Below are 56,073 nucleotides of genomic sequence, written 5' to 3'. Positions count from 1 at the left end.
CGCGACAACCCATCTCGGGTTGATCGCCACGGCGTCGACCACGTACTACGAGCCCTACAACCTGGCGCGGCTGTTCTCCTCGCTCGACCACATCTCCGGTGGGCGGGCGGGCTGGAACATCGTCACCACCGGGACCGACCTGGCGGCGGCCAACTTCGGGCTCGACCGGCATCCCGATCACGCCGAACGCTACGCGCGCGCACGGGAATTCGTCGACGCGGTGGTCGCGCTGTGGGACAGCTGGGAGGACGACGCGATCCTGCTCGACCGCGAGGCGGGCGTCTACGCCGATCCGGACCGGATCCACCCGATCGACTTCGTCGGCGAACACCTGCGGGTGCGTGGGCCTTTCAACTCCGCACGGACTCCGCAGGGGCATCCGGTGCTGGTGCAGGCCGGGGCCTCCAATGAGGGCAGGGCCTTCGCGGGCAAGTACGCCGAGGCGATTTTCACCGCCCATCAGCGACTGTCGGACGCGCAGGCGTTCTATGCCGACATCAAGGGCAAGGCGGCCGAGTTCGGGCGCGATGCCTCGGCGGTGAAGATCCTGCCCGGGATCAGCCCGTTCATCGCCGACACCGAGGAAGCGGCGTTGAAGCTCGAGCGTGAGTTCAACGAGTTGACCGTGCCCGAATACGGGCTCAAGCAGCTGGAATCCATCACCGGGACCTCGCTGCGTTCGTTCGCGTTGGACGAGCCGGTGCCGGTGGAGGCCTTCGCCGGGGCCGGTGATGTCACCGATAACGCGCGCAGCAGGCTGCAGGTGGTGGCGGGGATCGTCGAGCGGGAACGGCCGACCCTGCGTGGGTTGCTGCACCGGCTCGCCGGAGCGCGCGGGCATCGAGTCTTCGCAGGCACGCCCGAGCAGGTGGCCGACACGATCGAGGAGTGGTTCACCCAGGGGGCGGCCGATGGGTTCAATGTGATGCCGCCGTACTACCCCGGTGGGCTCGAGGTGTTCGCCGAGACGGTGGTGCCGATCCTGCAGGAGCGCGGGCTGTTCCGTACCGAGTACACCGGTACGACGTTGCGCGACCACTTCGGATTGGCCCGACCCGAGAGCCGGTTCGCCCGCAGTGCCGCGCTGGCGGGATGAGGGTGGGGTGTTGTTGTAGCCGGGTCAGCTGGGGGGAACCCGCGCGACCGGACGGGCTCGGTCCCGCTCGGATCGGGGTGAGCATCGCGTTGCGCGGTGTACGAACTGTCCGGTCCGGTCGCGTCAGGTTGCGGGGTCGGATCGGCGACGGGCCTGGCACGTCGGGTGGCGGATTCCGGCATGTTGTCGTGCGCGGCCGTGGCGATGAGCTGATCGGCCGAGGTGAGTGGTCGGGTCGGGCCGAGGTGAACTACCGCGGCACCGTGCGGGGTTCGCGCCGGGACGGCATCGGTGGGCGGAGAGGTGTGCCCGCGGTGCGAGGTGGAGTGGCGAGAGGTGTCGGGATGCGTTGGCCGGTGGCGTCGTGGGGATGAGAGGGCGAGCCGGGGTGGCGGAGTCGGGGCCGCCGCGGACCAGGTTGCGGTCGATGGCGCTGGCGGTGTTCGTGCCGTCGGCGGTGTACGGGATCGGTTCGGGGGCAGCGGCTCCCATGCTGCCGTTGCACGCGCTCGAGCTCGGGGCGTCGGTGGGGACGGCGGGTGTGGTCGTCGCGATGATGGGGTTGGGCCTCATTCTCGGCGATCTGCCCGCGGGCTGGTTGGTGGCGCGGTTGGGGGAGCGCAAGTCCATCGCGGTGGGTTCGCTCGTCTCCGCCCTCGGACTGCTGGTCGCCATCCTTGCGCCGACCATCGCCGTGTTCGCGCTCGGGTTGTTGATCAACGGTGCGGCGGGTGCGGTGTGGGGGCTGGCTCGGCAGACCTATGTGGTGGCCGTGGTGCCGGGTGCCGATCGCGGCCGGGCCTTCTCGGCGCTGGCCGGGTGGATGCGGTTCGGGTTCTTCGCCGGGCCGTTCGTCGGTGCGGGCGTGGTGCACTGGCTGGGTCCGGTCGGTGGGCTGTGGATCCAGCTCGTCGCCATGCTGATCGCGGGTGCGCTGGTGCTCGTCATGCCGGAGCCCGAAGGCACGCCCGCCGTGGTCAGCGACCACACCATCCGTTCGGTCGTGGTCGAGCATCGCAGGCTGCTCGGCACGCTCGGGCTCGCCGCGCTGCTCATGGGTGCGGCACGGGCGGCACGGCAGTCGCTGTTGCCGCTGTGGGCGGTGCACGTCGGCGCCGATGCCGCCACCACCAGCATCATCTTCGGCATCGCGGGCGCGGTGGACGTGCTGATGTCGTATCCGGCCGGTATCTGGCTCGACCGCTACGGCCGTCGCGCCATCGGCGTTCCGGCCATGATCCTGTTCGCCGCCGGGTACGCGGCACTGCCCTTCGCGGGCTCGGTCGCCGGGTTGACCGCGGTCGCGGTGCTGCTGGGCTTCGCCAACGGGCTGAGCAACGGGGTGATCATGACCGTGGGTGCCGATGTCGCCCCGCCCGGCCAGCGTGCCGAGTTCCTCGGTGCCTGGCGGCTCACCCATGACATCGGCATGTTCGCCGGGCCGATCGCGGTGGGTGCGATCAGCGCGGTCACCGTCCTCGGCGCGGCGGCTGTCGCGATGTCGGTGGCCGGGGTGGGTGGCGCGGCGGCGATGTATCGCTGGTTCCCCGGGTTGCCCGCACCGCAGACTTCGGTGCGTGAGCCTGCACCGAAGTCGGAGTCGGTGGACAGCGGGTAAGGCGGCACTGCCCGGAGGATCGCGCCGTGGACGCGGTGGGTGCGCAGGCCAGTCGACGACCGCATCGAAATCGGTCGGGCAGCGCCGTCGTGCCCTGAGCCGGGCGAGGTCGTCGGTGTCGCCTAGGACCAAGCGGGGTCGCGGCCGGTGATGCCGAGGATGCGGTCCAAGAGGGGTGCGGTCGGGGGGACGGGGACTTCGGGGCCGTAGATGCCCAGTTGGCGGCCTTGGTCGGCGGTGGCGGCGGTTTCGTCGTGGACGTAGCGGAGGAGGTCGTCGTCCCAGGTCGGGGTGGTGTCGAGGGCGCGGGCGAGGTCCCAGCCGTGGACGACGAGTTCGCCGATGACCATGCCGCCGACCAGTGCGGCCGGGAGTTCGGTGGGGCCGCCCATGTGGGTGGTGCCCTGCCAGGCGGCGGGGTTGCGCCAGGCGGTGGCGAGTTCGTCGAGGTGGGTGTCGAGGGCGGCGGGCCAGTCGCCCGCGGTGAGGTCGATACCGGATTCGGTGGGTGCGGGTGGGGGGACGGCTTCTTTGCGAGCGGCGCCGACCAGCGACGGTCCCCAGTACAGGAGGTGGTTGAGCAGTGCGCGGACATCGAATTCCGCGCAGGGGGTGGAAGCGGCCAGGTGCGCGGGTTCGATGGTGCGCAGGAGCTTCGACAGTGGGGTCGCGGCGAGCGCTACGCGTTCGGTTTCGGACATACACCGAGGTAACCACCGCGACGTGGCGGCTGTCTTGAACAAACGCGACATACACTCGCGGCGTGGAGCGCGACGCGCGGGAACTGGGCGGGGCGTGGCGGTCGGCGCAACGCCACAGCTTCGCGGCGCCGTCCGGGGAACTGGCGCGCTATGTCGAGCGGTACTGGGCCGTCGACTGGAACTACGAGCGGCCCTATCGACAGGTGGTCGTGCCACTGCCCAACGTCCATCTGACCTTCCGCGAGGGTCACGGCGAAGTGCACGGTCCCTCCTCGACGCACGTGTACCGGGAACTCGCCGGCGCGGGTTCGGTGTTCGGAGTGGCCTTTCGGCCCGGCATGTTCGGTCCGTTCCTGCGTGGACCGGTCGCCGCCCTCCGCGATCGAAGGGTGGACGCCACAACGATTTTCGATTCGGCACCGGTGCCGACCGACCTCGGTGCAGCGATGTCGGCGGCTGACCGTGACACGGTCGAACGCTTCCTCGGCGCGCACCTGCCCGCTCTGGACACGCGAGCCGAGCTGGCGGCGCGGATGGTCGCCACCATCGCCGACGACCCCACGGTGACCAGGGTCGATGCCCTCGCCGAGCGATTCGGCACCAGCACCCGCCGGGTTCAGCGACTGTTCGCCGAGCACGTGGGGATCGGCCCGAAGTGGGTGGTGCGCCGCTACCGGCTGCACGAGATCACCGAACGGATGGCCGCGGGCATCGAGATCGACTGGGCCGCACTGGCGGTCGGGCTGGGCTACGCCGATCAAGCGCATCTGAGCCGCGACTTCCGCACGATCTTCGGTGAACCGCCGACCAGCTACGCCCAGCGCTACGGATGACCACGCCGTCCCCCTTGCTCGGCAGTGCCCGAGTTCAGCGCACGCGGGTGCCGAGAATGCTGCGCACCCCGGCGACGAACAGTTGCAGGCCGAAGTCGAATCGGGCGGTGGCGTCGGGAGTTTCGAGCAGCGGGGTGGACTCGGCGGGCAGGGCGCCCGCGGAGTCCATCTGCATGCGGGACTGCTCGTCGACGGTCTGGCCGAGGACGTAGTACAGCAGGGTGTAGGCCGTGAGCTCGGCCTCCTCCCTGGTCATTCCGGCGCGAATCACGATGCCGGCCAGGCGTTCCCGTGCCTTGCTGGTGGTCAGGCGGGAGGCGTAGGTGGCCGAGACCAGTTCGGCGCCGTCGCGGTAGGCGAGCAGGCAGTCGCGCAGGCGATGGGCCGATTCGGTGAGCTGGCCCTGCCAGTCGGTGGCGGCCACCGGTTCGTCCATCGGCGCGAGAATCCGGTCGGCGACCGCGCCCAGCAGCGTCTGCTTGTCCTTGACGTGCCAGTACAGCGCGCCCGGCTGCACCTGCAGCGACCCGGCGAGCCTGCGCATCGTCAGATCCGCCAGACCGTACTGGTCCAGGATCGCGATGGCGGCATCGACCACATCCGTTTTCCGCAGGTGCACGTGCGTCCTTCCGTCCGATTCGTCGACCCGAGTGTCGTGACTCACTCGTAGCCGCTACCCTATCCTGAACACCGTTCAAGTTGCATGGCTACGCCGGGTGTATCACACCGTCGGCCGTGCGTACCCCGACGAAGGGACATCACGTCGTGACGCAGGCACCCGTCCGGACCGACATTCTGGCCATCGCCCGCGAGCAGGTGCTCGAACGCGGCGTCGGCCTCACCGAGGAGCAGACCGTCGAGGTGCTGCGCCTCGGTGACGACCAGCTGGAAGCACTGCTCGAACTCGCCCACGACGTGCGGATGAAGTGGTGCGGACCCGAGGTCGAGGTCGAGGGCATCATCAGCCTCAAGACCGGCGGCTGCCCCGAGGACTGCCACTTCTGCTCGCAGTCGGGCCTGTTCCAGTCGCCGGTGCGCGCGGCCTGGCTCGACATCCCCAGCCTGGTCGAGGCGGCCAAGCAGACCGCCAAGACCGGCGCCACCGAGTTCTGCATCGTGGCCGCCGTCCGCGGTCCCGACGCGCGCCTGATGGCCCAGGTCGCGGCGGGTGTCGAGGCCATCCGCAACGAGGTCGACATCCAGGTGGCCTGCTCGCTGGGCATGCTCAACCAGGAGCAGGTCGACCAGCTCGCGGCCATGGGCGTGCACCGCTACAACCACAATCTCGAGACCGCCAAGTCGCACTTCCCGAAGGTGGTCACCACGCACTCCTACGAGGAGCGCTGGGACACCCTGCGGATGGTCCGCGAGGCGGGCATGGAGGTGTGCTGCGGCGGCATCCTCGGCATGGGCGAGACCATCGAGCAGCGCGCCGAGTTCGCCGCGCAGCTGGCCGCGCTCGAGCCCGACGAGGTGCCGCTGAACTTCCTCAACCCGCGCCCCGGCACCCCCTTCGGCGACCTCGAGGTGCTGCCCGCCGCCGAGGCGCTCAAGGCCGTCGCCGCGTTCCGGCTCGCGCTGCCGCGCACCATCCTGCGCTTCGCCGGTGGCCGCGAGATCACCCTCGGTGACCTCGGCGCCAAGCAGGGCATCCTGGGCGGCATCAACGCCGTCATCGTCGGCAACTACCTCACCACCCTCGGCCGTCCCGCCGAATCGGACCTGGATCTGCTCGGCGAGCTGAAGATGCCGATCAAGGCACTCAACGAGACGCTGTAGATTCGTGGACATGGACGAGCGCTACAACCCGTTCACCGGCAAGCGGATCGTGCCCGGACTCGATGACGCCACGCCGGCGGCCGCCGCGCTCGGGCTCGAGCCGCCGCGCTTCTGCGAGCACTGCGGGCGCCGGATGATCGTGCAGGTGAGCCCGGACGGCTGGTGGGCCAAGTGTTCCCGGCACGGGGTCATCGAATCCGCGCAGCTGGAACGCCGCTAGTGCTGGGCGGCCAGGCGCGTCCGGAGGCGTTGCGGCGTGAGCTGATCGGGGTCGGCGTGGTCGCGGCGGTGGTGCTCGTCGCCAGCGCGGTGGCCGGTGTGGCGTGGGGTGTGCTCGCGCCCACCGAGCGGTTGCGGGTCACGCGGCCCGGTCGCGCGGCCGCGCTCACCGGGGAGAGCATGCATCTGTTCGACGCCGTCGGGATGTTCCTGTGCCTCGGCGCCGCGGTCGCGGTGCTCACCGCCGTCGCGGCCTGGCGGGTGCGCGTCGTGCGCGGGCCCGCCCTCGTGCTCGGCATCGTGCTGGCCTCCGGGCTCGGCGCCGCGCTGATGATGTGGATCGGGGAAGCGGTTGCGGCGGGCCGACATCCGCGTCCGGCCGATCCCGCGGTCGGTGAGATCGTCGCGCTGCCCGCCGAACTCGGCACGCCTCTCGCGCTCGTGGTGCAGCCGTTCCTGGCCGCGCTCGTGCTGCTGTTCCTCGCCGCGCTGCATCCGCGCACCGATCTCGGTTCCGGCGCCGCCGGATTGCTCGGCGATCTGCGCCCGCGCGAGGACGATCCCGCCGGCCACCCGTTGCCGATCGGTGTCGGCGAGTATCGGCCCAGCGGCGATTTCGATCCGAGTTCGCAACCACGCGGCTGAGCCGCTCCGGGCCGGGTATCGCGCGCTACCATCGCGCATATCGGCAGGTAGAGACTGCGCGGGCGGCTCGGGAGGAGCGGTCGTGGCATTCATCGGAGGCGGTCCGGTCGTCGAGGAACTGGACGCCAAATTCTGGCGGCTCACCGAGCCGCTCACCTATCGGGGCGCGGTCGACACCTTCACGGTGCCCGCCGGTTTCCGCACCGACTTCGCCTCGGTGCCACGGCCTCTGGTCTGGCTCATCCCGCGCTATGGCGCCTACACCCGGGCCGCCATCCTGCACGACTATCTATGCCGCGGTGACGAAGTGGGCCGCGCCGACGCCGACGGCATCTTCCGGCGGTGCCTGCGCGAGCTCGGCACCTCGGTACCGCGACGCTGGATGATGTGGGCGGCAGTGCGTCTGGGCTCGCATCTGCGTGGCGCGAGCGCCGGGGATGTGGCGCGCTGGCTGGTGGTCGCGGTGCCCTCGGTCGTGTTCCTCGCGGTGCCCGCCACCGTGGTGACGGTGGCGCTGCTGGTGTTCTGGCTGGTGGAACTCGGCTTCTGGGCGGTCGGTCGCCTCGGACATCGCACCGCGGCACCGCCGCCGACCCCGCAGATGCGCACGGCCTAGCGCTCGGCTTCACCCGGAACGGGCGATGCGCGCGGTCGGGTGGCTCCTTAGCGTCGGAGTCGACAGCCGAGGAGGCACCGATGCGCATGCCCGGGCAGGCCGTTTCGTCGACACCCGACGCGTGGTCGATCCCGCGCGGGCTGATCGTGCTGTTGTCCGTGGCCGCGGCGGTCGTCGCCATCGCGGGCATGAAGTCGTTCGCCGCCGTGATCGGCCCGCTCTTCCTCGCACTCATGCTGACCGTGGCGGTGCAGCCGGTGCAGGGCTGGGCGCAGCGACGTGGCTGGCCCGCGTGGCTGGGCATGCTCACCGCGTTGACCTCGGTGCTGCTGATCCTGGTCGCGCTGGTCGGCGCGCTGGCGCTGTCGACCTACCAGCTGGCCTCGCAGCTGCCCGAGTACGCCGACAAGCTCGACGATCTGCTCGGCTACGCCCGTGACTGGCTCGCCGGGCTCGGCGTGAGCAGCGACCAGATCCAGAAGGCGCTGCACAACATCGACATGGGCAAGGTCGTCGGAGTGATCGACGGACTGGTCGGTGGGGTGGTCGGGGTCTTCTCGAATCTGTTCTTCGTGGTCGCGCTGCTGTTGTTCATGGCGGTCGACGGGATGAGCATCCGGCAGCGGATGGCGGTGGTCGCGCAGGAGCGGCCCGCGATCGCGCACGCGCTCACCGACTTCGCCCGCGGCACCCGCAAGTACCTGGTGGTGTCGACGGTGTTCGGTGCCATCGTCGCGGTGCTCGACGGCGGCGCGCTGTGGCTGATGGGCGTGCCCTTGCCGCTGCTGTGGGCGCTGCTGTCGTTCATCACCAACTACATCCCGAACGTCGGGTTCATCATCGGCGTCATTCCGCCCGCGCTGTTGGCCCTGCTCGACAGCGGTCCGGTGCTGATGGTGTGGGTGATCGTCGTGTACTCGGCGATCAATTTCGTGATCCAGTCGATCATCCAGCCGAAGTTCGTCGGTGACGCCGTTGGCTTGAGCGTCACCCTGACCTTCTTGTCGCTGGTGTTCTGGTCCTGGGTGATCGGTGCGCTCGGGGCGATCCTCGCCGTCCCGTTGACGCTGCTGGTCAAGGCGCTGCTGCTCGACATCGACCCGTCCACCCGGTGGGCCGATGTGCTGATCGGCGCGCCATTGCGCAAAGACGAACTGGCCGAGGATGATTCGGAGCCCGAGGAGCCCGACCCCGAGGAAGAACCCGAGGACGCCGCACCCGGGGACGCGGCGCCGCCGGGCGGCAAGAACCAGCCGTGACGCCGGGTGTCGAGCGGTCCCGCCGGGAAAATCGGTGGCGGGTGAGGACCTCGATCCCTACCGTTGACCGGTCAGCGTTTCCCGGGGAGGACCAGGCCGTGCGTGCCACCGAACAGAACACCACCGAACAACCCGCCGAGCGAGCGGATCTCGTCGCCTGGCGGCGCAGGCACGCCCTGCGCAGTTCCGCGGCGGCCACCGCGGTACCGAGCGGGCGGACCTATCGTCGCTCGGCCAAACACCGCGACCGGCGTTTCGACTCCTGACCCGACCCGTCGCCCCCCGCGACGGATCAGTGCGCCCGGTCGGCCGGAATCACGCGGTGGTGGAAGCACTCTCGCGGCGCAGCACCACCAGCGGCAGCGGCTTGTCGGTCTTGGACTGGAAGTCGGCCAGCAGCGGGTTCTCCGCCAACGCCCACGCCGCGAACTCGGCGTAGCGCTCGCCGGTCAGCACCTCCGCGACGGCCGCGTACTTCTCCGTACCCAGCTCGATCGTGACCCGCGGATCGGCCCGGACATTGTGGTACCACGCCGGGTAGCGGTCCTCCATGAACGAACTCACATACATCGTCTCGCCCCGGAACAGCGCACCCAGCGGGACCACGTGCTGCTTGCCGCTCTTGGCGCCGGTGGTGGTGAGCAACAGCAGGGTCGCGCCCGCGTAGTCGCCGCCGACCTGCCCGGCCTGTTCCCGGAATTCCCGGATGACGTCGTCGTTCCAGTTCGCCATGTCCGCCTCGGAGAACTCCTGGTTCCACGGTGCGTCCGGGTCGTCGTAGGAGGTGATGGACTGCTCGTTCGATGCCTCGGTAGCCATGCGGACAGTGTGACAGCGACCACCGACAAGTTCGCGAGCCGCGACTACGGCTCCCGCGCACCGGGGGTGTGGCCCAGCGCGTCCCGGTAGACGTCGATGAAGGCACTCGCCGAGGCCCAGCCGCAGCGATGGGCGACCTCGGTCACCGGCACCGATTCGGCGAGCAGTCCCATCGCGTGGTGCAGTCGCAGCCTGGTCCGCCACTGCGGGTAGGTCAGGCCGAATTCGGTGCGGAACAACCGGCTCAGGGTACGCTCCCCGGCGCCGGCCCGGCGGCCGAGCGCGGGGAGCGTCCAGCTCACGGTGAGGTCGGCCTCGACCAGGGCGCACGCGGTACGCAGGCGGTCGTCGGTCGCGGCGGGCAGTTGCAGTGGCTCGTCCGGGCTGCGCCGGATGCGGTCGAGCAGGACCGCGCGCAGGCGTGCCGATTCCTCGGCCGGTAGCTCCCCGGGATCCGAGCAGGCGATGATCAGCTCGCGCAGCAGCGGCGCCGCGGAGATCACGGCGGGCGTGGTGCGATCGTCGGCGCCGGTGGGGGAGAAGCCGACGCAGTGGAAGCGGGTCGGCCCGTAGAAGTGGTGCTCGTGCCTGCACCCGGCCGGAATCCACACCGCCCGGTCCGACGGGGCGATCCACCGGCCCGCGTCGGTGATCACCTGGGCCACACCGGAACTCGGGTACACGATCTGATGCTCGCGGTGGTGATGCCGCTGGATCCGGGTGCCCGCGACGACGTCACGGGTGACGGTCGGTGCGTGCTGGCGGATTTCCGGCATGATCCGGCATTTTATCGGAAGTCCGCCGCACCGTCGGGTTCCTAGGCTGACCTGTATCTCGAACAGGAAGGGGTCGGCGATGGTGAATGCGCAGGTCGACGCGATGTCACGGGGCGCGGTCAGATCGTCGGCGGCGCGGATGCGGTACTGGGTGAGCTCGCACGCCGTCACCGACTTCTATCAGGGCCTGGTGCCCGCGAGCATCCCGTTCTTCGTTCTGGAACGCGACTACAGCTACCTCGCCGCCTCGGGGCTCGCGCTGGCCGCGACGCTGGGCAGCGCGCTGCCGCAACCGGTGCTCGGCGTCCTGGCCGATCGGTGGCGGCTGCTGTGGCTGGCCCCGGCCGGGCTCGCCGTCGCGGGGATCGGCGCGGGCCTGGCCGGGCTCGCACCGTCGTATCCGCTCGTGTGGCTGTTGCTGCTGCTGTCCGGGCTGGGAATCGCCGCCTACCACCCGGCGGCGGGGCGCGACGCGCGCCGCGACGCGGGCGGCAGTGCGGCGGCGATGAGCCGGTTCGCGGCGGGTGGGAGTGTCGGCTTCTTCCTCGCACCGGCGCTGGCGACGCCGGTGCTGGTCGGTCTCGGGGTGGGTGGCACCGTCGTCTTCCTGCCGCCCGCGGTACTCATGGCATTCGTGCTCTGGCGCTACCAACTGCGCCGGGCACAGCACGCGGTCGCCGTGAAAAGCGCGGGGGGACAGGATCGTTGGGTGCCGTTCCTTGTGCTGACCGCTCTCGCGGTGGCGCGTTCGGTCGTGTTCCTCGGGCTGAACACCTTTCTCGTTCTGTATTGGATCGACCATCTCGGTGCCGCGCCGGTGCTCGGCGGCATCGCGCTGACGGCGTTTCTCACCGGCGGTGTCCTCGGCACCCTGGTCGGCGGGCGCCTGGCCGACCGGATCGGCAAGGTGAACACCGTCCGATTCGGTTGTGCGGCAGTGATTCCGGCGTTGGTCGCGCTGCGGTTCATGCCGAATCCGGTCTGGGCGCTGCTGCTGGTCGCGGTCGTCGGCGTCACCGTCAACATCCCGTTCGCCGTGCTGGTCGCCCTGGGGCAGGACTATCTCCCGGGCAGGCCGGGGACCGCGGCCGGGGTCACCCTCGGGCTGGCGGTCAGCGCCGGTGGTCTGTTCGTCCCGCTGCTCGGCCTGCTCGCCGACCGGAACGGCACCCAGGCGGTGCTCACCGCGCTGTGCGTCCTCGCGGTTCCGGCCGTCGTCTTGGCGCTGGTGCTGGTGGCTCCGGTCGCCGCCGATCAGGCACAACCCACGTAGTCAATACCGCGGCAAGGGGATTCAGGTGGGTGGGCGCAGGGCGGCGAACTCGTCGGTGACGCGCAGGCCGGAGTCGGTGAAGCGGTACAGGGCGGCGGGGCGGCCGCCCGCGCGGCCCGACGGGGCGGTGTCGCCGGTGGGGGTGATGACCTTGCGGCGGGTGAGGACGCGCTGGAGGTTGGTGGTGTCGACGTCGTAGCCCAGTGCGGCGCAATAGATCTCGCGCAGGACCGACATGGTGAAGGTGTCGGGGGTCAGGGCGAAGGCGATGTTGGTGTAGGAGAGTTTGGCGGCCAGGCGGGTGCGGGCGTGGTCGACGACGGTGCCGTGGTCGAAGGACATGGTGGGCAGGGCCGAGACCGGGTGCCAGGTGGTGTCGGGTGGGAGTTCGGGTTCGGTGGTCAGCGGGACCAGGCCCAGATAGGCCGAGGCGATTCGGCGCGGGGCGGGCACGCGGTCGGGGTCGCTGAACACCGAGAGCTGCTCGAGGTGGGTCAGGTCGCGCACGTCGACCTTCTCGGCGAGCTGGCGCCGGGCCGAGGTGTCGAGGTCCTCGTCGTCGCGTAACCGACCGCCCGGTAGCGACCAGGTGCCCTTCTGCGGATCGAGCGCGCGTTCCCACAGCAGCACGGCCAATTCGGGCCTTCCCGGCCGTGCGTGACCACCCGCAGGGCCGCTACCAGCGGAAACGTCGACGGGGAAGCGGCGAACCTGGAACACCGCGGTGAGCGATTCGTGGATGGTGTTACTATGGGGCACGTTTTCGATTCTAAGTCGAAAACCTGGTTTGGTGCGAATCGCGGCGATGGAGCCGCTCGCACGAGGAAGGGAGCCACCATGGCGACGACGACTGCACAGCCGACGCTGATGGGTTCGGTCTTCGATGGACCCACCGGATACGCGGGTGTCGAAGCGACGCCGGAGTGGGCGCAGGAGGTGCGGCGGCTGGCGCGAGAGCGCAACGCCACCATCCTCGCGCACAACTACCAGCTGCCCGAGATCCAGGACGTGGCCGACCACGTCGGCGACTCGCTGGCCCTGTCCCGCATCGCGGCCGAGGCCGAAGAGGACACCATCGTGTTCTGCGGTGTGCACTTCATGGCCGAGACCGCCAAGATCCTCAGCCCGGCCAAGACCGTGCTGATCCCGGACGAGCGCGCGGGCTGCTCGCTGGCCGATTCCATCACCGCCGACGAACTGCGCGCCTGGAAGGCCGAGTACCCCGACGCGATGGTGGTCTCGTATGTGAACACCACCGCCGAGGTGAAGGCGCTCACCGACATCTGCTGCACCTCCTCCAACGCCGTCGACGTGGTCGCCTCGATCGACCCCGACCGCGAGGTGCTGTTCCTGCCCGACCAGTTCCTCGGCGCGCACGTCAAACGCGAGACCGGTCGCGACAACATCCACATCTGGGCGGGCGAGTGCCACGTGCACGCGGGCATCAACGGTGAGGAGCTCACCGAGCAGGCGCGCACCCACCCCGATGCCGAGCTGTTCGTGCACCCGGAATGCGGCTGCGCCACCTCGGCGCTGTACCTGGCCGGTGAGGGCTCGTTCCCGGCCGACCGGGTGCACATCCTGTCCACCGGCGGCATGATCGACGCCGCCAAGACGGCCAAGTCGACCCAGGTGCTCGTGGCCACCGAGATCGGCATGCTGCACCAGCTGCGCAAGGCCGCGCCCGGCATCGACTTCCAGGCGGTCAACGACCGGGCCTCCTGCCCGTACATGAAGATGATCACCCCCGCCGCGCTGCTGCGCTGCCTGGTCGAGGGCGCCGACGAGGTGCACGTCGACCTGGCGATGGCCGAGGCGGGGCGCGCGTCGGTGCAGCGGATGATCTCGATCGGCAACCCCGGTGGTGGGGAGTGACCGGCGCCCGGTCGAGCGGATAGCGACCATGACCGCGGGTGTTGCGATCACCTGGGAGGCCGAGGCCGACCTGGTGGTCATCGGTGGTGGCGTCGCGGGGCTCACCGCCGCGCGTACGGCGTCACTGCGGGGGCTGCGTGTGCTCACCTTGAGCAAGGGTGGGCCGACCGACACCTCGACGCAGTATGCCCAGGGTGGCATCGCTGTTGTTGCGCCGCAGGGTGATTCGGTCGACTCGCATGTGCACGACACGGTCGAGGCCGGTGGCGGGCTGTGTGACGTCGCCGCGGTGCGCTCGATCGTCGAGGGCGGGCAGGCGGCGGTGGCCGCGCTGACCGATCTCGGGGCGGTGTTCGATCTCGGGCGCGACGGGCAGATCTCGCGCACTCGCGAGGGTGGGCACAGTACGCGGCGGATCATCCACGCCGGTGGGGATGCCACCGGCGCGGAGGTGCAGCGGGCGCTGAACGCGGCCGGGCTGCCGGTGCGCTTCGGGGCGGCGGCGCTGCGGGTGGTGACCGGTGCGGACGGTGTGCGCGGGGTCATTGCGGTGTCGGACAATGGATTCGGTGTCGTGCATACCCCCGCTGTGCTGCTGGCTACCGGTGGTCTCGGACAGCTTTATGCGCTGAGCACCAACCCGCCCGGTGCGACCGGTGACGGTGTGGCGCTGGCGTTGTGGGCCGGGGCGGCGGTGGCCGATCTGGAGTTCGTGCAGTTCCATCCGACGGTGCTGTATACGCCCGGTGGGCTGGGGCGGCGGCCGTTGATCAGCGAAGCCGTGCGCGGTGAAGGCGCGATTCTTGTTGATTCCGAAGGTAATTCGGTGACTGCCGGGGTGCATCCCCGAGGTGATCTGGCGCCCCGCGATGTGGTGTCGCGAGCGATCGCCGAGCGGATGCGGGCGTTGGGGACCGATCACGTGTTCCTCGACGCGCGGGGTATCGACGGGTTCGCCCAGCGGTTCCCGACGATCACGGCGTCCTGCCTGGCGGCGGGGATCGACCCTGGGGCACAACTGATTCCGGTCGCGCCTGCCGCGCATTACCAGTGCGGTGGGGTGCTCACCGACACGCACGGTCGGACCGGGGTGCCCGGGCTGTATGCCGCCGGTGAGGTGGCGCGGACCGGGTTGCACGGTGCGAACCGGCTGGCGTCGAACAGTCTGCTCGAAGGGCTCGTGGTCGGTGAGCGGGCCGGTGCGGCCGCGGTCGAGCGGCTCGGGGTGCGGGCGCGCGTGGACGAGATCGCGCCGTGGACACTGGAATTCGCCGAGCGGCAGGTCGTGCAACAGGCGATGACCGAGCATGCTTCGGTCGTCCGGGACGGTGCGGGTCTCGCTGCCGCGAGTGCGCGTATCGAGGCGGCGATGTCGCTGATGGCGGTGCCTGGTTCGCCGGGTGGCGAATCCGATGGTGGTGCCGCGGCGGCCTATCTGCGGATCGTGGAGGACGCCGCGTTGACGTTGACCGCGCGGGCACTGTTGGTCGCGGCGGCGGCGCGGACCGAGAGTCGCGGGTGTCATACGCGTTCGGATCATCCGAGCGTCGTCGACGATCAGCGGTTCAGCACGGCGGTTCGTCTCGATCCGCGCGGTGGTCTCGAACTGTCGACCGTGGCAGTCGATTCCGCTCCGATCCCGAGCGGTGTGCGGTGACTGCGCCTGACGGCGTCGGCGGCCGATGGTGCGCCTCGGCGATGATGCCGGCCCGGCCTCGGTGGGCTGCTGTTCGAGCGTCGACCGCCCGGCGGTCACCGACTTCGGATCGAAATCCGCTGGTGGCCACGCAACTACGGCGGAGTGTCGAACGTTTCGCCCCATCCACCCGGCGCGTGTCGCGCCCGAGAACAGGAGTGCAGTGATGGCTCTGGATGCCACTCTGGATCGCGATGAGGTGCTGGCGCTGATCCGCACCGCGCTCGACGAGGACCTGCGGTACGGGCCCGATGTCACCACGGTCGCCACCGTGCCCGCCGACGCGGTGAGCAAGGCGTCGGTGGTGTCGCGGGAGTACGGGACCGTGGCCGGGCTCGATGTGGGGCTGCTCGTGCTCGACGAGGTGCTCGGTGCGGGGACCTACGAGATCTCCGAGCGGGTCGCCGACGGGACGCGGGTCGAGCCCGGCACCTCGGTGCTGAGCGTCGTCGCGCCGACCCGGGGGCTGCTCACCGCCGAACGCACCATGCTGAACCTGGTGTGCCACCTGTCCGGCATCGCCACCGCCACCGCCGCCTGGGTCGACGCGGTCGATGGCACCGGATGCGCGATCCGCGACAGCCGCAAGACCCTGCCCGGCCTGCGCGCCCTGCAGAAGTACGCCGTGCGCGTCGGCGGCGGCGTCAACCACCGCATGGGCCTGGGCGATGCCGCCCTGATCAAGGACAACCACGTCGTCGCCGCGGGTTCGGTCGTGAACGCACTGCGCGCGGTCCGCGAGCTGGCCCCCGACATCGCCTGCGAGGTCGAGGTCGACAGCCTCGAACAACTCGACGCCGTCCTCGCCGAGAACGTCGAACTCGTCCTGCTCGACAACTTCCCCCTCTGGCAGACCCAGGCCGCCGTCCAACGCCGCGACGCCGCCGCCCCCACCACGAAACTCGAGTCCTCCGGCGGCCTCTCCCTCGACCAGGCCGCCGACTACGCCGGCACCGGCGTCGACTACCTCGCCATCGGCGCCCTCACCCACTCGGTCCGCGTCCTGGACCTGGGCCTGGACATGTGACCCGCAGCCGCGGTCGGATCTGCCGATCCTGTTGCCGCGCAAGATATCATCGGTAGCGGTCGGTGCGCCTGAGCCGTCCAGGGAGGGCGGGAGTGACGTCGCCGGTCGTTTACCCCGGTTCGCGTTCGAGCGAGTTCGTGATGATCGGGGTGAGCGTCGGCCTCGCGGTGATCGGCGTGCTGTTCGCGCTGACCGATGTGTTCCCGATGATCGAGCGAATCGGATACGGGGCGACCACCGCCATCGCCGGGGGCGCGGCGACCGTGTTCGCGGTCGGCCGCTTGATCCGCAACCCGCCCGAGTTGGTCCTCGACAGCGACGGGATCACCGTGCCGAGGCTCGGCACGGTGCACTGGCGCCAGGTCGCCGCTGTCCGGGTGGGGACAGTGGGTCCGCACGAGGCGCTCCAGGTCATCCTGCACGAGCCCGGGCAATCGTCCACACGTCACAGGGAGGGCTTCATGCTGGCCTCGGGCTGGGACGCCGTCGACGGGAGGAAGGCGCTGGTCCTGTCGCCGTCGCGCATGCACCCCCACTCGCCCTACGACATCATCCTCCAGATGAAGTACCAGTACCCGGGTCTCGTCGTGGCGCCACCTGCTCGGTAGGCGTCACCGCCGACGCCGATTCACAAGGCTTGCACCATGGTCAGCTGGTGGACTCGGTGGCCTTCGTAGCGGAGGCCGGGGACGTCGACGGGGTGGCCTTCGGGGGTGAAGCCGAGGCGGGTGAAGAAGTGGACGGCTCGGGTGTTCTCGGTGAGGGTTTGCAGGTGACAGCCGGGGGCGCCGGCGGTGCGGGCGTGGTCGAGGAAGTGGCGGATCAGGGCGTCGGCGGCGCCGGTGCCGCGGGCGGCGGGGGCGACGTTCATGTGGAGGTGGGCGGGGTAGCGGGGGTCGGTGAAATCACCCGCGGTGTCATGGCGGCGGAGTTTCGTGACGAGGGTGTCGGCCATGGCCCGGGCGAAGAAGCGGAGCGGGCCGCGGTGCCGGAACAGGCGGAAGCGGCGGATCGCGTCGGTCATGCGTTCCTCCTCACTCGGGAACTTCGCCGAATCGACAGCGCCGACGAGGTAGCCGGTCAGCTTCCCGTCGGTGACCGAGACGAACACCGATTCGGGTTCCAGATCGAGGTAGGGATCGAGGTAGATCGCCGCCTCGGATTCGGGGTGGCCCCACAGGGAGGCGGTCGGCGAGCCCTGGCCCGCGATCTGGGCCAGCGCGTGCAGTTCGGCCCGGTCCGAATCGGCGTATCTACGAATCTCCATGCGACGACAGTACGACGCCGGAACGCGCCGTGACGAGCGCCGGACCGATTCCCGCCATCCGTGGCCTCGGCGAGCCGGCGGCTACGCGGTGAGTTCGCGTTGCAGGGGTGTGCGGAAGCGGGGGATGGCACGGACGTCGCCGAACCAGGTTGTGGTGCGGTCGATTTCGGCTTCGATGAGTTTCTCGGTGTCGGTGCCGACGTCTTCGAGGAGGCGGGTGACGATCTCGCCGTCGGAGCGTTGGGCCCAGCCGCCGACGATGCGGCCGTCGGCCCAGATGGTGGGGCCGATGTTGCCGTTGCGGTCGAAGAGGGAGGGGGCGTGGGGGCCGAGGAACCAGTCGCGGGACTGCCAGCCCATGGGGGTGGGATCCAGGGCGGGGAGCAGGGCGGCCCACGGTTCGGGTTCGGGGACCGGCTCGAGGTCGTCGGTGAGCAGGATGCCGGGGGTGCCATCGAGATCGACCTCGGTGATGTCGAGGTGCGCCAACGCTTTTCGGACCTCGCCGAGAGTCCAGCCGGTCCACCACTTCAGGTCGGTGATCGGGGCCGGTCCGAAGGCATACAGCCACTGCCGAACCAGCTCCACCCGCGCCTCCTCGGGAGAGAGCGGCGAGAACCCTTGCGGCAGCCAGGTTTCCACCGGCGCCCAGGTGTATTGACTGCTGGTCCAGCTGCCATTGGGGCGACCGCGCACGATCCTGCCCTCGGCACCAAGGATCACCAGTACCCAGGTGGTGATGCTGGTGGGCTTGGAATACGACTTACCTGGAGCGGGATCGATCTGGGTGCGGAGCCGGGGCACGTCCTTGCTCAGCTGGGCTCCGGTCGCCGCGCCCCGCGTCAGCAGTGCGGCGTGGGTCTCCGCTTCGACCTCGGTGAGCCAGGACTGCACGTCACCGTCCACGACATCGGCCTGCTCGATGTAGCGACCGTAGGCGCGACGTTGCTTGTGCGCCAGCGCATCACAGGTGGAGGCTTGCAGTACCGGCAGCAGCTCGGTCGGCGCGACGAACATGGTGCGGCGCATGGCGAGCATGCGTACCAGCGCGCGCTCGTCATAGAGCGCCCGCTCCACCGCGGCGGGCGTCAACCCCTCGGTTCGCGCCCCGACCGACAGGAACACCGTCGCCGGGTCGGTGGCATGCAACACCACCAGCGACCGCGCCACCTCCACCGGATCCCCGCCCCGAGCCCCCGGGGCCAACCGGTGCCTGCTCCCCAACCGAGCCCGCCGCTGCCCCGCATCGATCGAAACCATGCCGCCGATGCTATCCGCGCCCACCGACACCCTCGGGCTTTCAAGATCACCACGCTCTGGTGGCGGCCGATCCTCGCACCAGAGCGTGGTGATCAACTGTCCAGCCAAGGCCGGGTGGCGAGTGATTTGTCTATTTTGTGCAGAGTCGGCGGGGGTCGATTCTGCTTCCGGCGGCGGATCGCGTTGCTATCGTCGGCGCTCATGAACGCAGCGCCGCCGGTTGTCACCGCTGCTGAGCTGGGTGTCGACGATGAGGAACGGCCTGCGCGGACGATGTCCGGATTTCCCGCGCGACTGGTCGGGACCGTGGCGTTCGGGCTGGCGGGATTGGCGCTGTGGCAGGTGTTTCGGCCGCTGTCGCAGGGGAGCCAGTACTACCTGGTCGTCTTTCTCGCCGTCGCGCTGCCGCTGGTGTTCCTGAGTTACCGGTCGGGGTGGGGCAGGCTCGATCGGGTCGACGGGCCCGCGCCGGTGGACTGGCTGCTCGCGGTGGGCTCGCTGCTGGTGTGCCTGTATCCGGTGCTGCCCTTCGTGATCGGCGACGGCGGGGGCGGGTACAACGCTTTCCTGGACCGGCAGGGGATGCTCGCCCCGGTCGACGTGGTGTTCGGCGGCGTACTGCTGGTGCTGATTCTGGAGGCCTGCCGTCGCACCACCGGCTGGATCCTGCCCGCGGTGTGCCTGGCGTTTCTCGCCTACGGCTACTACGGCGGGCTGCTGCCGCAGAGCTGGACGATCGCGCACGCCGGGCTCGACGTGGACCAGATCGTCGACGCGCTCTACAACTCCGGCAGCGGGTTCTACGGCACCCCGCTCGACGTGGCCGCCAGCTACATCATCCTGTTCACCATCTACGGCGCCGTCCTCGAATTCTCCGGCGCCGCACGGTTCTTCGTCGACCTGTCGGTCTCGCTGTTCCGTCGCTCGCACAGCGCCGCGGGCCGCACCGCGGTGGCCTCGGGATTCCTGCTCGGCACCGTGTCGGGATCGGGCACCGCGACCGCGGTGAGCGTGGGCGCGGTCACCTGGCCGATTCTGCGCAAAGCGGGCTATCGACCGGAGCAGGCCGGCGGCATGCTGGCCGCGGCCGGTGTCGGGGCGATCCTGTCGCCGCCGACGCTGGGTGTCGCGGCGTTCATCGTCGCGGAGTATCTCAACGTCTCCTATGTGACGGTGCTGGGCTGGGCGCTGATCCCGACCCTGCTCTACTACCTGGGCATCCTGCTCGCGGTGGAGATCGACGCGCGCCGCAACCGCGCGCACGGCCGCGCCCCCGCGGACCTCGCGCCGGGGAACGCGCCGACGCCGTGGTGGAAACTGCTGGGGCGCTTCGGATATCACTTCCTGTCGCTGATCGCCATCGTGGTGCTGCTGCTGGCGGGGATGAGCGCGACTCGGGCCGTTGTCTACGCGACGGCGCTGGCCTTCGTGCTCGCCGTGGTGGACCGGGTCATCCGTCGCCCGGCGGGCCGCTGGGTGCGGCCGAGTCGGAACACGGTGTGGGAGTTCGGGTTCACGGCGGTGCGGGCGCTGTCGGCGGGTGCGCGCTCGGCGCTGCCGGTGGTCGCGGTGTGCGCGGCGGCGGGCGTGGTGACGGCGATGACCACCAAGACCGGGCTCGGCTCGCAGCTGGCGGCGCTGCTGGTGCGCGCGGGCTCGATCCTGTCCCAGGACCCGGCGATCGTGCTGCTGTGCACGGCGCTGCTGGCCGCGATCGCGCTGTCACTGCTGGGGCTGGCCATTCCGGTGACGGCGTCGTTCGTCATCGGCTGGGCCATCATCGGGCCCGCGCTGCTCGAGCTGCACGTGGCCGCGCCCGCGGCGGCGATGTTCGTCTTCTACTTCTCGGTGCTCTCGGAAGTGACCCCGCCGACCGCGCTGGCCGCCGTCGGCGCCGCCGCGATCACCGGCGCCAAGGCCATCCCCACCATGTGGCAGGCGCTGCGCTACGCCCTGCCCGCCTTCCTGCTGCCGCTGATGTTCGTGCTCACCGACGCGGGCGAGCAGCTGCTCGGGCGCGGCTCGGCGATCGGGGTGCTGTGGGTGAGCGTGATCGCGGCACTCGGGGTCGCCGCGCTGGCCATGGCCAGCGGCGGCTGGCTGTTCGGCATCGGGCCGATCGGCACGGCGCCACGGGTGCTGATCGCGCTGGCCGGGCTCGCGATGCTGTACCCGCGCCCGGTCGTGCTCGCCTTCGGCGCCGCGTGCGCGGTCGTGGCGATCGTGACGGCACTGCTCACCCGCGGCCGCCACGCGGGGACGACGGCGAAAGGCGCCACCGGGCCGGTGGCAGTTGACCCGCGGCCCACATCCGAAGGGGAGCAATGAACAGAACCGTAGTAGCCGTCGTCTCGATGGTGAGCGCGACAGCCCTGCTCACCGCGTGCGGCGGCCGACAGGACAGCCCCACCGCCGACGCGGGCGGCGAGGTGACCTGCGAGGTCACCCAGGACACCAGGATCGGCATCGCCACCGGCAACGCGACGGGCGTGTACTTCGCGCTCGGCAACGCCTACGCCGAGCAGATCTCGGTCGCCACCGGCGGCACGGTGAAGGCGACCGCCGCCGAGACCGGCGCCTCGGTGCAGAACATCCAGCAGGTGGTCGGCGGCACCTATCAGGTCGGTTTCTCGCTGGCCGACTCCGCGGCCGACGCCGTGCAGGGCACGGGCAGCTTCACCAGCGCGCAGCCGGTGCGCGCGCTGGCCCGGCTCTACGACAACTACACCCAGGTCATCGTGCGCGCCGACGCGGGCATCGGCTCGCTGGCCGACCTGCGCGGCAAACGCGTCTCCACCGGCTCGCCCAAATCCGGCACCGAGGTGATCGCCCAGCGGGTGCTGCAGGCCGCCGGTCTCGACCCCGACAGCGATGTGTCCGTGCAGCGGCTCGACCTGACCAAGACCGTCGACGGGCTCAAGGACGGGTCGATCGACGCCATGTTCTGGTCGGGTGGACTGCCGACGCCGGGCATCACCGACCTGTTCACCACCGCCAGGGACAAGGTCCGCTTCCTCGACATCACCGGCGTGCTGCCCGAGCTGAAGAAGATCAACCCGGTCTACGAGACCGGCACCATCCCGGCCGCCACCTATGGCCTGGCCGCCGATGTGCCGACCATCGTGGTGCCCAACCTGCTGGTCGTGCGCGAGGATCTCGACGCGAACCTGGCCTGCGTGCTGACCAAGACGCTGCTCGATCGCAAACCCCAACTGGAACAGGCGAATCCGGCGGCCAAGGACATCGACGCCGCCACCGCGAGCAAGACCGAGCCGGTGCCGCTGCACCGCGGGTCCGAGGTCGCGCTGGGCTGAGCGCGCGGCGTAGTGGACCGGGGCGGCGCCGGTAGCGGACAATCGCGACATGACACGGGTCGGCGGTGTGGTCGCGGTCTGCGCGGTGCTGGTCGCGACGCTGCTCGCGGCCGGACCGGTCGGGCACACCCAACCGGTGTGCACGGCCGGTGTCGCGCTGACGCCGGTCACCATCACGGTCGACGGTGAGCCCGCGACCGGACGGGTGTACGAGCCGTATCGGTGTGTGCCGGGCGACATCTCGGCCCGGCAGCTCGTCGTCGCGGTGCACGGGCACGGTGGGTCCTCGGCCGATTTCGCCCCGTACATGTCCTCGATCGCGGCGGCGGGCGGCTCGCCGGTCCTGCTCATGGACCTGCGCAGCGCCGACGGACAGTGGCGCACCGGGGAGTGGAATCTGTGGGCGGGCTGGCGCGATGTGGTCGCGGCGACGCAGTGGTATCGCGAGCACCATCCCACCGTCGAGGAGACCGTGCTGTGGGGCTGGAGTCAGGGCGGCATCACCAGCGGTCTCGCCGTGGCGCACGGTCCGCCCGGCCTGTTCGACTACTGGGTCGACAACTACGGTCCCGCCGAGAACTTCACCATGTGGGCCGCCGCCGGGACGGTGAATCCCGCCCTGCCGCGCCAGATCGAACGCGACGCCGGTGGCTGCACGCCGATCGTCTGCCCGCTCGCCTACATCGAGCGCTCACCGGCGCTGCTCGCCGACCGGCTGAGCATGCGCCGGGCCTTCCTCATCCACGGCACCGCCGACACCGTCGTCCCCTTCGCCACCAGCGTGGAGCTGCGGGCCGCGCTGACCGCGGCGGGCAAGCCGTTCTCCTTCTACACCGTGGTCAGCGGGCGTGACCTGGCCGGACAGGTCGTCCCCGGCAATCACGACGTGGGCCCCGCCCTGTTCGAAGGCGGGTGCGTGGTGCTGCGGCTGCTCGCCGGGACCGAACCGCTGGACCCACCGATCACCGACTACCTGGTCGACGTCGCCAACGACCTGGTCACCGCGCTGCCCGCGCCCGCCGACGCCAAGTGCGCGGCCTGACCTCGGACCAACGCCCACTACGGTCGAGTCGTACGACACACAGCCGACCGAAAGGCGATGCGATGACCGAGGCCGTGCACCGCGACGACCGCTGGCTGGGCGAGGACCTCGACCTCGACGCCTACCTGGCCCGGATCGGCTACACCGGACCGCGCGCCGCCACGGTCGAGACGCTGCGCGCCCTCGTGCGCGGCCACACCACCACGATTCCCTTCGAGAACCTCGAGATCATCCTCGGCCGCGGCATCCCGCTCGACCTGGAATCGTTGCAGGACAAGCTGATCCGGCGCCGACGCGGCGGCTACTGTTTCGAGAATGTCGGGCTGTTCGCCGCCGCGCTCGAACGGTTCGGCTTCGGCGTGACCGGGCTGAGCGGACGGGTCACCTACGGCGTGCTCGACGCCGGGACGCTGCGGCCCGCGACCCACGCCCTGCTGCGCGTCACCGCGCCCGGCGACGACCGGGTCTGGATCTGCGATGTCGGGTTCGGTTTCGGGCCGCTGGAACCGTTCGAACTCGTCGACGGCCGCGGTGAGTTCGGTCTCGGTGACTGGCGCTATCGGCTCGAACGCCGCACCGGTGCGCTCGGCGCGCCGCTGTGGGTGCTGTTCCAGCGCAGCCACGAGGGCTGGCTGGACCGCCACACCTTCACCGAGGACCCGCAGTACCGGATCGACTACGTAGTGGGGAATCACTTCGTGTCGACGTTCCCGCGTTCGCCGTTCGTCGCCCGGCCCTACGTGCAACGCTTCCTGCCCGGCGCACATCACATTCTCGACGATCTGACGCTGACCTCCGAATACCCCGACGGCGCCGCCCAGACCCGCGACCTCGACCCGGCCGAGCTGCCGAAAGTGCTGGTAGAAGTGTTCGATATCGACCTCGACGAGGCCGACACCGCTACCCTCGTGACCACGCCATGGCGCGCGAACTGACCCCGGCCGACGCCGCGGGACCCGCTCGGCCGGTTTGCTTCCGCGGTGTCGCTACGGCAAATTGATGGTTACTTGCCGGGAAACGCACCCCAGTCGTGGCTGTGGGGTCCGATTGTGTGGGGTCGTTCGTGCCGAAGGTTCATACCGCGTCGCTGATCGAGGAATCCGGGACGGTCCGTAGCGGACCCGTCGCCTCCTCGACCGCGCGTCGGCAGGATCTGGACGGGCTGCGCGGCATCGCGATCGCGCTCGTCGTCGCGTTCCACGTGTGGGCGGGCCGGGTCTCCGGCGGCGTCGACGTCTTCCTCGTCCTCTCGGGATTCTTCTTCACCGGCGCGGTGGTGCGCGGGGTCGAACGCCGCGGCGTGATCGCCGCGAAGGAGACCGCCCGGCGGACCGTGCGCAGGCTGATGCCCTCGCTGGTGGTGGTACTGGCCGCGATCGTGGTCGCCACGATCGTCCTGCGGCCCTACACCCAGCTGGGGGAGACCGCCGCGCAGACGCTGGCCTCGATGTTCTACGGCCAGAACTGGTACCTGGCCACCGCCGAACTCGACTATCTCGCACCCGACCCGTCGGTCAGCCCGCTGCAGCACCTGTGGTCGATGTCGGTACAGGGACAGTTCTATGTGGCGATCCTGCTGGTGCTGGCCGGCTGGGCCTGGCTGCGGCGGCGCGGCACGGCCGATCGGCCCGGTCTGCTGATCGCGCTCACCGTGCTCGGGCTGCTCTCGTTCTGGTACGCGACCGCGGGCACCGCCCAGCACCAGGCCTGGACCTACTACGACAGCGCGGCCCGGGCCTGGGAGCTGCTCGCGGGCGCGGCCCTTGCCGTCGCGGCGCCCTGGCTGCGGCTGCCGACCCGGGTGCGCGGGCTGGCCGCCGCGGTCGGCCTGGCGATGGTGCTGGCCTGCGGCCCGCTCTTCGACGGCGCGAACCAGTTCCCCGGCGTCGCGGCGCTGTGGCCGGTGGGTGCGGCCTGCCTGGTGATCGCCTCGGGGTTCGGGTCGGCCGACGGACCGTCGGCGTGGCCGAACCGGGTGCTCGGCGGGCGGATCTGCACCGAACTCGGCGCGCTGGCCTATCCGCTGTATCTGTGGCACTGGCCGATCCTCATCTTCTACCTGGCCGAGTCGGGGCGCTCGCACGCCGGACTCGTCGACGGGCTGGTGGTGATCGCGATCTCGCTGGTGCTCGCCTACGCCACCACCCGCCTGATCGAGACGCCGTTGCGGCTGCCGCCCCGCGGCCAGTCCCACGAGGGCAGACAGCACCGGGCCGCCGGGGCGCTGGTCGCCGCGGTGACCGTCGCGGTGCTGGTGGTGACGATGGGCTGGCAGCTGGTCCTGGTGGCCAATCCGGCCGTGCCGCCCCGCGCGCTCGACACGCAGCGGTATCCGGGCGCCACCGCCCTGCTCTCCGGCGCGGAGTACTCACCGGAACCGATGCGCCCCACGGTGTTCGAGGGCGGGGTCGACAGTCCGCCGCCGACCACCGACGGCTGTATCACCCCCAACCGCGAAGTCCGTATCTGTACCTATGGCGATCCGACCGCGGCCCGTTCGATCGCGGTGGTCGGCGGATCGCATTCCGAGCACTGGATCCCCGCGCTCGAGGTGCTCGGCGCCGAACGGGGGATCCGGGTGATCTCCTATCTCAAGGAGGGCTGTCCGGTGACCCTCGCCGACCAGCCGTCCTACGCCGAGTGGCCGTTCCCCGAATGTCACGAGTGGTCCAGGGAAGTGCTCGACCGCCTGGCCGCCGATCCGCCGGACTGGGTGCTCACCCTGTCCACGCGCTACCGGCAGGACGGCATGGGCGACGAGGTGCCCGGCGAGTACCTCGAGGTGTGGTCGGCGATGCAGGAGCGCGGGCTCAACGTGCTCGCGCTGCGCGACACGCCACGGCTGCGCCGCGACGGCGTGCTCTACCGCGCCACCGACTGCCTGGCCCACCGCGGCGACCCCGACAGCTGCGGCCTCGACCGCGCCTCGGCGCTGGCCCCCGCCGACCCCGCCCAGGAACCGGCCGCGGGCTTCCCCAATGTGCACCTGCTCGATCTCTCCGACGCCGTCTGCCGACCGCAACGCTGCCGGGTGGTCGAGGGCAATGTGCTCATCTACCGCGACGAACACCACCTGACCGCCAGCTACGCGCGCTCGCTCGCACCCGAACTCGGCCGTCAGATCGGCACCATCACCGGCTGGTGGTGACAACCGCGCCGCGGCCGTGGCGGCGGTTACCCTCGGACGCGTGCGCCTCCTTCGCAAGACACCGGTCCTGCTCCTGGCACTAGCGCTGCTGCCCGTCGCCTGTTCGACAGGCCCCGACCAACCCGAGACCGTCGCCACGGCCTTCGCCGCCGCGCTGAGCAGCGGTGACGTGGCCGCCGCCGCGGCGCTCACCGACGCGCCCGAGCAGGCCGGGGCCACTCTGACCACCCTGTTCGAGAACCTCGGCGCGAACGACACCGTGCGGGTCGCGGGCACCGACGACAACTTCTTCACCCTCGAATCCACCTGGAAGCTCGGCCCCGAGGGTCGCAACGAGTGGACCTACACCAGCCGCGGCTCGGCCACCGATGCCGACGGCTGGAAGATCGACTGGGACCCGCGCACCGTCGCGCCCGGCCTCGACCTCGGCCCACTGAGCTACAGCCCGGTCTGGCCGCGTCCGGCCCGGGTGCTCGACGCCACCGGCGGCGAACTGATGACCGAGCAGGTGGTGACGCTGGTGCGGATCGCGCCCGAGGCCGACCTGCCCGCGGTGGCCGCGCTGCTCGCGCCGCACGGTGTCACCGAGGCCGGGATGCGGTCGGCCCTGGACGCGGCGGAGGGCAAGCCGACCACCGCGGCCGCCCTGCGCGAGGCCGACATCGCACCGGTGCGCGACCCGCTGACCGGGGTGTCAGGAGTGACCCTGGCCCCGCAGACCCGGCTGCTCACCGTCGACAAGGCACTGACCGGCCCCACCCTGGCCGGGCTCGCCGAACTGTGGCAGGAGCAGGCCGACGCCGCCGCGGGCTGGGCGGTGCGCGCGCAGACCGCCGAGGGCACCCGGCGCATCGCCGGACCCGACGCGGGCACGACCAGCGACATCACCACCACCATCGACATCGACCTGCAGAACGCCGCCGAGGCGGCGTTGAGCCCGATCACCGATCCCGCCGCGATCGTCGCCCTGCGGCCGTCGACCGGTGAGGTGCTCGCCGTCGCGCAGAACGCCCCCGCCGACGCCCAGGGCCCGATCGCGCTCACCGGCCTCTATCCGCCGGGCTCCACCTTCAAGACCGTCACCGTCTCCGCCGCACTGCAGGCCGACGATGCCCTCACCGTCGACACCGTGCTGCCGTGCCCCGGCCGGGCCACCATCGAGGGCCGCACCATTCCCAACGACAACGGCTTCGAACTCGGCCAGGTGCCGCTGCACACCGCCTTCGCGCGCTCGTGCAACACCACCATGGCCGAACTGGGCGTGCGCCTGCCGCCCGACGGACTGACCGCCGCGGCCGAACAACTCGGGCTCGGCGTGGACTATGTGACACCCGGCTTGACGACCGTCACCGGGAAGGTTCCGGCCGCCGAGAATCCGGCGCAACGGGTCGAATCGAGCATCGGCCAGGGCACCGTCACCGCTTCGCCGTTCGGGATGGCGCTCGTCGCCGCCTCGCTCGCGCACGGTTCCGCGCCCGCCCCGGCCATCGTGCGCGGGCAACCGGGCACCGCCGACCGGCAGCCCGCACCGGTGCCCGCGGCGGTGACGGCGCAGATGGCGACCATGATGGCCGAGACGGTGAGCGCGGGCACCGCCACCGCGCTGCGTGACATCCCTGGCCTGCTGGGCAAGACCGGCACCGCCGAATACCTCGACGACACCCATGCCCACGGCTGGTTCGTCGGGATCGACGGCGACCTCGCGTTCGCGGTGTTCGTGGCCGACGCGGGCAGCTCGGGCCCGGCGGTCGAGGCAGCGGGACGCATGCTTCGTGTGACACGATGACTCACATCACCCCGCTGTAGGCGAGCAATCACCCCGCTGCCGCACGCGGTCCCCACACAGCCAGCTACACTCGTCGACGGACCATATCCATGGTCAATACGCGGGATGTCACAATTTCGAGAAGGTTCGGAGTAGGCGCCATCGATACCGGTCAGAAGATCGCGGAGCATTACCGCCTGGTCGAGCGTATTGGTAGCGGCGGCACAGGCGTTGTATGGCGTGCTGTCGACGAACGCCTCCAACGCTCCGTGGCAGTGAAGCAGATCCACATCAAACCCAGCCTGCCCGAGGGCGAGCGGGATGTCTTGCGCCAGCGCGCGATTCGGGAAGCCCGCAACGCGGCACGCTTCCAGCATCCCAACGCCATCGTGGTGTTCGACATCACCGAGCACAACGGTGACCCGTGCCTGGTGATGGAGTACCTCAAGTCGGTCAGCCTCGCGGCGGAGCTGGGTCAGAAGGGCCCGCTGCCGCTGGCCGAGGTGGCGCGCATCGGCGAACAGGTGGCGTCCTCGCTCATCGCGGCCCACGGGGTCGGGTTGGTGCACCGCGACGTGAAACCGGGCAACATCCTGCTCGGCGACCACGGTGAGGTGAAAATCACCGACTTCGGCATCTCCCGTGCCGCCGGTGACGTCACCCTCACCGAGACCGGCCTGATCTGCGGCACCGCCGCCTATCTCGCCCCCGAGGTCGCCCGTGGTGCCGATCCCACCCCGGCCGCCGATGTGTTCGCGCTCGGCGCGACGCTGTTCCACGCGCTCGAGGGCGAACCGCCCTACGGCGCCAACGCCAATCCGCTGGCCGTGCTCTACGCCGCCGCCAACGGGCAGGTGCGCGAGCCGCGCAACGCGGGCCCGGCCACCGACTTCCTGCTCGACCTGCTCAGCCCGGACCCGCTGGACCGGCCGACGATGACCGAGTCGCGCGACGCGCTGGCCGCCTTCGCCGACGCCGACGCCAACTCGGTCTCGGCCGGGTTCGTCCCGGCCAGCGAGGCCTACGGCCGCCGCAATTCCACCGCGGCCACCCAGGTGATCCGGCAGTCGGGCCGACGGACCTCGCACGCGGGCGCCTCGACGCCGACCACCCGCCAGATCCGCTCCAACCCGCGCCCGCCGGCGCGCCACGACACCGCCGCGCACCCGCCGACCCAGGCACAGCCCGCGCCCGCCACGCAACACAAGCAGGCGGGCAAGGGCAGGGCGGTACTGATCGGTTCCGGTGTCGGTGCCGTGATCGCGGCGATCGCGGTGGCGATCAGCGCGATGAGCAACTCCGACTCCGATTCCCCTTCGGTGCAGGCGAATCCGACCACGTCGGTGCAGGCGTCGGTGGCACCGACCACCACCGCCGCGGTGCCCGTACTCGGACAGACCGCCAACGTGGGCACCGTCGACATCGGCTCGGCCGGTCTGCTGGTGGAGAACTTCTTCAGCAACCCGGGCGGTTCCTGGTCGCTGCTGACCCCGGCCGCGCAGAAGGTCTACGGCAGTGAGGACGCGTTCCGGCAGTACTGGAACGAGCGCACCGTCAACACCTTCGCCAGCATCACCGGCGGCAACAACTCCGACGGCTCGAGCGACATGCGCCTGGCCAGCATCACCATCAACGGCCAGACCAAGTCGATGGTGATGCGGGTGGTCAGTGCCGGTGGTGGTCTGCGGATCGACGGCGACACCCGCTGAACCCCTGCCCACGTCGGCGCGACGATGTGGGCAGGCTCAGGGATGGTGATACCAAGTAGTATTGCTGGTGACATGACTATCATCGAAACCTTGTTCACCGGCTTCCGGTTTCCCGAGGGTGCACGCTGGCACGACGAACTGCTGTGGTTCTCCGACATGCACACCGGTCAGGTCTTCCGGGCCGATCCGGACAGCGGCTCACTCACCGAGATCGCGACCGTTCCCGATCAACCCTCGGGGTTGGGCTGGCTGTCGGATGGCTCGCTCCTCATCAGCTGCATGCTCGAACGCAAGGTCGTTCGCCTGCGGGCCGACGGTGGACTCGACGACTACGCCGATCTCTCCGCGCTGACCGACGCGCCGACCAACGATCTCGTCGTCGACAGCGCGGATCGGGTCTACCTCGGCGGCTTCGGATACGACCTCTACAACGACGCCCCACAGCGACCGGGACCGATCTTCCGGATCGACGCCGACCGATCGGTGCACTGCGTGGAGACGGGGATGGTGTTCCCCAACGGCTCGGTCATCCTGCCGGGCACCGCGACGCTGGTGGTCGCCGAAACGTGGGGCGCACGGCTGACCGCCTTCGACATCGCCGACAACGGTGACCTCACGAACAAGCGGATCTGGGCCGAGCTGCCAGCGGGCTCCACCCCCGACGGAGTATGTGTCGACGCGGCGGGCGGGGTGTGGGTGTCCTCGATCGCCACGGGACAGTTCCTCCGGGTCGAAGCGGGCGGACAGGTGACCGACGTCATCGCCCTGGACGACGGTCGCTGCGCCACCGACTGCGTCACCGACAGCGCGGGGACGACGCTGTTCCTGCTCACCGCCAACAGCTGGCAACCGGGCGACACCACCGGACGCCTCGGCCGCATCGAAACGGTGCGGCTCGGCTGACCGAGCCCGGCGCACCACACCACCGCGTCGGTGGGGTGGAGAGGATGTGCCGGAAATGCGGTGGCGGGCGACCATTAGGCTGGTAGCTGACTCGAGCGGGGATCGTGCCCGCCCGGTCGGCTGTTCGACTCCCAGCACAGACAGGACTGCACTCCGATATGACTACCCGCATCGAGCTCGCCCGCGTGGATCTGCGCGGTCGCACTCCTTCCGCTGCCGAGCTGCGCACCGCGCTGCCGCGCGGAGGGGTCGACGTGGACTCGGTGCTGCATCATGTGCGGCCGGTCGTCGAGGACATCCGCGACCGGGGCGTCGAGGCCGCGCTGGACTACAGCGAGAAGTTCGACGGTGTGCGCCCCGCCGTGGTGCGCGTGCCCGCCGCCGAGCTGACCAGGGCACTCGACGAGCTCGACCCGGCCGTGCGCGCCGCACTCGAGGTGGCGATCGAGCGGACCAGGAAGGTGCACGCCGATCAGCGGCGCACCGACACCGTCACCGAGGTGGTGCCCGGCGGCACCGTCACCGAGAAGTGGGTGCCGGTGGAGCGGGTGGGGCTGTACGTGCCCGGCGGCAATGCCGTCTACCCGTCCTCGGTCGTGATGAACGTCGTCCCGGCGCAGGCCGCAGGCGTGGAGTCGCTGGTGGTGTCCTCGCCGCCGCAGGCGCAGTTCGGTGGGCTGCCGCACCCGACCATCCTGGCGGCCGCCGCGCTGCTCGGTGTCGACGAGGTGTGGGCGGTCGGTGGCGCGCAGGCCGTGGCGCTGCTGTCCTACGGTGGCACCGATACCGACGGTGCCGCGCTGGAGCCGGTCGACCTGATCACCGGGCCGGGCAACATCTACGTCACCGCGGCCAAGCGGCTGTGCCGTGGGCTGGTCGGTATCGATGCCGAGGCGGGCCCCACCGAGATCGCCGTGCTCGCCGACGCGACCGCCGATCCGGTGCACGTGGCCGCCGATCTGATCAGCCAGGCCGAACACGATGTGCTGGCCGCGAGCGTGCTGGTCACCGATTCCGTTGCGCTCGCCGATGCCGTCGACGCCGCGCTGAACGCCCAGCTCGCCGTGGTCAAGCACAACGATCGCGTGCGAGAAGCGTTGAGCGGCAAGCAGTCCGGCATCGTTCTCGTCGACGACATCGCCCAGGGTCTGCGCGTGGTCGACGCCTACGCGGCCGAACACCTCGAGATCCAGACCGTCGACGCCGCGGCCGTGGCGGCGCGGGTGCGCTGCGCGGGCGCGATCTTCGTCGGGCCGTGGGCCCCGGTCAGCCTGGGCGACTACTGCGCCGGGTCCAACCACGTGCTGCCCACCGCGGGCTGCGCGCGGCACTCCTCGGGGCTGAGCGTGCAGACCTTCCTGCGCGGCATCCACATCGTGGAGTACACCGAGGCGGCGTTGAAGGATGTCGCCGGACACGTTGTCGCCCTGGCCAATGCGGAGGATCTGCCCGCGCACGGGCAGGCCGTGCAGGCGCGTTTCGAGGCCCTGTCGTGAGTACTCCCACCGTGCCCGGCGCCTCGGCGACCCTGGACCAGCTGCCGCTGCGCGAGAACCTGCGCGGGAAATCGCCTTATGGCGCACCGCAATTGACCGTGCCGGTGCAGCTCAACACCAACGAGAACCCGCACCCGCCGAGCCGGGCGCTGATCGACGACGTCGCCGAATCGGTGCGGGCCGCCGCCGCGGATCTGCACCGGTATCCCGATCGCGACGCCGTCGCGCTGCGCTCGGACCTGGCCGAGTACCTGACCCGGCAGACCGGCGTCGCCGTCGACACCGCGAACGTGTGGGCGGCCAACGGCTCCAACGAGATCCTGCAGCAGCTGCTGCAGGCCTTCGGCGGACCCGGCCGCAGCGCACTGGGTTTCGTGCCCTCGTACTCGATGCACCCGATCATCTCCGAGGGCATCGACACCGAGTGGGTCGAGGCCAAGCGCAACGGGGACTTCTCCCTCGACATCGACTACGCCGTCGCCCAGATCACCGAACGCCGCCCCGACGTGGTGTTCGTGACCAGCCCGAACAACCCGACCGGGCACAGCATCCCGGTCGACGAGCTCGAGCGCGTCCTCGACGCCGCGCCCGGCATCGTGGTCGTCGACGAGGCCTACGGCGAGTTCTCGGCCGCGCCCAGCGCCATCACGCTGATCGACCGGTTCCCGACCAAGCTCGTGGTCACCCGGACCATGAGCAAGGCCTTCGCCTTCGCCGGTGGACGGCTCGGCTACCTGGCCGCCTCGCCCGCCGTGATCGATGCGATCCTGCTGGTGCGGCTGCCGTATCACCTGTCGGTGGTCACCCAGGCCGCCGCCAGGGCCGCCCTGCGCCACGCCGGGGAAACCCTCGGCAGCGTCGCGGAACTGGCGGCCCAGCGGGATCGGGTCGCCGCCGCGCTCACCGCGCTGGGCTTCGACGTGATCCCCAGCGACGCCAACTTCATCCTGTTCGGCCGGTTCACCGACGCCGCGCGCGCCTGGCAGCACTATCTCGACGCCGGGGTGCTCATTCGCGATGTCGGCATCACCGGCTACCTGCGCGCCACCATCGGCCTCGCCGCGGAGAACGACGAATTCCTGCGGGTGAGCGCCGATGTCGCGGGCACCGACCTCACCCACTGACCGCTGGAGGCAACCGACATGAGCAGAACAGCGCGGGTGGAACGCGTCACCAAGGAATCCTCGATCCTGGTCGAACTCGACCTCGACGGCACCGGCGAGACCGACATCTCCACCGGGGTCCCGTTCTACGACCACATGCTCACCGCGCTCGGCGCGCACGGCGGGTTCGACCTGGTCGTGCGGGCCGAGGGTGACATCGAGATCGAGGCGCACCACACCGTCGAGGACACCGCCATCGTCTTCGGGCAGGCGCTCGGGCAGGCACTGGGCGACAAGAAAGGCATCCGCCGCTTCGGCGACGCGTTCATCCCCATGGACGAGACCCTCGCGCACGCCGCCGTCGACGTGTCGGGGCGGCCGTACTGCGTGTTCACCGGCGAGCCGGAACACCTGGTGCACACCATCATTCCCAGCGCGGGCCCTGGCGCCTCGTACTCGACGGTGCTCAACAAGCACGTCTTCGAGTCGATCGCGCAGAACGCCAGGATCGCGCTGCATGTGCGCGTGCTCTACGGGCGCGACCAGCACCACATCACCGAGGCCGAGTTCAAGGCGGTGGCGCGGGCCCTGCGCGCCGCCGTGGAGATCGACCCCCGCGTGACCGGTGTCCCGTCCACGAAGGGTGTGCTGTGAAATCGGTTGTGCTGCTGGACTACGGCTCCGGAAACCTGCACTCCGCTGAACGCGCGCTGGTGCGTGCGGGTGCGCAGGTCGAGGTCACCGCCGATCCGGAGGCCGCGCTGGCCGCCGACGGGCTGGTCGTGCCAGGTGTCGGCGCGTTCGCGGCCTGCATGGCCGGGCTGCTGGCGGTTCGTGGTGACCGGATCATCGGTCAGCGCCTGGCCGGTGGGCGTCCGGTGCTCGGCATCTGCGTCGGCATGCAGATCCTGTTCGACCGCGGGGTGGAGTTCGGTGTGGAGACCGAGGGGTGCGGTGAATGGCCGGGAACCGTCGCCCACCTCGACGCCCCCGTCCTCCCGCACATGGGCTGGAACACGGTGAAGGCGCCCGCCGAGAGCGTGCTTTTCGCCGGTCTCGACGCCGACACCCGCTTCTACTTCGTCCACTCCTACGCCGCCCAGCAATGGGAACTCCCCGACAACGAGCACCTCGCCCCGGCGAAGCTCACCTGGGCCGAACACGGCGTTCCCTTCCTCGCCGCCGTCGAGAACGGTCCCCTCTCCGCCACCCAGTTCCACCCGGAGAAGTCCGGCGACGCGGGCGCCCACCTCCTCCGCAACTGGATCGGCTCGATCTGACACACCGCGTCATCCGGTGAACGGAGTCCTACCGATCGTGCAGGTCGTGCCCGGTGCGGGGAGCTGCAGGTCGATCAGATAGCGCAGACGCAGGTCGGTGACGCAGCTGCCGACCGGTTCGTGGCCGTACCCGTCGGTGACCACCACCAGTCGCGCGGTGCCCATCGCCTGGGCCGCGCGCTGTGCGGAGGTCACCGGGGTGGCCGGATCGAAGCGGTTGTTCAGCAGCAACGCCGGGACCGCGGTGCGCTGGGTCCAAGGTCCGGTGTAGCGCTGCGGGTATCCGTCGGCTGGGTCGGGCCAGGCCGCGCACGGCTGCCGCAGGTAGAGCCAGAACGGGCCGAAAACCGGTGCGGTCCGGGCGGATTCGGTCGCCATCTCGGGCCATCGCCGGGGTGATTCGGTGAAGGAGTTGTCCGCGCAGGAGATCGCGACGAACGCGTCGAGGAAATCGCCCGTCGGCGCGATCGCAGCCAGGACATCCCGGACCACCGTGGGGTTTCCGGCCGGGCCTCGGTCGAGTTCGGCCAGCAGCACGGCCAGTCCTGGCCATCCCTGGACCGGGTCGTAGAGCAGCATGGCGTGTGCGTTGACGAGTTCGCTGTAGGTCACCGAGACGGTGCCGGTGCCCGACCCGACCGTTATCGGCGTCGTTCTAGCCCGGTCGAGCAGCGCGGTGTCACGGGCGCGCAGTTGTGCCGCGGACGATCCAGTCTCGCCGAACGCGCAGTGCGGCGGGCCCGCCTCCGCGCACAGGCGCAGGAACTCGCCGAGGACCTCCTCTGTGCCCGACGCATTCGCCGCGATGCTCGCGCGGGTGTCGGTGGTGTAGGTCACCGGATCGACGACGGCGGACAGCTGCAGTGCGCGAACCCGGTCGGGGAACAGGGCACCGTAGACCGTGCCCAGGTAGCTGGCGTAGGACGCGCCCTCGTAGGTCAGCGCCGTGTCACCCACCGCCCGGCGGAGCAGCTCGAGGTCACGGGCCACGTCCACGGTCGTCAGATGGGCGACGAGCGCCCCGCCGTATCTGTCGCAGCCGGCCGCGAATCGCCTGGCGGCGTCCTCGGTGGCCTGTTGCTGCCCGGCATCGGTCGGTGGCAACGCCAAGGTGCGCCAGAAGTCCTGCTGGGCCGCGGTGTCCGGAAAGCAGCGAACCGCCGCGCTGCGCCCGACCCCACGCTGGTCGAAGGCGACCACATCGAATCGCCTGCTCAGCTCGTCCGGGAACAGCGGACCGCCCTGTGCCCTGTCGATCCCCGAGCCACCCGGACCGCCCACCGCGGTGAACAAGGTGCCGATCCGATTCGCCGGGTCGAGCGCCGCCCTGCGCGCCACCGCGAGTTCGAGACGCGGCCCATCCGGCTGCGCGTAGTCGAGTGGCACCGGCACCTCGGCACATTCCATTCCCTCGCTCTCCGGCGCGCACGGCCTCCAGTCGATCCGGGGAGTGGGCACGGCGTCGACCTGCGCCACCAGTCCAGCGAGCGTGAAATCAGTTGCGGCTGAACGGTCTTCGCCACCAAAGCAGCCACCGAGTACCGGCATCACCGCGAACAGGACACCACACACCAGAGATTTCCGAACAACCATGTAGTAGATCGTCGCGGTACGCCGGAACCTGTGTCGTCCTCCTTTCGACGGAGCCGGGCCCCTGAATTCCCCTGGTCGACATCAGGGTCGGTGATTTGCCGGTCGACGGCGGAGGCACCGTCGAGAACGGCCCTTCTCCGCCACCCAGTTCCACCCGGAGAAGTCCGGCGACGCGGGCGCCCAGCTGCTCCGCGATGCTGGACGTGTGATCACCAGGCACTCAGGTAAGCATCGGTCGAGAAGCGACCGCCACCGGTGCCTGGTGATCACTGGTCCAGGTGGGATGCGTGTGCGGTCATGAAGTCCTGGACGAGGTTCGCGCAGCGTGGGGCGTCGTCGAACCAGGGATTGTGGCCGCCTGCGACGACCGTCAGTTGTGCGCCGGGGATCCGGTCGACGCTGCGGCGGCCGATCGCCGGTGAGCAGAACGCATCCTGTTCGCCCCAGACGAACAGCAGCGACCGGGTGATGCGAGCGAGTTCGGCCTCGGTGAGGACATTCTCCGGTCGTGGGGCGCGGCCGCGCATCAGGCGGCACAGCAGTGCTCGGTAGGACGCGGCCTGGCCGGGCAGGCGCAGCGGGAGGCGGTGCAGGTCGAGCAGATCCTCGGACATGCCGCGGGCCGCGTCGGCGCCGATGGCTTCGGCCAACGCGTAGCGAGCGACGAGCCGGGGTGCGGGCAGCTGCATCAGTCGTTGATCGAGTCCGCCGCGCACCGGCGAGGTCAACGACGCCATCTCGGCGATGCCCCGCGCGCCGGGCAGTGCGGTGGCGGGGGTGCCGAGGAGGGCGGCGCGGGTGATCCGGTGCGGTGCGTCGAGGGCGGTCCAGAGGGTGAACAGGCCGCCGAGTGAGCTGCCGACGAAGCGGGCCCGGTCGAGTTCGAGCGCGTCCAGGGTCCCGGTCACCACGGCGACGGCCAGCTCACGGACGGTCTGTGACTGCCACCGATACGGCGGTGCGAGGCTGTGCCCTGGCAGGTCGATCAGGACGTGGCGATAGCCGGGGAGCCGGGCGATCAGCGGTGCGAGACCCATGGCGGGTGCCGAGATGCCGTTGATGTGGACCATCGGCTCGCCGGAGCCGGTGGTCAGGACGCGCACCCCGACCTCCGGTGCGGTCAGTGTGATCGAGTGCTCGGTCAGCGTCAGGCCGAAGGTGTCGGCGACGCGCTGCTCGGCGGCACGGATCCGGGTCTCGAGTCGGGGCGAAGTTCGCATGTCCCCACAGTCGGGGATGTGCCGGGCCGGTGTCTTGGACGAATGTTCCGGTGCTCAGCGCCGGGCGAGTGCGCCCGGGGTCGTCCCGGCGAAGGCGGACACCTCGCGGTGCAGGTGCGACTGATCGGCATAGCCGCACACGGCCGCGACCTCGGCGGCGGATCGCCCGGCCAGCAGCAGGTCGAACGCGCGTCGGAACCGGACGACCATAGCGGCGTGTTTGGGCGTCACACCCAGTTGCGCGGTGAACCTGTGCCACAGCCGTTTTCGGCTCCACCCGGTGAGTTCGGCCAGGTCACGCACCCGCACGTCACCGCGGTCGGCGAGGATCCGGTCCCAGCAGGCGCCCACTTCGGGATCGACGGCCCTGGCCGACTCGCGAGCCGCCAAGAATCGGGTCGTCGCCGCGAATCTGCCACCCCAACCGGATGTTTCGGCCAGCTGCTCGCGCAGGAGCCCCGCCGCCGGACCCCACAGATCGTCCAGCCCGCTCACCGTGCCGTTCAGCTCGATGGGCGCGACGCCGAGCAGCCGGTACGCGGCGACTGGCGAGAGCCGCACCTCGACGCATTCGACGCGGTCGCCCCGGACCCGGTGCGTCCCCGGGGACACACCGGCGACGAGCCCCTCGCGCGCGGGCCGCCCGGAATCGCGCACGAGCGCGCTCTCCCCGAACTGCACCACCACCACGACCTCGGGCCGAGCGAAGATCCGCATCTCCGACCCGGTCGAGGCGCGATCGCAGAAACCCGCCATCGACACACCGGACAGCACACTCGCGGCCGGCCGGGCGAGGTCCCAGCCGTCATCGAGCTCCCGTTCGGACATGATCGGCCGCACATCACCGAGCGTACGAGCGCCGCGGCAAGTGCGCACTGCGGTGCTCCGGTGCGATGTAGAGCCGCCGCAAAGACTTTCAGCTCTCGGGCGGTTGGTCGCCGCGGTTCGTGCGGGCGCTGGGCTCAGCTGTTGTCGAGGTGGGCGCGGTTGGCGGCTTCGGTGCCTGCGTCCCAGCCCTCGGTGCTGCGGATGGTGATGCCTCGGGTGTGGGTGGTGGGGAAGTAGGTTTCGACGGCATTGTCGACTCGTTGGTGGTGGGTGGCGAGGAGGGGGAGGAGTTGGGTGGGGTCGGAATCGGCGATGGTGGTGGCGGTGGTGGCGGCGAGGCGGTCGCCGATGCGGGTGGCGTAGGCGGTGAGGAAGGCTTTGCGGTAGGCGCGGGAGCGGGCTTCGGCGGTGGTGGGGGCGGTGTCGATCATGGTGCGGGTGGCTTGGACGAGCAGGGAGGTCGACAGGAGTTCGACGGCGTCGAGGTCGGGGTCGTCGCCGATGATGGTGACGAAGCCCCAGTCCGCGGCGAAGATCGCGCGGCTGCGGTTGGCTCGGGTGACCAGGTCGATGAGCAGGGCCTTGGCGTCGGTGTAGGGGGTGTCGAGCCAGATGCGGCGCGCGGTGGGGAGATCGATGGGGGTGGTGGGGGTTTCGAGGAGGACGCGGTCGATCGCGTACTTGGTCATCAGTTCCTGGGCCTTGGCCGAGAGGGTTTCGGCTTCCTCGGGGAACGCGGTGGACTCGGCCTTCGCCAGCAGGCCGCGGACGCGGCCGAGGGTCTTCTCGTCCACACCGTGGTGAGGCCGGTGGGGGCGGACGGTGCCGGGGAGCGGGCGGATCCGTTCGAGTTTCGGCAGCTGGACCAGGAGGGCGAGGGCTGCGATCACCGCGGTCAGCGCCTCGTGGCCGGTGAGCAGGGCGCGGTCGGCCCACTGGTTCAGGTGTGGGCGGTCGGCGGTCCACCAGACGGCGGCGTCGAGGTCGTCGAGTTGCCGCTGCCAGGTCTCGTCCACCGATTCGGCGGCGAACCCGGCGCGGTGCTCGGCCATCAGGTCGGTCAGGTAGCCGACGGCGAACTCGTCGAGGCGGCGCCGGGCCGCCTGGTGCACGTCGGCCGGTAGCCAGCCGAATTCGAAGGCGTGGGCGATCAGGCGCTCGCTCGCCAGGCGCGTACCGATGGCCAGTTCTTCGCTGATCGGACCTTGCCCGGTGATTCGGGCGAGGAAGCTCCCGACCCCAGCTGTGTCGCCCTGGGCCCAGGCGAGTGCGGCCATCGCGATCGCCTCGGCGATGCGCGCCGGGTCACCGGAGAGCGCGTCGGCATCCAGCGTCAGCCCGGGCACGGCCTTGCGACCGGTGCGGCGGCGGCGATTCTGTTTGCCCACGGTCGGGTGTCCTTTCGGTCGAGTCGGCGCCGGATCGACCGGTGTGCCACGCGGTCGATCCACGGGCCGGCGGTCAGGTCGGTCGGCGCCTCGAACATTGTCCCGGCGCGGCACAGGGCGAGCGTGTGGGGGCACGACTCGGTTCCTCGCGGACCGACCTTTGCGACCGAATGCACGCCGGTGCTGTTCGCCCAGGATTTCCTGACCGAGCGTGTCCCTGCCACGGGATCCACCACCCGCACACCGTGTCGGCGCCGCCCGGGCTACGGCGCCCATGGTCGCCACCGCGGATCTCGGGACAAGCTGTTGGACAGTTGATCACCACGCTCTCAGGTGAGTATCGGACGAGTAGCGAACGCCACCAGAGCGTGGTGATCAACTGTCCAGGTCTGCGCCGGGGCGGATTTGCTCCAGCTCGCGGGAATCCGTGGCGAATAGGGCGCGGGCGTCGGCCGACGGGCCTACTGTGGATCGGGTGAGCTATCGGGGGATGCTGGCCGCGGAACGTGGCGAACTGGTCGAACTGCTGCGGGATCTGAGTGAGCAGGAATGGGAGACGCCGTCGCTGTGTGCGGGCTGGCGGGTGCGCGATGTCCTCGCTCATCTGCTCACCGACACCATTCCACCGCTGAGCTACGCGCGGTTCGCGCTGCGGCACCCCTCGGTCGACCGGACCAACAACGCCCTCGTCGCGTCCTTCGCCGACCGGCCGACCGGGGACCTGGTCGACCGGTTCGAGGAGAAGGCGGGTCGCCTGGCAAGGTTCGCGCCGCGACTCGTCCTGGCCGACCTGCTGGTCCACCAGCAGGACATCCGTCGCCCCCTGAACCGCCCCCGCACCATCCCCGCCGACCGCCTCACCGCGGTCCTGAACCACCCCGACCCCTTCGCCTTCCCCGGCAAACGCACCAGGGGCCTGCGCTTCGTCGCCACCGACGTCCCCTGGTCCGCGGGCAAGGGCCCGGAGATCCACGGCCCCGGCGAAGCCATCGCCCTCGCCGCCGTCGGCCGCCCCATCGCCCTCGACGACCTCACCGGCCCCGGCCTCCCCGAACTCCGCCGCCGCCTGGACGGTTGATCACCAGGCATCGGTGGTGCGGCTTCTCGGCCGATGCCGCCAGGAGCGCCTGGTGATCAACCGTCCACCGGCGTGCGGTGGTGACACGGGCCTCAGCGGTGGTGACCGGTGGCGGAAACCGGTGGGCAGACCTACTAGTCTGATCGGGTGAGTCTTGTGCTGTTGCCCGCTGTCGATGTCGCCAATGGTGAGGCCGTGCGCCTCGTGCAGGGGGAGGCCGGTAGCGAAACGAGCTACGGGTCGCCTCGGGATGCGGCGTTGGCGTGGCAGCAGGCGGGGGCCGAGTGGGTGCATCTGGTGGATCTGGACGCGGCCTTCGGCAAGGGGAGCAATCGGGAGCTGATCGCGCAGGTGGTCGGCGAGCTCGATGTGAAGGTCGAGCTGTCCGGTGGGATTCGGGACGACGACTCGCTGAAGGCGGCGCTGGCCACCGGGTGCGCGCGGGTCAACATCGGGACCGCGGCGATCGAGAATCCGCAGTGGTGCGCGAAGGTGCTGGGTGAGTACGGCGACCGGATCGCGGTCGGGCTCGACGTGAAGCAGATCGAGGGGGAATGGCGGCTGCGCGGCCGCGGATGGGTGACCGACGGCGGTGACCTGTGGGAGGCGCTCGAGCGCCTCGAACGCGACGGTTGCGCCCGCTACGTCGTCACCGACGTCTCCAAGGACGGCACGCTGACCGGCCCCAACCTCGAGCTGCTGAGCGAGGTCGCCAATGCCGCCGAGGCGCCGGTGATCGCCTCCGGTGGCATCTCCGTGCTCGACGACCTGGTCGCCATCGCGGGCCTGGCCGAGGAAGGGGTCGAGGGCGCGATCATCGGCAAGGCGCTCTACGCGGGCCGGTTCACCCTGCCCGAGGCCCTGGCCGCGGTGCGCTGACCCACCGATGACCACCGCGCCGAACACCGCCGAACTCACCGACCTGCTCACCGTCGCCACCCAGGTACTCGACGGCGTCGTCGCGCGGTTCGTCGAAGGTGTCGGCGCGCCGAGCGCGGTGACCAAGGGCCGCAACGACTTCGCCACCGAACTCGACCTCGAACTGGAACGCACCATCTCCGCCGAGCTGCACCAGCGCACGGGGATCGCGGTGCACGGCGAGGAATTCGGCGGTCCCGCGCTCACCTCCGGCACGGCCTGGGTGCTCGACCCGATCGACGGCACCTTCAACTACTCCTCCGGCCACCCCATGTCGGGCATCCTGCTCGCGCTCGTGCACGAGGGCGAACCGGTGATCGGGCTGACCTGGCTGCCCGCGCTCGGACGCCGGTACGCGGCGGTCACCGGCGGGCCCGTGTACCTCGACGGTGTGGCCTTGCCGCCGCTGGAACCGGCCAAGCTCGCCGACGCGATGATCGGTTTCGGCGCCTTCAACCTCGATTCGGCGGGCCGCATCCCCGGCCAGTTCCGCTTCGACCTGCTCGGCGCGCTGAGCAGGCTGTCCTCGCGGGTGCGCATGCACGGCGCCACCGGCATCGACCTGGCCTACACCGCCTCCGGGGTGCTCGGCGGCGCGGTCGTGTTCGGCCACCATCCCTGGGACAACGCGGCCGGGGTCGCGCTGGTGCGGGCCGCGGGTGGCGTGGTCACCGATCTGGCGGGCGCGCCGTGGACGATCACCTCCGGCTCGGTGCTGGCCGCCGCGCCCGGCGTGCACGCCGAACTCCTGGAAATGATTTGCACGGTCAGCGACGAGGAACGAGGCTGAACACCATGACACCGCGCACCGACGAACGGGCGAGTACGACGAGCACCCTGGCGGTCCGCGTGATCCCGTGCCTCGACGTGGACGCGGGCCGGGTGGTCAAGGGCGTCAACTTCCAGAACCTGCGCGACGCCGGTGATCCGGTGGAGCTGGCCGCCACCTACGACGCGCAGGGCGCCGACGAACTGACCTTCCTCGACGTCACCGCCTCCACCGGCGACCGCGGCACCATGCTCGACGTGGTGACCCGCACCGCCGAGCAGATCTTCATCCCGCTCACCGTCGGCGGCGGGGTGCGCACGGTCGCCGATGTCGACCGGCTGTTGCGCGCGGGCGCGGACAAGGTGTCGGTGAACACCGCCGCCATCGCCCGCCCCGAGGTGCTCTCGGAGATGTCGCAGCGCTTCGGTTCGCAGTGCATCGTCCTCTCGGTCGACGCGCGCACCGTGCCCGACGGTCAGCCCGACACCCCGTCGGGCTGGGAGGTCACCACCCACGGCGGCAAGCGCGGCACCGGCATCGACGCGGTCGAATGGGCCATCCGCGGCGCCGAACTCGGCGTCGGCGAGATCCTGCTGAACTCGATGGACGCCGACGGCACCAAGGCCGGTTTCGACCTGCCGATGATCGCGGCCGTGCGGGCCGCGGTGCACGTGCCGGTGATCGCCAGCGGCGGTGCGGGCGCGGTCGGGCACTTCCCGCCCGCTGTGCACGCGGGCGCCGACGCGGTGCTGGCCGCGAGCGTGTTCCACTTCGGCGACCTGACCATCGGCCAGGTCAAGGACGCGATGCGCGCGGACGGCATCACCGTCCGCTGAGCGACTCGGGCGCCGCGAAGACCAGCGTGGCGTCGGGGGCCTGTCGAATTCCCTTGGGCAGGTGATGGAATCACGCTGAGTGGATGGGAATCGGTATCCGCTCCGACGGTGTTGCCACCGGGATGAGCATTGGAATCGCCCTCGCACCGTCGGCCCTCGACCAGTCCGACAACGCCGTCGACACCGCCATCGCGCAGGCCCGTGTGGCCGCGGACGCCGGATTGAGTTCGGTGTGGACCGGACAGACGTTCAGCAATGACGCCATCACGCTCGCGGCGCTGTTCGGGCGCGCGGTGCCCGGGATCGAGGTGGGCAGTTCGGTGGTGCCGGTGCCGGGCAGGCACCCGCTGCTGGTGGCCAGTCAGGCGCAGACCGCGCAGGCGGCGACCGGTGGGCGGTTCGTTCTCGGACTCGGCCTCGGTGCCAGGGAGCTGTCCGAGCGCGCGTTCGGTGGCAGTTTCGATCGGCCCGCGCTGCGGTTGCGTGAGTTCCTCACCGCGCTGCGGGCGATCCTGGACACCGGCGAGGTCGACTTCCAGGGCGAGACGCTCACCGCGGCCAACCCGCTGCCGACCGCTGTCGCGGGCGCCCGGCCGACGGTGCCGGTGCTGGTCGCCGCCATGGGCCCGGAAGCGCTGCGGGCCACCGGCGAACTGGCCGACGGCACCGTGCCCTTCCTCGTCGGGCCGAGCGCGCTGGCCGAGCACATCGTGGCCCCGCTGACGGCCGCGGCCACCGCCGCGGGCAGGCCGCGTCCGCGCGTCGTGGCGGTCGTCCCCGGAGTGGTCACCGCCGATGTGGCGGGCGCGCGGGCCACCGCCGCCGCGAAAACCGCCTTCTACGACAGCATTCCGTCCTATCGCCGGGTGATCGAGCTCTCCGGTGCCGAGCGCGCCGCCGAGCTGGTGGTGATCGGCGACGAGGAGCACGTCGCCGCCACGGTCGCCGACTACTTCGCGGCGGGCGCCACCGAGGTGGTGTTCGCGCAGACCGACATCACCACCCCGGAAGACCAGCTGCGCACCTGGCGCCTGCTCGGCGAGCTGAACCGGGCTCGCTGACTACAGCCCCATCTCGGCGGCGATGACCGAGCGCAGCACCTCGCTGGTGCCGCCCTGGATCCGGTCGACGCGGTGATCGGCGTAGAGCCGGGCGATGGGGGAGTCGGCGAGATAGCCGACGCCGCCGTGCAATTGGAGGCAGCGGTCGATCACCCGGCCCGCCACCTCGGTGCAGAACAGCTTCGCCGAGGCGGCGCCCGCCGCGCTCAGCTCGCCCCGGTCGTGGGCGGCGACGGCGCGGTCGGCGACGGCTTCGGCCGCGTCCACCTCGGCGTGGCAGGCGGCGAGTTCGAAGCGGGTGTTCTGGAAGCTCGCCACCGGGTGGGTGAACGCGCGCCGCTCGGTGGTGTAGCGACGGGCGAACCGCGTCGCCGCCTTGGCCTGCGCGTACGCGCCGACGGCGATGCTCAGACGTTCCCGCACGGATTGCGCGGCCAGATGGGCAAGGCCGTGCTGCGGTGCGCCGAGCAGGTCGGCGGCGGGTACGCGCACGTCGGTGAAGGTGAGTTCGGCGGTGTCGCTGACCTTGCGGCCGAGGGTGTCGAGCTGGCGGGCGACCCGGTAACCCGTGGCCGCGGCGTCGACGACCAGCAGCGACAACCCGTAGTCGGGGTCCTCGGCGCGCGGTGCCGCGGTGCGCGCGCACACGATGACGCGGTCGGCGTGCACACCGCCGATGACGAACGTCTTCGACCCGTTGAGCAGGTATTCGGTGCCGTCGAGCGACAGCGGCGCGGTGGTGCGCATGCCCGCGGGTTCGATCCCGGTGCCCGGTTCGGCCAGCGCGAGGGCGAACATCGTCTCCCCGGTGACGAATCCGGGCAGCCACCGTTGCCGCTGCGTCCGCGTCGCCAGCGCCGTGATCAGGGGCAGGCAGCGGGTCACGTGCGCGCTCGAACCGCCGAAAGACACGGCGGCCCGGGCGATCTCCTCGGCCAGCACGGCGCGGAACCGGAACGACTCGACACCGGCACCGCCGTACTCGACCGGCACCTCGAGCCCGAGGACACCGAGTTCGCCCAGGCGGTAATAGAACTCGCGCGGGACCAGGCCGTCGTCGTACCACTTGCCGAAACTCGGCACCACCTCGGCGTCGATGAACGCGCGCATCGCGGCACGGAAGCGCGCGTGGTCGGCGTCGAAAACTGTTCTGCGCATCGAGGGCTCACATCTTCTGCGCACTGGCGCGCGCGTTCGCCGCCCTGGAGCCCGCTGCGGCATCGCGACAGCGGGCCGGAGGGAATGTGTCACTTACCGGAGGTGTCGATCAGGCCGTCGGCCAGGGACCAGTGCTCGCCGACGAAGGTCTGGATGCCGACGGCTTCGATCGGATAGCCGTCGCCTTCGCCGGTGTTCATCGTGATACCGGGCAGCATGAGGCCGGCGGCGACGCCGTCGAGCGAGCGCATCGCGTCCCGCAGACCCTCCCTGGTCGGGCACGTCGCCGACGACACGGTCTTGTGCAGGCTCTCGGCCATCGCCCAGCCGGCCATGGTGTGCTGGTTCTCCACGTCGACACCCGGCGCGTACTGGGCCAGCTTCGACTTGTAGGTCCGCATGCCCTCGTCGTCGGCCCAGCGCGGATCGGCGGCGTCCTTGAGGAAGGCGGCGCTCACCGTGCCCTGGACATTGGGCAGGCCCACCGGTCGCAGCGTGGCCATGGTGTTGGACACCTGGGTGAGCACGTGCAGCGGATTCCAGTCGGTGTTGCGGGCGTCGGCGGCCAGTGCCTGGGAGGCGAACTTGGGGGTCGCGAAGTTCAGCAGCACCTCGGCTTTCGAGTTCGCCAGGTTGCGGACCTGGGCGTCGACGGTGGGGTCGGTGACCTCGAAGCTCTGCTCGGCCACGACCGTGACGCCGCTGCCCTCGATGCCCTCGCGGAACGCCTTCAACAGGTCCTTGCCGAAGTCGTCGTTCTGGTAGAGCACCGCCACGGTCGCGTTCGGTCGTTCGGTCCGCACATGCTGGGCGTAGGCCAGACCCTCGGTGCGGTAGCTGGGCTGCCAGCCGATGGTCCACGGATGTTCGGTGTCGGCGCCGATCTCGGTGGCGCCGGTGGCGACGAAGATCTGCGGCACCTTGCGCTGGTCGAGGTAGTCGCGCACCGCTGCGGAGGTCGCCGTGCCGAGGGTCTGGAAGACCGCGAACACCTGATCCTGCTCGACCAGCCGCCTGGTCTCCTCGACGGTCTTGGGCGGCTGGTAGCCGTCATCGCGCACCAGGTATTCGACCTTGCGCCCGTCGATCCCACCCTGTTCGGCGTTGATGTAGTCGAAGTAGGCCTGGATCCCCTTGGGGATCGCGCCGTAGGCCGAGGCCGGACCCGAGAGCGGATACACCCCGCCCAGCTTGATCGTGGTGTCGGTGATGCCGGTGGTCTGCTGACCCTGACAGTCGCCGGTCCCGACGGTGCCGGTCTCGGCGCCGCGACCACCGCAGGCGGTGAGCGTGCCGAGCGCGGTGAGTAGCGCGGCCGCCACTCCGAGAGTGCGAATCATCCTAGTGCGCATGGTTTTTCCCTTTCCGAACACGATGTCCGAGCCAGTGCGTCGCCTGGGTGGCCAGACCGGCCAGCCCGCGGGGCGCGAGATACATGACCGCGATGATCAGCAGTCCGAAGATGACGCCGGGGGCGGCCTGGTTGACGTCCTGGGCCAGGCTGGGCACGAACATCACGAACAGCCCGCCCAGCAGCGGCCCCCAGGTGGTGCCGAGCCCGCCGACGACCAGCCCGGCCAGCAGCGTGATCGACAGCGTCACCGCGAAGGAATCCGGCGAGACGAACGCGATCACCCAGGTGTAGACACAGCCCGCGATCCCGGCGAGCAGGGCGCTCCAGGCGAAGGCGAGGGTCTTGTAGTGGGCCAGGTTCACACCGAGCACCTCGGCGGCGATCTCGTTGTCGCGCACCGCGTGCAGCGCGCGGCCCACCCGTGACCGCAGCATCCCGGCGACCAGCGCGAAGCTCGCCACGGTGGTGACCAGCGCCAGGAAATACAGCCACTGATCCTCGGCCAGCCCGGTCCAGGCGGGCGGGACGGGTTTGCCGACGGTGAGTCCCATCGAGCCGCCGGTGAGGCCGTCGAAGCGCTTGAGCAGCGGGACGACGAAGATGGCGATGGCCAGGGTGACCAGGGCCAGATACAGGCCGCGCAGTCGCAGCGCGGGCACGCCGAGGGCGAAGCCGAGCGCGAAGGTGACCGCGGCGGCGATCGGGATCGTCGCGAGATACGGGAGATCCCCGTGCTGGATCGCGATCGCGGCGGTGTAGGCGCCGATGGCGAAGAAGGCGCCGTGGCCCAGCGAGATCTGGCCGGTGTGGCCGACCAGCAGGTTCAGGCCGAGCAGGGTGACTGCGTAGATCATGGCCATGGCGAGCTGGAAGGTGTGGAAGGGCACCAGCTGGAACGGGGCCGCGACGGCGAGCAGGAGCAGCGCCGTGGTCGCGAGCAGCGGCCATCGAACGGCACCCGCTCGAATCAGGAACGACTTCGCCTGGGGGACAGCGGGTGTGGCCGTCTTGTCGGAGAGATGCACGTTGCTCATACCCGTTCCACCGCCGCGTGTCCGAACAGACCTTGCGGGCGTACCAGCAGCACGCCCAGGATGATCACCAGCGGCACCCCGATCTTGAGTTCGGTGCCGATCGCGTCGACGTAGGCGCCGGTGAGGGTTTCGGCGACGCCGACGATCAGGCCGCCCGCCACCGCGCCGCCCGGGGAGTCGAAACCGCCCAGGGTCGCCGCCGCGAAGGCGTAGATGAGAACGCCGCCCATCATGTTGGGTTCGAGGAACAGCAGCGGGGCCGACAGCACACCCGAGACCGAACCGACCAGCGCCGCCAGGCCCCAGCCGAGCGCGAGCACGGTGCCGACCCGGATGCCGACCAGCCGGGCCGAGGACGGATTGCAGGCCACCGCGCGCATCGCCAGACCGATCCCGGTGTAGCGGAACAGCACGTACAGCAGTGCCATCACCACCGCGACCACGGCGAAGATGCCGAGACTGCCGAAGCCGACGCTCACGCCACCCGCGCGAATCGCGCCCTCGGGGAAGGGGTTCGGGAACGGCTTGACCTGGTAGGACCAGATCCAGCCCGCGACGGCGTGCACGGTGAAGAACAGGCCGACGGTGACGATCACCAGGGTGATCTCCGGCGCGCCCTCGACCGGACGGATGATCACCCGTTCGATGAGCATGCCCGCGACGAAGGAGAGGGCCAGTGTGAGCGGCAGCGCCGCCCAGAACGGCATCACCTGACTCAGCTGCCAGGCCAGGAAGGCCGAGAACATGGCCAGCTCGCCCTGGGCGAAGTTGACGATGCCGGTGAACCGGTAGATCAGGACGAGGGCGAGGGCGAGACCGGCGTAGATGGCGCCCGCCGAGAGTCCTTCGATGAGTTGCTGCGCGAAATCGGTCACGGCCGCACCTGGATTCCCAGATAGGAGCGGGTGACCTGCTCGTCGGCCCTGATCTGATCCGCGGTGCCGGACAACACGATCCGGCCGGTCTCCAGCACGTGCGCCTGATGCGCGATACCCAGTGCCAGGTGGGCGTTCTGCTCGACGACGATCACCGTGGTGCGTTCCTCCTCGTTGATGGTGTGCACGATCCCGAACAGCTCCTGGGTGACCAGCGGGGACAGCCCGAGCGAGGGCTCGTCGAGCAACAGCACGCGGGGCCGCAGCATCAGGGCCCGGCCGACGGCGAGCATCTGCTGCTGGCCGCCGGACAGGCCGCCCGCCGCCTCGCGCCGCTTCTCGCGCAGGATCGGGAAGTAGTCGTAGACGCGGCGCAGGTCGGTCTCCGTGCCGGACCGGTCGCGACGCGAGTACGCGCCGAGGCGCAGGTTCTCCTCGACGGTGAGCGGGGCGAAGGTGCCGCGGCCCTCGGGAACATGGGCGACGCCGAGCCGGGCCATCGCCTCGGGGGCGCGGCCGGTCACCTCGGTGCCGTCCAGCCGCAGCGTGCCGCGCACCTTGACCATGCCGCACAGGGCGCGCAGCAGCGTCGTCTTGCCCGCGCCGTTCGGGCCGAGGATCGCGCAGACCTCGCCCTCGGCGACCGAGAAACCCACGCCGTGCAGCACTTTCGCCGAGCCGTAACCCGCGTGCAGATCGGTGACCGTGATCATGCCGCCACCCCCAGATAGGCGCGGATGACAGCCGGATCCTGTTGCACCGCTTCGGGTTTCCCCTCCGCGATCACCCGACCGAACTCCAGGCAGACCACGCGATCGCAGGTGCCCATGACGAAACCCATGTGGTGTTCGACCACGACCACGGTCAGCTCCAGCTCGGCCTGGAGCGCGCGCAGGCGTTCGGCGAACTCGTCGACCTCGCCGTGGCTGAGGCCGTTGACCGGTTCGTCGAGCAGCAGCAGCCGCGGCCGCACCGCGAGTGCCCTGGCCAGTTCGATCCGTTTGAGCGTGCCGAACGGCAGACCCGCCGCCGGGTGATCGGCGACCGCGGTCAGGTCCAGCCGGGCGAGCAGCTCGTCGGCCTCGGCGCGCAGTGTCCGTTCCTCCCGCCGCACGTGCGGCAGGCGCAGGCCCGCGGAGACGAAACCGGCGCGCGCCCGGTGGTGCGCGCCGACGAGGACGTTCTCGCGCACCGACAGCCGGGGGAACAGGCCGAGGTTCTGGAAGGTCCGGGCGATACCGAGCCCGGCCAGGGCGTCGGGCCGCACGGTCGCCAGGTCCACCTCGCGGTAGCGCAGGGTGCCCGAGGTGGGGCGGTTGCGCCGGGTCATGCAGTTGAACAGGGTGGTCTTGCCCGCGCCGTTGGGTCCGATCAGGCCGACCATCTCGCCGGGGGCGACCGTGAACCCCACATCCTGCAGAGCGGTGATGCCGCCGAAGCGCACCGTCAGGTTGGTTATCTCGAGCATGTGCCGAGACTAAAATCACAGGTCAGCGGCCACATCGGACGTTGTGGACCAAGTTGTGGGCGCCGCCTCGTCCGCTGTGGACAGTGCCCGGGCCGGTTGACACCGCGAAATCGGACATGCACACTCCCGGAACATGTTGCCTGGATCACATCTGCTCGCTCAACCGGTCTCGGAGACAGTGCAGGCCGAACGCGCGCGGATCGTCGCCTGCGCCTACGACCACGCCGACGACATCGCCAACGACGTGATGGCCAAGATCCGCGACCAGCTCCCCGGCTACGGCGCCGCCGACCCCGGTTTCCTCGCCGACGTGCACGATCAGCTCGCCCGGCTCAGTCGCACCGGACTCGGCGCGCTGCTCGAACGCAAGCGGGTCACCCCGGCCGATGTCACCTATGCGCGGCAGGCTGCCGCGCGGCGGGCGCGCTCGGGACTGCCGCTGGTCGACTACATCGCGGCCTTCCGCCTCGGTCAGCGCGCGATCTGGAAATCGCTGCTCGCCCACGCGGGGGAGACCGAGGCCGGCCGGGAGGCCGTGCTGTCGCTGGCCGGTCCGCTGGCCCGCTACACCGATCTGATCAGCACCCAGGCCACCGACGCCTACCTGGAGTTCCAGCAGTACGTGGCCGCCGAATCGGGCCGCGACGGCCGGGCACTGATGGACGCGCTGCTCGACGGCGCGCTCCCCGCGGGTGGTCCGCACCTGTCGGTGGCCACCGCGCACGGGATCGGCGCCGAACGCACCGCACCGCTGGTCGTGGTGACCGCCGTCGTGCTCGACCACTCCGCCCGCGCCGAATCCGCCGACGCGCTCGGCGAAGCCAGGCAGCTGGTGTCGGCGGCGACCGCGCGCGTCGGTGTCAACGGGTTGCGCACGCTCTCGGTGGTTCGTGAGGCGGAGATCGTCGCGATCCCGGCGCTGGCGCGCGACGGCTCGGCCGACGAACTGTGCGAGCGGCTGCGCGACATGCGCGCCGAGCTGTGCCGTGACGGGCTCGCGCTGGCGATCGGGGTGAGCGCCGCGGTCACCGAGATCGCGCAGATCCCGCGCGCCCACCGCCAGGCCAAGGCAGCGCTGGCATTGCTGCCCGAGGACGGCGGGGTGCTCGCGCTGCCCCAGATGACCCCGTTCCGCTACCTGCTGCTGCGCGCCGACGACACCACCCGTCAGCTCGTCGACCCGCGCATCGGCACCGCGCTGGCCGACGACCGCGCCCGCGGCGGAACCCTGGCCGAGACCATCCGCGCCTTCGCCGCCGCCGACATGAACCTGCGCGAGGCCGCCGAGACCCTGCGCATCCACCTCAACACGGCCAAGTACCGGCTCGGCCGGATCCAGGAACTCACCGGGCGGAATGTGCGCAGCGTCAACGACCTCGTCGAGCTGCTGGTGGCGATCGAGCTGCAGGCCGGTGTTATAAACGAGGCATGAGCCTCGACCCCGCCATCGCCGCCCGCCTCAAGCGCAACGAGGCGGGCCTGGTCGCCGCGGTGGCGCAGGAGAAGTCGACCGGTGACGTGCTGATGATGGCCTGGATGGACGACGAGGCGCTGGCCCGCACCCTCGAGACCCGCAAGGGCACCTACTACTCGCGCTCCCGGCAGCAGTACTGGGTCAAGGGCGAGACCTCGGGCCACACCCAGTACGTGCACGAGGTGCGCCTGGACTGCGACGGTGACACGATCCTGCTGATCGTCGATCAGGAGGGCGCCGCCTGCCACACCGGCACGCACACCTGCTTCGACACCGACGTGCTGCTGCCGGCGAACTAGTCGCAATCCTCGGCGAGCATCTGGTTCAGCCGGTCGGACAGGGTCTCCCCGAGCACCGCCAGCTGCGCGGTCTGGGCGTCGTCGAGGCCGTCGAGCACCAGCCTGCGGACGGTGGCGACATAGCCGGGCGCCGCCTCGATCACCTTCTCGAATCCGGCGTCGGTGAGGACCGCGTACACCCCGCGCTTGCCCGCGGTGGTGTCCCGGCGCGCCCAGCCGAGGCGTTCGAGCTTGGACACCACATGGGACAGCCGCGATAGCGACGCGTTTGCCTTGTGGGCGAGATCACTCAGTTGCAGGCGGTGTCCGGCCTCCTCCGAGAGCAGGCTCAACACCCGGAACTCGAAATGGGTGAGCCCGGACTCGCGTTGCAGCCGGGTGTCCAACGCGCCGGGGATCCGGGTCATGAGCGCGACGATCGCCTGCCACGCGCGCTGTTCGACGGGGTCGAGCCACTGGGTCATCGCCGGAACTGCCTCGCGGCCGGGCGGCGGTGGGGACGGTGTGGGACGCGCACCGGAACGAGTTTGCCACGACGTCGCTGTGGCGTCCGGGAGTTGGCGGTGGTCGTGAGGTCACTCACAGCACCGGCAGGTGCGGGTGGGTGCTACCGATCGCCGGTCATCGGCGGGGTGCCGGGCGGCGGGGTCGGCGCGGGAGCGGGCGCCGCGGCGGCCTTGGCGGCGCTGCGGCGGTTGAGCCCGCGCTTGCCCATCAGGGCCAGGACCAGTGCGAAGAGCAGGGCCGCGATGATGGCGCCGACCAGGCAGGCGCCCCGGAAGGCGGGCGCGTCGACATCGAGGATGCGCTGACCGGCGTGTGCGGCGTTGTTGCCGCCGAGCACGATGGTCAGCGTCATCAGGTTGGGGATCGCGGTCAGCAGCGCGACGATCACCGCCGCGCCCGCGATGAACTTGCCGCCCTTGCGTTTCCACACCCGGATCGCCAGCACCACCAGCAGCAGCGGGACCAGGGTGAACACCAGGCCGAACACCAGGCCCCACCAGATGCCCATCGTGAAACTGCCGTGCACCATGCTCGCCAGCCGCTGGGCCCACCAGCGCGGGATGAACGAGGACAGAATGAGATACGCGATCACCAGCACCACGACCGTGGCGACCGTGAAGATCGCCCGGTTGCGCCACACGATGGCGGTGGACTTCTGACCGTTCGACTGCACCTCGCCGGTTGTCATGGGCTCCAGCGTAAGTGCGGCGACGGCGCCGGGCGTCGATCCGTTGCCCGGCGTTTCGGCTACTCGGGTGTGCCCGCGCGTTCGCGCAGGAACCGCAGCGCCTCGTCGGCGTGCACGGCCGCGCGCAACTCGCCGGTGACGATCTTCAGGATCGTGCGATCGGTGTCGATGACGAAGGTGTGCCGCTTGACCGGGGCCAGCTTGCCCAGCAGTCCGCGCTTGACGCCGAAACTCTCGGCGACCGTGCCGTCACTGTCGGACAGCACCGGGTAGTCGAGCCGCTGCTTGGCCGCGAAACCGGCCTGCACCTCGGTGCTGTCGGTGCTGATCCCGGCGCACGAGGCGCCGATGGCGGCGAATTCCGCACTCAGATCGCGGAAGTGGCAGGCCTCGGCCGTGCACACCGGGGTGTTGGCGGCGGGGTAGAAGAACAGCACGAGCGGGCCGTCGGCGAGCAGGCCGTCGAGCGAGCGGAGCTGAGCGGACTGATCGGGGAGCTCGAACTGGGGAGCGGGCTGGCCTGGCTGCATGCCACGACCCTAGCCAGCGCTCGACCGGGAAGGAAGATCCCCGCTCGCCGGGCAGCGAACGGGAATCCACGCGATGACGGGCGCCGCCTCCGACGCCACGCACCCGTCGGGCCTACTTCTGCAGCAGCGCGGCGATCTCGGGATTGCGGATCTGCATCACGTCCAGGATCCCGTGCGCGCGCAGCAGCGGCTCGAGCTCACGGATGCGATCGCTGTGCCCGGCGTATTCGTCGGGGAAGTTCTTCTTGTCCAGCTCCTGGATGGCCTTGGCGTAGGTGACGAACGAATTGAGCGCGCTCGTCGGCGACGACTGCTGGCCGGGACCGTAGTGCTGCTGCGACGGGGCGGCCAACCGGCCGTCCTGTGCGCCCTGGTGCGAGGGGTACAACCTGGCTCCTCTCGGGAAGGGAATTACCGCATGCGACATGGAACGCGCGCGAGTGTAGGTGATCCCGATCACGCCGGGATATCGAATGGGGTCGGGCCAGCGCACGGCGGCGGCGGGCAGCCTGGGATGATGGGCCCATGCAGGGCGCGTCGACACCAACCACCACGACCCGCGACCAGTTCCGGCTGCTCGCCGCCGAACACCGGGTGGTCCCGGTGACCCGAAAGGTGCTGGCGGACTCCGAAACTCCGCTCTCGGCCTATCGCAAGCTCGCCGACGACCGGCCGGGCACCTTCCTGTTCGAGTCCGCGGAGAACGGGCGCTCGTGGTCGCGCTGGTCGTTCATCGGCGCCGGCGCTCCGTCGGCGCTGACCGTCGTCGACGGCGAGGCGACCTGGTTCGGCACCGTTCCCGCCGACGCCCCCTCCGGCGGCGACCCGCTGCGCGCGCTGCACGAGACCCTCGAACTGCTGCGCACCGAACGCCTGCCCGGTCTGCCCCCGCTGACCGGCGGCCTGGTCGGCTACCTCGGCTACGACGCGGTGCGCCGGATCGAGCGGCTGCCCGAACTCGCCACCGACGATCTCCAGCTGCCCGAGCTGGTCCTCATGCTGGCCACCGACCTGGCCGCCTTCGACCATCACGAGGGCGCGATCACCCTCATCGCCAACGCGGTGAACTGGAACGGCACCGACGAGCACGTCGACGCCGCCTACGACGACGCCGTGGCCCGCCTGGACGCGATGACCGCCGCGCTGGCCGCGCCCGCCCCCTCGACGGTGTCGGTGTTCGACCAGCCCGAGCCGGAGTTCCTGCGCCGCCGCACCACCGAGGAGTTCAGCGTCGGCGTGCGCCGCCTGATCAAGGAGATCGAGGCGGGCGAGGCGTTCCAGGTGGTGCTCTCGCAGCGTTTCGAGATGGACTACACCGGCTCCCCGCTGGCGGTCTACCGGATGCTGCGCGCCTCGAACCCGAGCCCGTACATGTATCTGATGCACATCCCCGACGGCGAGGGCGGCACCGCGTTCTCCATCGTCGGGTCGAGCCCCGAATCGCTGGTCACCGTGAAGGACGGGGTCGCCACGACCCATCCGATCGCGGGGACCCGCTGGCGCGGCAAGACCGAGGAGGACGACATCCTGCTCGAGAAGGACCTGCTCGCCGACGACAAGGAGAACGCCGAGCACCTGATGCTCGTCGACCTCGGCCGCAACGACCTGGGCCGGGTCTGCCGTCCCGGCACGGTGCGGGTCACCGAATACCGCCACATCGAGCGCTACAGCCACGTGATGCACCTGGTCTCCACGGTGTCCGGGCAGCTCGCCGAGGGCAAGATCGCGCTCGACGCGGTGCAGGCCTGCTTCCCGGCAGGCACGCTCTCGGGCGCGCCCAAGGTGCGGGCGATGGAGCTGATCGAGGAACTGGAACCGACCCGGCGCGGGGTCTACGGCGGCGTGGTCGGCTACCTGGACTTCGCCGGTGACGCCGACACCGCCATCGCCATCCGCACCGCGCTGCTGAAGGACGGCACCGCCTACGTGCAGGCGGGCGCCGGCGTGGTCGCCGACTCCGATCCGGTCTACGAGGACACCGAGGCCCGCAACAAGGCCATGGCGGTGCTCAAGGCGATCGCGGCGGCCAAGACCCTGCGCACCTACGAGGGCGGCGAGGCATGAGCGAGTCGGCGGCGCGCGGCGAGCACCCCGACGGCGGCACCGCGCCCGCCCCGGCCGCCAAGCCGATCGTCCCGGTCGCGCTGCTCGCGGTCGCCGCGACCGGACTGTGGGCCTCGTCACGCATGACCTGGGTGACGGTGCACTCCGCCGACGGGCTCACCGAACCGCGCACCGACGACCTCGACGGCAGCACCTGGTTCGGCGCCCTGACCCCGCTGGCGCTGGTGCTGCTCGCCTCGATCGCGGCGGTGTTCGCGGTCAAGGGCGCGCTGCGGCAGGTGCTCGGGGTGGTGATCGCGGTGGTCGCCGCGGTCGCGGCGGTGCCGGGGTTCGCGCTGGCCGTGGGGGAGGGCAGGACCGCCGAACGCGCGGGCACCCTGGCCGAGCTGCCGGTGCGCGCGGTGGTCAGCGG

General features: G+C 70.6%; 56 protein-coding genes (2 of these 56 running past the window's edge). 35 read left to right on the top strand and 21 right to left on the bottom strand.

What is annotated here, in order from left to right:
* Both ACFVVM_RS30670 and ACFVVM_RS30665 read left to right on the top strand, forming a co-directional pair.
* Window positions 1-1,096, top strand: the 3' portion of a protein-coding gene (locus ACFVVM_RS30670; protein WP_387625420.1) for an LLM class flavin-dependent oxidoreductase. Its footprint begins 254 nt before the window's first position; only the last 1,096 of its 1,350 coding nucleotides appear in the window; its start codon lies off the left edge, out of view; the stop codon is at window positions 1,094-1,096.
* Window positions 1,097-1,523: 427 nt separating this feature from the next.
* Window positions 1,524-2,714 carry an MFS transporter gene (locus tag ACFVVM_RS30665; protein ID WP_387625418.1) on the top strand — a complete coding sequence of 397 codons (1,191 nt, stop codon included), beginning with the start codon at window positions 1,524-1,526 and terminating at the stop codon, window positions 2,712-2,714.
* A 122-nt stretch (window positions 2,715-2,836) separates the two neighbouring features.
* Here ACFVVM_RS30665 and ACFVVM_RS30660 read toward each other — a convergent pair whose 3' ends face one another.
* On the bottom strand, window positions 2,837-3,415 hold the full coding sequence (locus tag ACFVVM_RS30660; protein ID WP_387625416.1) for a TIGR03086 family metal-binding protein: 579 nt from the start codon (window positions 3,413-3,415) through the stop codon (window positions 2,837-2,839).
* Window positions 3,416-3,477: 62 nt separating this feature from the next.
* On the opposite strand from ACFVVM_RS30660, the gene ACFVVM_RS30655 reads away from it, so the two are divergent.
* Complete coding sequence (locus tag ACFVVM_RS30655) at window positions 3,478-4,248, top strand: DUF6597 domain-containing transcriptional factor (protein WP_387625414.1); 771 nt, start codon at window positions 3,478-3,480, stop codon at window positions 4,246-4,248.
* Window positions 4,249-4,282: 34 nt separating this feature from the next.
* Here ACFVVM_RS30655 and ACFVVM_RS30650 read toward each other — a convergent pair whose 3' ends face one another.
* Window positions 4,283-4,867 (bottom strand): TetR/AcrR family transcriptional regulator C-terminal domain-containing protein, encoded by a 585-nt coding sequence (locus tag ACFVVM_RS30650; protein WP_387625412.1) that lies wholly within the window; start codon window positions 4,865-4,867, stop codon window positions 4,283-4,285.
* Window positions 4,868-5,013: 146 nt separating this feature from the next.
* Between ACFVVM_RS30650 and bioB the strand changes: the two genes are divergently transcribed.
* From bioB to ACFVVM_RS30620, 6 genes are all read left to right on the top strand, one after another.
* On the top strand, window positions 5,014-6,027 hold the full coding sequence (bioB, locus tag ACFVVM_RS30645; protein ID WP_387625410.1) for a biotin synthase BioB: 1,014 nt from the start codon (window positions 5,014-5,016) through the stop codon (window positions 6,025-6,027).
* A 10-nt stretch (window positions 6,028-6,037) separates the two neighbouring features.
* Complete coding sequence (locus ACFVVM_RS30640; protein WP_071927321.1) at window positions 6,038-6,247, top strand: hypothetical protein; 210 nt, start codon at window positions 6,038-6,040, stop codon at window positions 6,245-6,247.
* Window positions 6,247-6,891: a DUF2567 domain-containing protein gene (locus ACFVVM_RS30635; RefSeq protein WP_387625408.1), complete on the top strand. Its 645-nt coding sequence runs from the start codon at window positions 6,247-6,249 to the stop codon at window positions 6,889-6,891. Before ACFVVM_RS30640 ends, ACFVVM_RS30635 begins: the two co-directional genes overlap by 1 nt.
* 82 nt (window positions 6,892-6,973) lie before the next feature.
* Window positions 6,974-7,507, top strand: coding sequence for a DUF1353 domain-containing protein (locus ACFVVM_RS30630; RefSeq protein ID WP_387625406.1), 534 nt, complete (start codon window positions 6,974-6,976; stop codon window positions 7,505-7,507).
* Window positions 7,508-7,587: 80 nt separating this feature from the next.
* On the top strand, window positions 7,588-8,766 hold the full coding sequence (locus tag ACFVVM_RS30625; protein WP_387625403.1) for an AI-2E family transporter: 1,179 nt from the start codon (window positions 7,588-7,590) through the stop codon (window positions 8,764-8,766).
* Window positions 8,767-8,864: 98 nt separating this feature from the next.
* Complete coding sequence (locus ACFVVM_RS30620) at window positions 8,865-9,032, top strand: hypothetical protein (protein WP_387625401.1); 168 nt, start codon at window positions 8,865-8,867, stop codon at window positions 9,030-9,032.
* A 49-nt stretch (window positions 9,033-9,081) separates the two neighbouring features.
* Here the strand turns inward: ACFVVM_RS30620 and ACFVVM_RS30615 are convergent, their stop codons facing one another.
* Together ACFVVM_RS30615 and ACFVVM_RS30610 are read right to left on the bottom strand one after the other, a co-directional pair.
* Entirely contained in the window at window positions 9,082-9,585 is a 504-nt protein-coding gene (locus ACFVVM_RS30615; protein WP_387625399.1) for a nitroreductase/quinone reductase family protein, read from the bottom strand.
* A 44-nt stretch (window positions 9,586-9,629) separates the two neighbouring features.
* The gene (locus ACFVVM_RS30610; protein WP_387625397.1) at window positions 9,630-10,361 is read right to left on the bottom strand and encodes an AraC family transcriptional regulator; all 732 of its coding nucleotides are present in this window, start codon (window positions 10,359-10,361) and stop codon (window positions 9,630-9,632) included.
* A 79-nt stretch (window positions 10,362-10,440) separates the two neighbouring features.
* On the opposite strand from ACFVVM_RS30610, the gene ACFVVM_RS30605 reads away from it, so the two are divergent.
* Window positions 10,441-11,634: an MFS transporter gene (locus ACFVVM_RS30605; protein WP_387625395.1), complete on the top strand. Its 1,194-nt coding sequence runs from the start codon at window positions 10,441-10,443 to the stop codon at window positions 11,632-11,634.
* Window positions 11,635-11,655: 21 nt separating this feature from the next.
* Here the strand turns inward: ACFVVM_RS30605 and ACFVVM_RS30600 are convergent, their stop codons facing one another.
* On the bottom strand, window positions 11,656-12,393 hold the full coding sequence (locus ACFVVM_RS30600) for an NUDIX domain-containing protein (RefSeq protein WP_387625393.1): 738 nt from the start codon (window positions 12,391-12,393) through the stop codon (window positions 11,656-11,658).
* A gap of 78 nt (window positions 12,394-12,471) precedes the next feature.
* Between ACFVVM_RS30600 and nadA the strand changes: the two genes are divergently transcribed.
* The 4 genes from nadA to ACFVVM_RS30580 all read left to right on the top strand — a co-directional run bounded on the left by nadA (window position 12,472) and on the right by ACFVVM_RS30580 (window position 16,840).
* Complete coding sequence (gene nadA / locus ACFVVM_RS30595; RefSeq protein WP_387625391.1) at window positions 12,472-13,509, top strand: quinolinate synthase NadA; 1,038 nt, start codon at window positions 12,472-12,474, stop codon at window positions 13,507-13,509.
* 28 nt (window positions 13,510-13,537) lie between these two features.
* Window positions 13,538-15,166: an L-aspartate oxidase gene (locus ACFVVM_RS30590; RefSeq protein ID WP_387625389.1), complete on the top strand. Its 1,629-nt coding sequence runs from the start codon at window positions 13,538-13,540 to the stop codon at window positions 15,164-15,166.
* 205 nt (window positions 15,167-15,371) lie between these two features.
* Window positions 15,372-16,232, top strand: a complete 861-nt coding sequence (gene nadC, locus ACFVVM_RS30585) for a carboxylating nicotinate-nucleotide diphosphorylase (protein ID WP_387625387.1) — start codon at window positions 15,372-15,374, stop codon at window positions 16,230-16,232.
* A 92-nt stretch (window positions 16,233-16,324) separates the two neighbouring features.
* Complete coding sequence (locus tag ACFVVM_RS30580; protein WP_387625385.1) at window positions 16,325-16,840, top strand: hypothetical protein; 516 nt, start codon at window positions 16,325-16,327, stop codon at window positions 16,838-16,840.
* Window positions 16,841-16,860: 20 nt separating this feature from the next.
* Here ACFVVM_RS30580 and ACFVVM_RS30575 read toward each other — a convergent pair whose 3' ends face one another.
* Both ACFVVM_RS30575 and ACFVVM_RS30570 read right to left on the bottom strand, forming a co-directional pair.
* On the bottom strand, window positions 16,861-17,499 hold the full coding sequence (locus ACFVVM_RS30575; RefSeq protein WP_387625383.1) for a GNAT family N-acetyltransferase: 639 nt from the start codon (window positions 17,497-17,499) through the stop codon (window positions 16,861-16,863).
* Window positions 17,500-17,580: 81 nt separating this feature from the next.
* On the bottom strand, window positions 17,581-18,759 hold the full coding sequence (locus ACFVVM_RS30570; protein ID WP_387625381.1) for a winged helix DNA-binding domain-containing protein: 1,179 nt from the start codon (window positions 18,757-18,759) through the stop codon (window positions 17,581-17,583).
* Between the two features lie 201 nt (window positions 18,760-18,960).
* Here ACFVVM_RS30570 and ACFVVM_RS30565 point away from each other — a divergent pair, with 201 nt between their 5' ends.
* From ACFVVM_RS30565 to hisH, 12 genes are all read left to right on the top strand, one after another.
* The gene (locus ACFVVM_RS30565) at window positions 18,961-21,087 is read left to right on the top strand and encodes a TRAP transporter permease (protein ID WP_387625379.1); all 2,127 of its coding nucleotides are present in this window, start codon (window positions 18,961-18,963) and stop codon (window positions 21,085-21,087) included.
* Window positions 21,084-22,073 carry a TAXI family TRAP transporter solute-binding subunit gene (locus tag ACFVVM_RS30560; RefSeq protein WP_387625377.1) on the top strand — a complete coding sequence of 330 codons (990 nt, stop codon included), beginning with the start codon at window positions 21,084-21,086 and terminating at the stop codon, window positions 22,071-22,073. Before ACFVVM_RS30565 ends, ACFVVM_RS30560 begins: the two co-directional genes overlap by 4 nt.
* Before the next feature lie 49 nt (window positions 22,074-22,122).
* Window positions 22,123-23,115, top strand: coding sequence for an alpha/beta hydrolase family protein (locus tag ACFVVM_RS30555; RefSeq protein ID WP_387625375.1), 993 nt, complete (start codon window positions 22,123-22,125; stop codon window positions 23,113-23,115).
* A gap of 62 nt (window positions 23,116-23,177) precedes the next feature.
* A complete protein-coding gene (locus ACFVVM_RS30550) occupies window positions 23,178-24,050 on the top strand; it encodes an arylamine N-acetyltransferase (RefSeq protein WP_387625373.1) in 873 nt (290 codons plus the stop codon).
* A gap of 128 nt (window positions 24,051-24,178) precedes the next feature.
* Window positions 24,179-26,263, top strand: coding sequence for an acyltransferase family protein (locus ACFVVM_RS30545; protein ID WP_387625371.1), 2,085 nt, complete (start codon window positions 24,179-24,181; stop codon window positions 26,261-26,263).
* 40 nt (window positions 26,264-26,303) lie between these two features.
* A complete protein-coding gene (locus tag ACFVVM_RS30540; protein WP_387625369.1) occupies window positions 26,304-28,049 on the top strand; it encodes a penicillin-binding transpeptidase domain-containing protein in 1,746 nt (581 codons plus the stop codon).
* A gap of 89 nt (window positions 28,050-28,138) precedes the next feature.
* Entirely contained in the window at window positions 28,139-29,737 is a 1,599-nt protein-coding gene (locus ACFVVM_RS30535; protein WP_387625367.1) for a protein kinase, read from the top strand.
* 72 nt (window positions 29,738-29,809) lie between these two features.
* Window positions 29,810-30,640, top strand: coding sequence for an SMP-30/gluconolactonase/LRE family protein (locus ACFVVM_RS30530; RefSeq protein WP_387625365.1), 831 nt, complete (start codon window positions 29,810-29,812; stop codon window positions 30,638-30,640).
* Window positions 30,641-30,798: 158 nt separating this feature from the next.
* Complete coding sequence (hisD, locus tag ACFVVM_RS30525; RefSeq protein WP_387625363.1) at window positions 30,799-32,136, top strand: histidinol dehydrogenase; 1,338 nt, start codon at window positions 30,799-30,801, stop codon at window positions 32,134-32,136.
* Window positions 32,133-33,260, top strand: a complete 1,128-nt coding sequence (locus ACFVVM_RS30520; protein WP_387625361.1) for a histidinol-phosphate transaminase — start codon at window positions 32,133-32,135, stop codon at window positions 33,258-33,260. The genes hisD and ACFVVM_RS30520 overlap by 4 nt, the downstream gene beginning before the upstream one ends.
* Window positions 33,261-33,278: 18 nt before the next feature.
* The gene (gene hisB, locus ACFVVM_RS30515) at window positions 33,279-33,893 is read left to right on the top strand and encodes an imidazoleglycerol-phosphate dehydratase HisB (RefSeq protein ID WP_387625359.1); all 615 of its coding nucleotides are present in this window, start codon (window positions 33,279-33,281) and stop codon (window positions 33,891-33,893) included.
* A complete protein-coding gene (gene hisH / locus ACFVVM_RS30510) occupies window positions 33,890-34,519 on the top strand; it encodes an imidazole glycerol phosphate synthase subunit HisH (RefSeq protein ID WP_387625357.1) in 630 nt (209 codons plus the stop codon). The genes hisB and hisH overlap by 4 nt, the downstream gene beginning before the upstream one ends.
* 9 nt (window positions 34,520-34,528) lie before the next feature.
* Here the strand turns inward: hisH and ACFVVM_RS30505 are convergent, their stop codons facing one another.
* The 4 genes from ACFVVM_RS30505 to ACFVVM_RS30490 form a co-directional block, all read right to left on the bottom strand.
* Window positions 34,529-35,911: an alpha/beta hydrolase gene (locus ACFVVM_RS30505; RefSeq protein ID WP_387625355.1), complete on the bottom strand. Its 1,383-nt coding sequence runs from the start codon at window positions 35,909-35,911 to the stop codon at window positions 34,529-34,531.
* Between the two features lie 467 nt (window positions 35,912-36,378).
* Window positions 36,379-37,332, bottom strand: coding sequence for an alpha/beta fold hydrolase (locus ACFVVM_RS30500; RefSeq protein ID WP_387625353.1), 954 nt, complete (start codon window positions 37,330-37,332; stop codon window positions 36,379-36,381).
* A gap of 54 nt (window positions 37,333-37,386) precedes the next feature.
* Window positions 37,387-38,160, bottom strand: a complete 774-nt coding sequence (locus tag ACFVVM_RS30495) for a helix-turn-helix domain-containing protein (RefSeq protein WP_387625351.1) — start codon at window positions 38,158-38,160, stop codon at window positions 37,387-37,389.
* 134 nt (window positions 38,161-38,294) lie between these two features.
* Entirely contained in the window at window positions 38,295-39,548 is a 1,254-nt protein-coding gene (locus tag ACFVVM_RS30490; RefSeq protein ID WP_387625349.1) for a DUF2786 domain-containing protein, read from the bottom strand.
* A 466-nt stretch (window positions 39,549-40,014) separates the two neighbouring features.
* Here ACFVVM_RS30490 and ACFVVM_RS30485 point away from each other — a divergent pair, with 466 nt between their 5' ends.
* The 5 genes from ACFVVM_RS30485 (at window position 40,015) to ACFVVM_RS30465 (ending at window position 44,210) form a co-directional block, all read left to right on the top strand.
* On the top strand, window positions 40,015-40,626 hold the full coding sequence (locus ACFVVM_RS30485) for a maleylpyruvate isomerase family mycothiol-dependent enzyme (protein ID WP_387625347.1): 612 nt from the start codon (window positions 40,015-40,017) through the stop codon (window positions 40,624-40,626).
* Between the two features lie 147 nt (window positions 40,627-40,773).
* Entirely contained in the window at window positions 40,774-41,505 is a 732-nt protein-coding gene (priA, locus tag ACFVVM_RS30480) for a bifunctional 1-(5-phosphoribosyl)-5-((5-phosphoribosylamino)methylideneamino)imidazole-4-carboxamide isomerase/phosphoribosylanthranilate isomerase PriA (RefSeq protein WP_387625345.1), read from the top strand.
* Window positions 41,506-41,512: 7 nt separating this feature from the next.
* Window positions 41,513-42,334: an inositol monophosphatase family protein gene (locus ACFVVM_RS30475; protein WP_387625343.1), complete on the top strand. Its 822-nt coding sequence runs from the start codon at window positions 41,513-41,515 to the stop codon at window positions 42,332-42,334.
* A gap of 5 nt (window positions 42,335-42,339) precedes the next feature.
* On the top strand, window positions 42,340-43,149 hold the full coding sequence (hisF, locus tag ACFVVM_RS30470) for an imidazole glycerol phosphate synthase subunit HisF (protein WP_387625341.1): 810 nt from the start codon (window positions 42,340-42,342) through the stop codon (window positions 43,147-43,149).
* 122 nt (window positions 43,150-43,271) lie between these two features.
* Window positions 43,272-44,210, top strand: a complete 939-nt coding sequence (locus tag ACFVVM_RS30465; RefSeq protein WP_387625339.1) for a TIGR03564 family F420-dependent LLM class oxidoreductase — start codon at window positions 43,272-43,274, stop codon at window positions 44,208-44,210.
* On the opposite strand, the gene ACFVVM_RS30460 is transcribed toward ACFVVM_RS30465, so the two are convergent.
* The 6 genes from ACFVVM_RS30460 to ACFVVM_RS30435 form a co-directional block, all read right to left on the bottom strand.
* Complete coding sequence (locus tag ACFVVM_RS30460; RefSeq protein ID WP_387625337.1) at window positions 44,211-45,368, bottom strand: acyl-CoA dehydrogenase family protein; 1,158 nt, start codon at window positions 45,366-45,368, stop codon at window positions 44,211-44,213.
* An 89-nt stretch (window positions 45,369-45,457) separates the two neighbouring features.
* Window positions 45,458-46,708: an ABC transporter substrate-binding protein gene (locus ACFVVM_RS30455; RefSeq protein ID WP_387625335.1), complete on the bottom strand. Its 1,251-nt coding sequence runs from the start codon at window positions 46,706-46,708 to the stop codon at window positions 45,458-45,460.
* Between the two features lies 1 nt (window position 46,709).
* Window positions 46,710-47,756, bottom strand: coding sequence for a branched-chain amino acid ABC transporter permease (locus tag ACFVVM_RS30450; RefSeq protein WP_387625333.1), 1,047 nt, complete (start codon window positions 47,754-47,756; stop codon window positions 46,710-46,712).
* A complete protein-coding gene (locus tag ACFVVM_RS30445) occupies window positions 47,753-48,631 on the bottom strand; it encodes a branched-chain amino acid ABC transporter permease (protein WP_387625331.1) in 879 nt (292 codons plus the stop codon). Before ACFVVM_RS30445 ends, ACFVVM_RS30450 begins: the two co-directional genes overlap by 4 nt.
* On the bottom strand, window positions 48,628-49,344 hold the full coding sequence (locus ACFVVM_RS30440) for an ABC transporter ATP-binding protein (protein WP_387625329.1): 717 nt from the start codon (window positions 49,342-49,344) through the stop codon (window positions 48,628-48,630). The genes ACFVVM_RS30445 and ACFVVM_RS30440 overlap by 4 nt, the downstream gene beginning before the upstream one ends.
* A complete protein-coding gene (locus tag ACFVVM_RS30435; protein WP_387625327.1) occupies window positions 49,341-50,099 on the bottom strand; it encodes an ABC transporter ATP-binding protein in 759 nt (252 codons plus the stop codon). Before ACFVVM_RS30435 ends, ACFVVM_RS30440 begins: the two co-directional genes overlap by 4 nt.
* Before the next feature lie 133 nt (window positions 50,100-50,232).
* Here ACFVVM_RS30435 and ACFVVM_RS30430 point away from each other — a divergent pair, with 133 nt between their 5' ends.
* Both ACFVVM_RS30430 and hisI read left to right on the top strand, forming a co-directional pair.
* On the top strand, window positions 50,233-51,531 hold the full coding sequence (locus ACFVVM_RS30430) for a PucR family transcriptional regulator (protein WP_387625325.1): 1,299 nt from the start codon (window positions 50,233-50,235) through the stop codon (window positions 51,529-51,531).
* Window positions 51,528-51,872, top strand: coding sequence for a phosphoribosyl-AMP cyclohydrolase (hisI, locus tag ACFVVM_RS30425; RefSeq protein WP_387625323.1), 345 nt, complete (start codon window positions 51,528-51,530; stop codon window positions 51,870-51,872). Before ACFVVM_RS30430 ends, hisI begins: the two co-directional genes overlap by 4 nt.
* Here hisI and ACFVVM_RS30420 read toward each other — a convergent pair.
* The 4 genes from ACFVVM_RS30420 to ACFVVM_RS30405 all read right to left on the bottom strand — a co-directional run bounded on the left by ACFVVM_RS30420 (window position 51,869) and on the right by ACFVVM_RS30405 (window position 53,985).
* Window positions 51,869-52,336 carry a MarR family winged helix-turn-helix transcriptional regulator gene (locus ACFVVM_RS30420; protein ID WP_387625321.1) on the bottom strand — a complete coding sequence of 156 codons (468 nt, stop codon included), beginning with the start codon at window positions 52,334-52,336 and terminating at the stop codon, window positions 51,869-51,871. The genes hisI and ACFVVM_RS30420 overlap by 4 nt on opposite strands.
* 143 nt (window positions 52,337-52,479) lie before the next feature.
* Window positions 52,480-53,067: a permease gene (locus tag ACFVVM_RS30415; protein WP_387625319.1), complete on the bottom strand. Its 588-nt coding sequence runs from the start codon at window positions 53,065-53,067 to the stop codon at window positions 52,480-52,482.
* A gap of 59 nt (window positions 53,068-53,126) precedes the next feature.
* The gene (locus ACFVVM_RS30410; protein WP_387625317.1) at window positions 53,127-53,597 is read right to left on the bottom strand and encodes a peroxiredoxin; all 471 of its coding nucleotides are present in this window, start codon (window positions 53,595-53,597) and stop codon (window positions 53,127-53,129) included.
* A 112-nt stretch (window positions 53,598-53,709) separates the two neighbouring features.
* Window positions 53,710-53,985 carry a hypothetical protein gene (locus ACFVVM_RS30405; protein ID WP_387625315.1) on the bottom strand — a complete coding sequence of 92 codons (276 nt, stop codon included), beginning with the start codon at window positions 53,983-53,985 and terminating at the stop codon, window positions 53,710-53,712.
* Window positions 53,986-54,122: 137 nt separating this feature from the next.
* Here ACFVVM_RS30405 and ACFVVM_RS30400 point away from each other — a divergent pair, with 137 nt between their 5' ends.
* Both ACFVVM_RS30400 and ACFVVM_RS30395 read left to right on the top strand, forming a co-directional pair.
* Window positions 54,123-55,661, top strand: coding sequence for an anthranilate synthase component I (locus ACFVVM_RS30400; RefSeq protein WP_387625313.1), 1,539 nt, complete (start codon window positions 54,123-54,125; stop codon window positions 55,659-55,661).
* A protein-coding gene (locus ACFVVM_RS30395; RefSeq protein WP_387625311.1) for a TIGR02234 family membrane protein crosses the window boundary here: on the top strand, window positions 55,658-56,073 show its 5' portion. 301 nt of this gene lie beyond the right edge of the window; 416 of the gene's 717 nt are visible here — the first part of the coding sequence; it begins with the start codon at window positions 55,658-55,660; the stop codon falls past the right edge of the window. The genes ACFVVM_RS30400 and ACFVVM_RS30395 overlap by 4 nt, the downstream gene beginning before the upstream one ends.

Origin of the sequence: Nocardia sp. NPDC058176 (assembly GCF_042883805.1) — a bacterium.
In the GTDB taxonomy this organism is placed as follows: Bacteria; Actinomycetota; Actinomycetes; order Mycobacteriales; family Mycobacteriaceae; genus Nocardia.
This window is presented reverse-complemented; position numbering and strand designations above follow the sequence as displayed.

Excerpts from the sequence above, each read along its gene's own strand:
- ACFVVM_RS30665 (WP_387625418.1), top strand. The coding sequence starts at position 1,524 with ATGGCGCTGGCGGTGTTCGTGCCGTCGGCGGTGTACGGGATCGGTTCG.
- ACFVVM_RS30660 (WP_387625416.1), bottom strand. The coding sequence starts at position 3,415 with ATGTCCGAAACCGAACGCGTAGCGCTCGCCGCGACCCCACTGTCGAAG.
- ACFVVM_RS30640 (WP_071927321.1), top strand. The coding sequence starts at position 6,038 with ATGGACGAGCGCTACAACCCGTTCACCGGCAAGCGGATCGTGCCCGGA.
- ACFVVM_RS30625 (WP_387625403.1), top strand. The coding sequence starts at position 7,588 with ATGCGCATGCCCGGGCAGGCCGTTTCGTCGACACCCGACGCGTGGTCG.
- ACFVVM_RS30615 (WP_387625399.1), bottom strand. The coding sequence starts at position 9,585 with ATGGCTACCGAGGCATCGAACGAGCAGTCCATCACCTCCTACGACGAC.
- ACFVVM_RS30610 (WP_387625397.1), bottom strand. The coding sequence starts at position 10,361 with ATGCCGGAAATCCGCCAGCACGCACCGACCGTCACCCGTGACGTCGTC.
- ACFVVM_RS30605 (WP_387625395.1), top strand. The coding sequence starts at position 10,441 with ATGGTGAATGCGCAGGTCGACGCGATGTCACGGGGCGCGGTCAGATCG.
- nadA (WP_387625391.1), top strand. The coding sequence starts at position 12,472 with ATGGCGACGACGACTGCACAGCCGACGCTGATGGGTTCGGTCTTCGAT.
- ACFVVM_RS30590 (WP_387625389.1), top strand. The coding sequence starts at position 13,538 with ATGACCGCGGGTGTTGCGATCACCTGGGAGGCCGAGGCCGACCTGGTG.
- nadC (WP_387625387.1), top strand. The coding sequence starts at position 15,372 with ATGGCTCTGGATGCCACTCTGGATCGCGATGAGGTGCTGGCGCTGATC.
- ACFVVM_RS30575 (WP_387625383.1), bottom strand. The coding sequence starts at position 17,499 with ATGGAGATTCGTAGATACGCCGATTCGGACCGGGCCGAACTGCACGCG.
- ACFVVM_RS30570 (WP_387625381.1), bottom strand. The coding sequence starts at position 18,759 with ATGGTTTCGATCGATGCGGGGCAGCGGCGGGCTCGGTTGGGGAGCAGG.
- ACFVVM_RS30565 (WP_387625379.1), top strand. The coding sequence starts at position 18,961 with ATGAACGCAGCGCCGCCGGTTGTCACCGCTGCTGAGCTGGGTGTCGAC.
- ACFVVM_RS30560 (WP_387625377.1), top strand. The coding sequence starts at position 21,084 with ATGAACAGAACCGTAGTAGCCGTCGTCTCGATGGTGAGCGCGACAGCC.
- ACFVVM_RS30555 (WP_387625375.1), top strand. The coding sequence starts at position 22,123 with ATGACACGGGTCGGCGGTGTGGTCGCGGTCTGCGCGGTGCTGGTCGCG.
- ACFVVM_RS30550 (WP_387625373.1), top strand. The coding sequence starts at position 23,178 with ATGACCGAGGCCGTGCACCGCGACGACCGCTGGCTGGGCGAGGACCTC.
- ACFVVM_RS30535 (WP_387625367.1), top strand. The coding sequence starts at position 28,139 with ATGGTCAATACGCGGGATGTCACAATTTCGAGAAGGTTCGGAGTAGGC.
- ACFVVM_RS30530 (WP_387625365.1), top strand. The coding sequence starts at position 29,810 with ATGACTATCATCGAAACCTTGTTCACCGGCTTCCGGTTTCCCGAGGGT.
- hisD (WP_387625363.1), top strand. The coding sequence starts at position 30,799 with ATGACTACCCGCATCGAGCTCGCCCGCGTGGATCTGCGCGGTCGCACT.
- hisB (WP_387625359.1), top strand. The coding sequence starts at position 33,279 with ATGAGCAGAACAGCGCGGGTGGAACGCGTCACCAAGGAATCCTCGATC.
- ACFVVM_RS30500 (WP_387625353.1), bottom strand. The coding sequence starts at position 37,332 with ATGCGAACTTCGCCCCGACTCGAGACCCGGATCCGTGCCGCCGAGCAG.
- ACFVVM_RS30495 (WP_387625351.1), bottom strand. The coding sequence starts at position 38,160 with ATGTCCGAACGGGAGCTCGATGACGGCTGGGACCTCGCCCGGCCGGCC.
- ACFVVM_RS30475 (WP_387625343.1), top strand. The coding sequence starts at position 41,513 with ATGACCACCGCGCCGAACACCGCCGAACTCACCGACCTGCTCACCGTC.
- hisF (WP_387625341.1), top strand. The coding sequence starts at position 42,340 with ATGACACCGCGCACCGACGAACGGGCGAGTACGACGAGCACCCTGGCG.
- ACFVVM_RS30465 (WP_387625339.1), top strand. The coding sequence starts at position 43,272 with ATGAGCATTGGAATCGCCCTCGCACCGTCGGCCCTCGACCAGTCCGAC.
- ACFVVM_RS30460 (WP_387625337.1), bottom strand. The coding sequence starts at position 45,368 with ATGCGCAGAACAGTTTTCGACGCCGACCACGCGCGCTTCCGTGCCGCG.
- ACFVVM_RS30455 (WP_387625335.1), bottom strand. The coding sequence starts at position 46,708 with ATGATTCGCACTCTCGGAGTGGCGGCCGCGCTACTCACCGCGCTCGGC.
- ACFVVM_RS30450 (WP_387625333.1), bottom strand. The coding sequence starts at position 47,756 with ATGAGCAACGTGCATCTCTCCGACAAGACGGCCACACCCGCTGTCCCC.
- ACFVVM_RS30440 (WP_387625329.1), bottom strand. The coding sequence starts at position 49,344 with ATGATCACGGTCACCGATCTGCACGCGGGTTACGGCTCGGCGAAAGTG.
- ACFVVM_RS30435 (WP_387625327.1), bottom strand. The coding sequence starts at position 50,099 with ATGCTCGAGATAACCAACCTGACGGTGCGCTTCGGCGGCATCACCGCT.
- ACFVVM_RS30430 (WP_387625325.1), top strand. The coding sequence starts at position 50,233 with ATGTTGCCTGGATCACATCTGCTCGCTCAACCGGTCTCGGAGACAGTG.
- hisI (WP_387625323.1), top strand. The coding sequence starts at position 51,528 with ATGAGCCTCGACCCCGCCATCGCCGCCCGCCTCAAGCGCAACGAGGCG.
- ACFVVM_RS30420 (WP_387625321.1), bottom strand. The coding sequence starts at position 52,336 with ATGACCCAGTGGCTCGACCCCGTCGAACAGCGCGCGTGGCAGGCGATC.
- ACFVVM_RS30415 (WP_387625319.1), bottom strand. The coding sequence starts at position 53,067 with ATGACAACCGGCGAGGTGCAGTCGAACGGTCAGAAGTCCACCGCCATC.
- ACFVVM_RS30410 (WP_387625317.1), bottom strand. The coding sequence starts at position 53,597 with ATGCAGCCAGGCCAGCCCGCTCCCCAGTTCGAGCTCCCCGATCAGTCC.
- ACFVVM_RS30400 (WP_387625313.1), top strand. The coding sequence starts at position 54,123 with ATGCAGGGCGCGTCGACACCAACCACCACGACCCGCGACCAGTTCCGG.